We start from the raw sequence: 57,671 nt of genomic DNA, 5'->3' as shown, positions 1-57,671 counted from the left end.
TAATCTTCAGTCTTCAAGAGATATAATTGATTCATTTGAAGAATTTAAAAATCTTCCGATGCATATAACAGAATTCAATACTTCATATACTGCAAGAGGCGTTATCCATGATACAAATCTTAATGCAGCATATATAGCACAGCAGCTTTCAAGACTCGGGGATATGAATGAGTCATATTCATATTGGACTTTCGGAGATGTATTCGAAGAAGTGGGAGTTCCTTTTACTCCATTCCACGGTGGTTTCGGTCTTGTTGCAGCAAATTGCATTCCAAAGCCTACATTCTGGACATTTGCTTTTTATAAAAAGCTTAAAGAAGTAGGTGACAAATGCATTTATAGAGATGATGATTCCATAATTATCAAAGGCGATAAGAAGTATGCCGGAATAGTATGGAATATAGATAAAGATGAATTTTTAAAGGAATTCGAACTTGGTTCTGATGATAAGGAATATGTTCTTATTACCAAAACAGTTGATGAAGAGACATGTAATCCGTTAAAGGTATGGCATGATCTCGGAGAGCCGGCAAATCCGGACAAAGAAGAGGTTAAGATAATTAAAGATTCTGCATTTCCAAGTATTAAGACCGATGTTATTAAAGCTGCAGATGGTAAAGTTGATTTATCATTAAAGGCTGGAAAAAATGCAGTGATTTATTTCGAGTTAAAGGAGAGAGAATTTACTCCTGATAGAGGGTATAACTATGAGAAAGTTTTAACTTTCCACTAATGCGAAGGGGTTCGTGTTTAAAGGTATTTAGGAGAGGGATATGGGAAGAGAGAATGAAGAAGAGAAAGGATATAGTAAAGTAACCAAATTTTTATTGGCATTATTGGTGCTGATCATTATTACAAATATTGTACTTATATGTATATTTCCAAAGGATACATCCAACAGTTTTGTGCTTATAATGGGGCTGACATCGGAATTTTATATAAGAACATTTATCATTATGATCACTGTTTCGGTCGCGGGAATTTTTTGGTTATTACTTGTATCTTTAAGCGGCAAAAAAAGTAAAAAAATAAGAAGAGTATTGGGGGTTGGCTTAAGCGTTTCGCTATTTGTATTTGTAGGTATCGTAGCGAATTATGCTAACAGATTTGGGAGTTACATTAAAAAACCGGATGCTGTCAGCCCTGATGGTAAGCATTGTTTATATAAAGCCGGCGGTGATAAGGATATATTTGGTACATCCAGCGGATATATGCATTATGCTCAGAAGGTTTCGGGTAATAGATTTGAAAGAGTATTCTTCACATACAGTGAGGATTTGTCTCCGGAGATTGAATGGGAAAAAGATGGATTTTTGGTTAAGTACAAAAGTCCGGAAGATACGAGTTCAGAAGGCTATAGTGTATGCCCGGAATCAAGTCAAACATCGGATTTTACCTATGAAGAAAGAAGCGATGGGTATTTCTTCTACTATGACAAAAATAATTAATGTCAGTACAAAAACTTATCATATTTGAATAGGATAAGTTTTTATATAATTAATCAGATAATTACTTAGTTTAAGAAAAATGAGTGGCGCGATGATGTCACTCATTTTTCTTTATGATAAGACCTTTCTATCATGAGTTTTCGCAATTTCTTAAGGCGGAATGGGTGAATATTTGGTATAGTATTCTTAGACTGTTAAATACCGGATGAAGGGTATTTGGTTATGTGAATCAAAACAAGTATCCAGATGATAGAAGACTAATATAAGGAGATATCCGGGAGAAAGGAAATGATCCGATCACATCTATGGAGAAGCGGATCATACGTAAAAATATGGCAGATAATAATATTTACGGAGAATTTAAAACAGAAATAGTTAAGCCTGAAAATATAGAAAAAAGAAGTTTTGAAATAATTCTTGAAGAGCTGAATCAGATGGGGATAAAACTTCCTGAGAAAGAGGATAAGATCATCAGAAGATGTATCCATACAAGTGCGGATTTTGATTATGCTAAAACTCTCAGATTTTCCGAAAATGCAGTGGATATCTGCAAGGATCTGATCAAAAAAGGAGCAAGTATCATTACTGATACCAACATGGCGAAGGCAGGTATAAATGAGAAAAGGCTTTCTAATTTCGGGGGAAAAGTTTACTGCTTCATGGCTGATCCGGCTGTAGCTGCGGAAGCAAAAGAAAGAGGAGTTACAAGGGCGACTGTAAGTATGGAGAAAGCATCGCAGCTTCCGGGCAAGAAGATATTTGCTTCAGGTAATGCTCCGACTGCGCTTATAAGACTTTATGAAATGTATAAAGAGGGAATTTTCATTCCTGATTTTATCATCGGAGTTCCTGTTGGTTTTGTTAACGTGGAAGCGGCCAAGGATATAATAATGACTACGGATATACCTTATATCATCAATAAAGGACGAAAGGGCGGAAGTAATATAGCAGCGGCTATCTGCAATTCTCTTATATATGATATTCCGGTTGATAACTAGCCGCCGCACACTTGTGACTTTTGTCGTGTGAGGTTTCACATACGACATAGCATATGTGGAAAAATGTGGAATAGAACATAAGGAATAGAAAATGCGAAATAAAAATGCGGAATAGAAAATGTAAAATAAAATTGTGGAATATAAAAATGTAGGTTGGCATGGTAAGAGGATATTGGCATGGTAAGAGGATATTGGTGTGGAAGATAAGAAGGTTACAAATAATTCAGAAAATGAAAAAGGTGGTAAAAAACTAAGATTCGGTTTTACCACAGGAAGTTGTGCGGCTGCTGCATCAAAGGCAGCTGCATTTATGCTGCTTTCGGGAACTGTTAAAGATAAGATTTCCATAGAAACTCCAAAGGGGATAACATTCAATGCTGAGATACTTGAGATAGTGCGGAAAGAAAATGAAGTAAGCTGCGCTGTCAGAAAGTTTTCGGGAGATGATCCTGATGTTACGGATGGCATGCTTATTTATTCCAAAGTATCTTTCAGTGATAATGAAGATGATAACGAGGTAATCGACGGAATCCATGGAATCGATGAAAATAAAAAAAATAAAGATAATAAAGAAAACAGAGAAACCGAAAGTATCGGTAATAAAAGCAAAAATGGTAATATCTGCAATAAATCAGGCGGTGGTATCAGGATTAAGGGCGGAATTGGTATAGGAAAAGTAACTCTTCCGGGACTTGATCAGCCGGTTGGAGAATATGCCATTAATCATGTGCCAAGGGAAATGATTCAAAAAGAAGTCAGTGAGGTTTGCAGACTATTTGATCATAATGAGAATCTCACAGTTGAGATTTCAGCGCCTGAAGGAGTTGAAACCGCAGAGAAAACTTTTAATCCGAGACTTGGAATTGTTGGAGGAATCTCAATTCTTGGGACTTCCGGAATAGTTGAACCGATGAGTGAAAAGGCCCTGGTTGAAACAATAAGGGTTGAGTTATCCATGAATAAAGCTATCGGTATCAGCTCACTAGTGGTATCGCCCGGAAATTACGGCTTGTCATTTATAAAAGAGCATTACAGCTATGACCTTGATAAAGCGGTAAAATGCAGTAACTTCATCGGAGATACCGTGAATATGGCAACAGATATGGGATTTAAGAGGTTCATTCTCATTGGACATATCGGAAAATTGGTAAAGCTTGCCGGTGGAATGCTCAATACTCATTCGAAATACGGAGACAACCGTATGAAGGTTATAGCAGAAGAGGCAGAGAAAGCTGGCGGGTCAGAGGAAGTTAAGGAAGAGATTCTTAAATGTATTTCAACAGATGCGGCTATAGATATACTGAAGAATTATTCGGAAGAATATGCTTCGTCACATAATGGTGAAAGCATCATAAAGGTAATAATGAACAGTATATGCGCAAGAATAGAAAAAATACTTCGTGAAGTTTGTAAAGATAAGATGGAAATATATGTTGTCATGTTTTCTAATGTTCATGGTCTGTTGGCAGAGTCTGCTCTTGCAGAAAAGATCATTTCTGACCTGACGGAAAATGTAGAAGACTGATTTGCAAATACAGAAATGGGGAAAATATAAATGGTTCATTTTGTCGGCGCCGGTCCCGGTGCATTTGATCTGATAACAGTAAGGGGAAAAAATCTTATAGAAAATGCGGACATCATTATTTATGCAGGTTCTTTGGTAAATAAGGATCTACTTTCTTATGCAAAAAAAGATACAAAGATTTATGACAGTAAGGATATGTCTCTTCCGGAAGTTATAGATGTTATGCAGAAAGCTCATGATGAAGGACTTGATCTTGTGAGACTTCATACAGGGGAGCCAAGCATTTACGGTGCTGTAAGAGAACAGATGGATGAACTTGATAGAAGAAATATAGCCTATGAGTCCTGTCCGGGAGTAACTGCTGCATTTGGAGCTGCTGCTGCCATCAACATGGAATATACACTTCCGGGAATTTCTCAGTCGCTTATCATCACAAGGATGGAAGGAAGAACTGCGGTTCCTCTGGGCGAAAGTATAGAAGAGTTCGCATCTCATAAGACGTCCATGGCGATATATCTCAGCGCGGGAATGATCAGTGAACTATCTGCCAGACTTATAAATGGCGGTTATGAAGAAGATACACCTGCTGCCATAATTTATAAGGCAACCTGGCCTGATGAGAAGAGGATAGTGTCGACAGTCGGCAAAATGGCTGAAGATGCAAAAGCGGCGGGAATAAAGAATCTTGCCGTAATCCTAGTGGGAGATGCGGTAGCTCAGAGAGGTTATGAAAAGTCAAGATTATATTCCGAAGAGTTCAGCACTATTTTCAGAGAAGCGTGTGCCGGATGTGATCAAAAGAATGATCATAGTTTTAATCTGAAGGGATTGGTTGTAAATAGATATCCGGAGGCTGATATATTTGTATTTACGGATAGGGCAGAGAAGCTTGGATATAAGATTGAATCTATTTTGGCTGATATGGGTAATCTTGAAACAGGAATTTTCAGATGCCATATGGATGAAGTGAAAAAACGTCTAAGATTTAGTTTTCAGAATAAAAGAGCAGTTATATTTATAAGTGCAGCGGGAATAGCTGTAAGAAGTATAGCTGAATTTGTTAAAGATAAATTATGTGACAGTCCTGTGATAGTTATCAGTGAGGACGGAAGATTTGTAATACCTATTCTTTCGGGACATATGGGCGGGGCTAACCGCCTGGCGGAAGTTATCGCTGACAGGATAGGAGCTTTTAAAGCTATTACAACAGCGACTGATATAAACGGAACATTTCAGATAGACAATTATGCAAAGTCTCATCAGCTTCATATTGCCGATAGAGAAATCATAAAGAAGGTGGCATCTACTCATTTTGATGATGATAAAAATCTTTCGGATGAAGAGATAGATAGTCTGATAAGAAAAATGATAAATGATGAAGCACTCGTTCCGAAGAAATATTATCTTGGTATCGGATGCAGGAGAGGAAAGAGTTTTGAGGAGATAGAAAAAGCTGTAAATGGATTCCTCAGGGAAAATAAGATTGATATTTCGCTTATTTCCGCGATTTCATCCATTGATCTGAAAAAAGATGAAATGGGTATAAGACAATTTGCTGATAAGAGCAGACTGCCTTTTGTTATTTACAGTTCGGAGGAATTACTATCACTGGGTGATGGATTTTCATCTTCTGAAATTGTTAGGGAGAAGATTGGAATTGATAATGTTTGCGAAAGGGCGGCGGTGGCTGCAGCTGTGCAGTTCTCCGAAAGAACTTCAGATAAGAAAAATATTATCATAGAGAAAACAGTTTATAACGGCATAACACTTGCTTTGGCGGAGGGCATCTGGAGCGGCAAGGAAATATAAGAATATGGAAATAAAAGATAAAAATATGAATACGGAAAATCAAAAAAATATTATTTATATCATCGGTATTGGTCCGGGGAATAATGAAATGATGACAGGCCAGGCAATAAGAGCCATTGAAGAAAGTGATACCATTGTTGGATATCCGGTTTATCTGAAACTTATTGAGGGGCTGACGGAAGGAAAAGAAATCATTTCAACACCTATGAAGCAGGAAGTAATCAGGTGCAGAATGGCATTTGAAGAAGCTGCAAAGAATAAAACAGTTTCGATAATTTCAAGCGGCGATGCGGGAATATATGGCATGGCATCACTTATGTTTGAACTTCTTCCGGAATATCCGGGAACCGAGATTATGGTTATCTCGGGAATAACTGCAGCAACCAGTGGAGCGGCTGTGCTCGGAGCTCCTTTATCAGGCGACTTTGCAGTTATCAGCATGAGTGATCTTCTGACACCATTTGAGATCATAGAGAAAAGACTCAAACTTACGGCGGAAGCTGATATGGTTATAGTTCTTTATAATCCATCAAGTCATAGAAGGAAAGATTATCTGAAAAAGGCTTGTGAGATAATAAAGGACTTTGTTCCGGAAGACAGAGCCTGCGGCTATGTAAGAAATATCGGTCGTGAGGGTGAGGAAGCGACTGTGCTGACATTCAAGGAACTTCATGAAGCGGAAGTTGATATGTTTACGACAGTATTTATCGGAAACAGCGCTTCATTTATAAGAGAAGGGAAAATGATAACCAGACGAGGTTATTCTTGTAACTAAGAATTTTATACTTCGTTTGTGCTTAAGGAGGATTATATGAACGAGAATATTTTTGTAAGAAATGAGAAACTGGCTGAAAAGGTTATAAAAGGCCTTGAATCAAGAAATATGACCGGCTATTATGCCGCAAATAAAGAAGAGGCTTTAAAGAAGGCTCTTTCAATAATCGGCGAGGGAAGCACGGTAACTATGGGCGGTGCCATGAGTGCCCATGAGATCGGACTTGTGGAAGAACTGAAAAAAGGAAATTATAATTTCATCGACAGAGATAAGGCTGAAGATAAAAGAGCCGCAATGTTAGCTGCATATGATGCTGATGTATTTCTCTCAAGTGTAAATGCCATGACAGAAGATGGTGTTCTTATAAATATTGACGGAAATTCCAACAGAGTTTCTGCCATAGCCCAGGGACCTAAAAAAGTTCTTTTTATAGTTGGTATGAATAAAGTTTGTGATGATGTGGACGGTGCGATGAAGAGAGCAAGAAATGTTGCCGCTCCTGTTAATGCACAGCGTTTTGATATCAATACTCCATGTAAGGCAACAGGTTCATGCATGAACTGTAAGTCACCTGATACTATCTGCTGTCAGTTTCTTATAACAAGATTCTCAAGACATGCAGGAAGAATTCATGTGATACTTGTAAATGATAATCTTGGATTCTAGTACTACGTTCATAAATAATACGTGTGAATGCCTGTCTGCTCGCACCGATAGCAGGATTCCAAAAGCCTCGGCTTAGTATATCTGTTTATGTACAATCCGGGTGAATGCTTGCCTATTCACAGCAAGATCAGTGGTATAAAAAATTGGGCAGGATTTCACAACATTGGTTTGCGGGTTTTACAAGAGTGAATTATAGATTATAAAGTACAGAGGATTAATATGAATATACTTATATTTGGCGGAACAACTGAAGGAAGGGTTCTTTCTAAAAAACTTGCAGAAAAGAAAAAAGCAGAGGATAGTATCACGGTCTGCGTTGCTTCGGATTATGGCGAAAAGATGATGAATAATATTCCTGTAAATATTCATGTGGGCCGACTTGATAAGGATCAAATGATCCAATTTATTGAAGATGGAAATTATGAAACCATAATTGATGCAACTCATCCTTTTGCTACAGAAGTTACGGAGAATATTAAATCTTCCTGTAAAGAATGTGACAGGAGATATATCAGACTGAAAAGGGATGAGGAGAAAGTATCCGGACAGGAAAGTGACAATATACTTTACTGCAACAGCTGCATTGATGCAGCAGAAAAATTGGAGGCACTGACAAGGGATAGCAGTGATGTAGGGAATAGCAGTGACGCGGGGAATAAACTGAGAATGCTGACAAGGGATAGCAGTGATGCAGAAGAAAAAAGAAAGAATGTTCTTCTTACAACCGGAAGTAAAGAACTTCAGTGTTTTGTTGATTCAGTGGATGTGAAAAAGCTATATGTCAGAGTTATTCCAAGTGATGAAAGTATAAATAAAGCACTGAGTTCCGGAATTTCTGAAGATCATATAATTGCTATGATGGGACCATTTTCAGAGGAAACCAATATAGAGCATATACAAAAATATGAGATCAAATATCTTGTTACGAAAGAAAGCGGATCGGGAAGCGGATTTCATAATAAGATCAGTGCGGCATCGAAAGAAGGAGTCACGGTTTTGGTAATAAGAAGACCGGATGACAACGGATATTCCATAAGTGAAGTAATAGATTTGATGACTCGTTAAATATTTAAAGCGATATGAACCATACGAAAGACAGCATTTGTCTTTTGTGGTTTGTATCGCTTTTATTTATGCCAAAATGTAGACAATAAAAATCTATAATATGACTAAAGTCATAATGACTTTATGTCTTTATTCACTACAAAAGAATTCATGAAGATATTATATTATGATCAAGACAAATAAAACTACTTTATGCATAAAGAACTATAGAAATATAAATTTGGGAGACATATATGGAAGTTATTTTAAAAACAAAAGATCTGACAAAGAAATACGGCGACAAGGTAGTCGTAGATAATTTAAATATCGAGATAAAGAAGGGTGAGATATTCGGACTTCTTGGACCGAATGGTGCCGGAAAAAGTACAACCATGAATATGATCTGCGAGGTTATAAAACCTACTCTCGGAACTATTGAATTCATGGGCGGTGATATAAGAAAGAACAGAAAAAAATTACTTTCAAAACTTGGTTATATACCGCAGGAACTTGCTATACACGGTAATCTTAAGGCTTGGGAAAATGTTGAACTTTTCACATCGCTTTACGGGATCAAGGGAGAAAAACTTAAAAATATAGTAGATGAATCTCTTGATTATGTAGGACTTTTAGATAAGAGAAATGAATATGCAAAGAATTTCTCGGGAGGAATGAAAAGAAGACTTAATATAGCATGTGCAATAGGTCATGAGCCGGATCTTCTTATATTCGATGAGCCGACAGTTGGTATCGATCCTCAGTCTCGTAATTTTATTCTTGAGAAGATCAAAGAGTCCAACAAAAAGGGCGCAACAGTCATATATACAAGCCATTACATGGAAGAAGTTGAGGCGATATGTACCAGGATAGCAATTATGGACAATGGAAATATAATTGCCAGCGGTACTTGTGAAGAATTGAAGAAACTTGTTGTTGATGATATTGAAAAGATAACACTTGAAGAAGTATTCCTGACACTTACAGGTAAGAAGCTTAGGGATTATTAAGGAGAAGACATGATTAGATATATCATAAAAAATAATGTAAAAATTTTGATGAGAAATTTCATATTCGTCATTGTTCTTACTGTGGCACCTCTTCTCATGACAGCAATTCTTTCCAGCGGTTTTTCGTCATTAATGGCGAAGCATAAAAAGGATATTACAAACTTTGAAGTGGCTTATTCTCTGGGGGATGATAAATCCGGTCCGGTTACGGATGAAGTTATGGGAAAGATGATAGATTTCGCAGAATCTTCCGGAATAAGTTTTGTAGAAATAAATGAAAAGGATCCGGATAAAGTTTTAGAGGCCGGTACTTATCCTGCGTTTATACTTTTTGATAGTGAAGGATATAAGATTTATCAGGGTAAAGACAGTGAAGTTGAAGGAAAGAAACTTGAATATGTTCTTTATGTTGCCTTTGATAAGTTCAGCGATATGGCTGTATTTGGCGGTAATGAAGGCAGTTCGGATATAACGCTTGATGTTAAAAATCCGAAATTTATGAAAGAGATAGATGCAACTGATTACTATGGAATAATTGAAATTGTATATTTTGGATGGTGTTCGATCCTTGTTGGCGCAATCCTTATAAGTGCTGAAAAGAAAAACAGGATAGTGGAAAGATTTTATGTTTCGGGGCTGGACACTGCAAAAGTTTATTTTTCAAAATATATACCACTTGGTTTAGTGACTGTATTTTGTCTGGAAATAGGTGTTGTATTTGAACATATCCTAAATGGTGTTCATTTCGGTAATTTATTTATAACGACGCTGATCATCATGCTTCTGTCTTTTGCATCTATGGCATTTGGACTTATGATCAATGCCATTGTAGATAATATGATTGCAACGGTCATCATTCTTTTTACAATCATATGGACTATGGGATATATCGGCGGAAGCTTTGAAACATATATGTTTTCATGGGTTCCGGATAAAGTTAAACATATTTCTCCGATATATCATACAAACAGAGCATTGGTGGAATTATCATGCAACGGAAAAAGCGATTATGTTGTAAGTGCTGTTATTTACATGATAGCCATATCGGTAATTTGTTCTGTAATTGCTATATTTGTAAGTTATCTTAGGAGGAAAGGAAAAAGATGAGTAAACTTATTCGTTCAAGCTTAAAATTAATATTCAGAAATAAAGCCTTCTGGTTTTTCATCGTGATTATTCCATTTCTTTCCATACTTATTCTCGCCAAGAAGAGTGAAGGAACATTCTATAAAGAGAAAGATAAGGATGGTATTATTGAGCTGAAAAAAGAAGATGACAGAGTGGCGTATGCAACATATGGTTCTACGAATAAATATATTGTAAAGGTTTATGACGCATCCGGAAGTGATCTTTCAGAATATATGCTTACAAAGATTGGTGAAAGCGGAATGTTTAAAGTCTGCAGATATAAAGATCTATCAATGACCAAAGATAAAGCAGACAAAAGAGCTGATTTTGATGCATTTAATGATAGAGCGCAGCTGATAATCTATCTTAATCCGGATTTTGATAAGGCAGTGTCCGAAGGGAAATTTGATGAAGCAATGACATTATATGTTGTTTCTGATGATCAGAGGTATGAGCTCTTTAGTATGAGTTTTAAAGACTTACTTAATGATATGGGAAGAGCTATATCTAAAGCGGGCGGAATCGATGGGGCACTGGAGATTCTTCGTGAAAAAGACAATATGAGTCTTGAGAAAGAAGTGATCGAATATCAGGACAAAAATGAGAAAACGTTAACAGAAAAACAGTATGGACAGCGCAGTAAGATAGGTTATGCAATGTCAATTCTCACTCTTTGCTATGTTTTTTGCGGAGTTTTTGTTTCACATACAATTGTTGAAGAGATAAAGGATAAGGTTCTTTTAAGAATTAAACTTACAGGGACAAAAACCACTACATATTTCGGAGCGAAGATAATTACAGCGATGATCACATCGGTAATGATCACAGTCTCAATTTGGATTGAATTATTTATCATAAAAGAAGAAAGCCTGGGTATGTCCAGAGAAAAGCTGGTATTAATGATGTTCCTCATGGGAATAATATTCAGTATATTCAGTGTTCTTATGGGAGCCTTGATAGGAAATATCCTTACCGCAAATTATGTTGCATTTACTGTATGGTCATTATCATCAGTATTTTCGGGGCTTTTCTTCCCGATAGATGATATGAGTAAAGGACTTAAATCCATATCATATCTGATGCCGCAAAGATGGTTTATGGAAGCGTCGGAAAAGATTATTTGTAAGGACAATAATGCATATTTTATGTTATTATGTATTACAGGAGCATATCTGTTCGTAATACTTTGTCTTGGAGGGGTAATCCTTAAGTATAAGAAAAATGAAACGTGAAAATTATTTTGAAATTTTAAGGATATTCAATTTGATATTGTTCTCAGTATATGGAATTCTTAGGATGAATCATTCGGCAGGAGTACCTTTAAGGGTATTCCTGCTGGTTGCGTTTATAATTGGGGTATTTTGCATCAAAGAAATGCTTAAAGGAAACAAAAAACTGATACTTACATTTGTTGTTTCAGCAAGCTGCGTGCCTTTGGTATATCGTTATAAAGATGCATTTATTCTGTTGTTTGTACTAATGATTTTGGAAATTATCGATTATTTTCATCCACCATGGGAGATGTATTTAGCGGCAATCATAATTCCATTTATATTAAAGGTATCGAATCTTTATCTGATCATACTTATAACATTTTATCTTTTGATGATTTATATACAGCATAGCCGAATGATAATCTATTATATCAACAGAATTTCAAAAGATACGGAGAAAGAGCAGGCATTAAAAAAGAATTTGGAGCTTAAGAATAAGCAGACTGAGATGGAGCTTAAGAAGAACAGACTTATAGCCGAGAATCAGATTCTTGAAGAAAAGGCAAGGATTTCTCAGACATTACATGATAAGCTTGGACATAATATAAATGGTTCCATCTATCAGCTTGAAGCGATAAAACTCCTTATAGATAATGACCCTGAGAGAACTAAGAAAATGACTCAGGCGGTTATTGATCAGCTTCGCGGCGGTATGGATGAGATAAGAGGAATACTTAGGAAGGAGAAGCCGGATAAGAATCAAATGGCTCTTCTTCAGATATATAAATTATGTGAGGACTGCAACAGCAAGGGAGTTGAAACGGAATTTGTCAAAGAGGGAAATCTTTCGGATGTAAATGAGAAACAGTGGGAGATCATACTGGACAATGCATATGAAGCGGTGTCTAATTCGATGAAATATGCGAAGTGCTCTCATATCAACATTAAGATCATTGTTATGAATAAGCTTATTAGATGCAGCATTTCCGACGATGGTGTCGGATGTTTTGAGATAAAAGATGGAATGGGTATATCAGGAATGCGTAGAAGGATAAGAGAAGCGGGTGGAAATATAAGCTTTGAAACGCAGCCGGGCTTCACTGTTAATATGATACTTCCTGTAAAAGAGACCGGAGGAAAGTGATATGGATAAGATTAAAGTCATCATAGCGGACGATAGCGATTTTGTAAGAGATGGGATGAAGATTATCCTTGATATCGATCCGGATTTTGAAGTATTGGGTGCCGCTGCAAACGGCAAAGAAGCTATAGAAATGGCAGAGAAATGTAAGCCTGATGTATTTGTGATGGATATACAGATGCCTGTTATGGACGGGATTCAGGCTACCAAACATATAGTTGAAAATGATCTTGGTAAGGTTTTGATACTTACAACATTTGATGATGATCAGCTTGTTAAAGAAGCTCTCAGCAATGGAGCAAAGGGATATCTTATCAAAAATCATACTCCCGAACATCTTAAACAGATGATAAAATCCGTATATAACGGAGCGGGTGTAATGGATGGTGATATACTTCATAACTTAGCAGCAGAAGTTACTAAAGTAGATAAAGTTGATATGACTTCAGGATTCGACAGTTCACCTTATTCCGAAAGAGAACTTGAGATCATTAAAGCAGTTGCAGAAGGGCTATCCAACAAGGAGATAGGAGAAAAGCTTTTCATTTCCGAAGGTACGGTTAAAAATTATATTTCCGGAATATTATCAAAAGAAAATCTGTCACATAGGACAGCACTTGCGGTATACTATCTTACAGGGAAAAAGAGCTCATAGAAGAAAGGGTTAAATATGAATGCGCACAATATAGATATAGCCCTTGTGGGTGCAGGTATGGGAAGTGAATCATGCCTTACAAAAGAAGTTAAAAATCTTATAGATAATGCAGACATCGTCTTTGGTGCAGCAAGATTAAGTAACTCTTTTGGCGACAGTGACAGACAGAATGTTATAGATACATATAGAGTAAATGATATGATTGAAAAACTCGAAGAAGCTGATAAAGATATAAAAGCTGTATTTATATATTCCGGGGATTCCGGATTCTACAGCGGTGCGGAAGCAGCATATCTTAGGGTTAAGGAATGGGCGGAAGAGAAGAAGAAAGAAAATGCAGATCTTAATGTAAATATTGAGATTAAAGCAGGGATTTCTTCAGTATCTTATCTTGCTTCAAGAATCGGTATATCATGGCAGGATGCAAAGCTTTACAGCCTTCACGGAAGAGAATATAAAGGCAGAGTTCCTGAAGTTATCGAGTCTGCAAGATACAATGAAAAGACTTTTGTACTTCTTTCAGGTGCATCTGATGTTATAAGGCTTACAGATGAAATCCTAAATATCAAAAATGTAATCCTCTATCTCGGATATCATCTTTCTTATGATGATGAAGAAGTAATGACCATAACTTCCGATAAGAAGGAAGAATTCCTAAAAGGAGAGATAAAAGAAGGTTTATATACGGCATTCATTCAAAATGTTTCGCCTGAGACAAAGTATCTTTCATATGGTATTCCGACAGAAGAGTACATAAGAGAAGAAAATGTTCCCATCACCAAAGAAGAGGTGAGGGAGATAGTTTTAAGCAAATTAAGACTGTTCAGAGGATGTACTTTTTATGATATCGGTGGCGGTACAGGCGGAGTAACGGTTGATGTTGCAAAGATATCTCCTGATATAAAAGTTATATCTATAGAGAAGAGGCCGGAGAGAACAGAACTTATCCGTAAGAATATCGATAAGTTTGGACTGCGTAATGTAACGCCTCTTACAGGAAATGCAACAGAAACACTTGCTTTATTTGATGAAAATAATCTTGTCAAAAATGATAATGAATATGAAAATTATGTGCGAGAGATTATCAAAAATAATCCTCCGGACAGAGTTTTTATAGGTGGAACTGAGGGGCAGTTCCGTGATATAATAAGAGAGTTAAAAAAGTTCGGAAGAAAAATCAGAGTCTGTATGACAGCTGTTACACTTGAAACGAGAAATGAAATCTTAAAGCTGGCTGATGAAGATACAGTCGATGATCTTTCGGTAGTAGAGGTAAATATTTCCAAACTTGTCAGACTTGGTAAACAGCATATGATGAAGGCGGAAAATGGTATCCTCGTAGCTACATTTCAATTATAAAAGGGTTTTCAACGGCAATATTTAAAGAGCGATTCGGAGGAGTAGATGAGAGAACCGGCTTTTATGATTGCTGCACCTGGTTCGGGCAGCGGAAAGACACTTATTACATGCGGTATGTTAAGCCTTCTTAAAAAGAAAGGCTATAAACCGCGTGCGTTTAAGTGCGGCCCTGATTATATCGATCCGATGTTTCATAAGAAAGTTCTGGGGATACCTTCCAGAAATCTTGATACATTTTTTACCGGAAAGGATATGACAAGGGCTCTGTATCAGCAACCTGAGGAAAGCTATACTCATGATATTTCCGTGATAGAAGGTGTCATGGGTCTATATGACGGATTAGGCGGTATAAAGGAAGAAGGTTCTTCCTATGACCTGGCCTGTAAACTTCGTATTCCGATAATTCTAGTGGTTGATTCTCATGGTATGAGCAGATCGATCATTCCACTTATTTCAGGTTTTCTTCGTTATGACAGAGAACATCTGATAAAGGGTGTTATTTTCAATAAAATGAGTGAAAAAGTATATAAGACCATCAGCCCGCTTGTGGAAAGTGAACTTGGAGTCATTCCGATAGGATATATTCCTGTTATGAAAGAAATCAAAGTTGACAGCAGACATCTCGGGCTTAAGAGCCCTGACGAGATAAGAGGACTGAGAGAAAGTTTTGATATCCTGGCGAAGACTATGGATAAGACACTTCAGCTTGATAAGTTAAAAGAACTTTCTTCTATGGCAGAAAATCTGTCCCGGTATAAGTATGATATTAAAGATGTGAGCGGTGGAAAGAAGATACGTATAGGAATCGCAAAAGATGCGGCATTTTCATTTTTCTATGAAGATAATCTTCGTGCATTAAAAGCTGCGGGAGCAGAGCTTGTTCCATTTTCGCCGATCCATGATGATATACTTCCGGATAACTTAAGCGGTCTTATATTCTACGGAGGCTATCCTGAATTATATCTCAGGGAGCTTTCGGCTAATCTCAATATGATCAACAGTATCAGAGATGCTGTTAAAGGCGGAATGCCTGTTATAGCTGAGTGCGGAGGTTTTATGTATATGCATGATGCCATAACGGGAAGTGATGGAATCGATTATAAAATGTGCGGTATAGTGCACGGTAAATGTTGCAATATGGGGAAACTGGTCAGATTCGGATATGTAAATATCCGGGAGAAGAATAGTAAATTTTTAGGAAAATCCGAAGTGATAAAGGGACATGAATTTCATTATTATGACAGTTCGGATAATGGTATTTCCTGCATTGTTGAAAAACCTGTATCGGGTAACAGTTGGGACGAAGTGAAAGTCGGTCAGGTTTCATGGATGGGATTTCCGCATATTTATTATCCGTCGAATCCGGAATATGTCTATCACTTTATAGAGGTAGCAAAGAAATATCAGGAGGGTTAGATGGCAAGCTATAGTGGAAGAGATAATATAGTTTTGGCTATATGTTATGATTTTGATAAAACGCTTACTCCTACAGATATGCAGGCTCAGGGCTACATCCAGTCAGTAGGGTATGATGTTGGGGAATTCTGGGACAAAACCAATATTTTAGCAGAGAAAAATGAAATGGACAGTAATCTTGCTTACATGTATGTAATGATGGATGAAGCAAGAGGACGTCTTATATTCAATAGAGAAAAGCTTCAGGAATATGGTAAAAATGTTCAGCTTTTTCAAGGGGTTGAAGACTGGTTTGACCGTCTGAATGAATATGGCTGTCAAAGAGGTATAACGGTTGAACATTATATTATTTCATCGGGACTTAAAGAAATGATAGAAGGTACCGAGATAGCGAGAAGGGGTGTGTTCAGGAAGATTTATGCCAGCTCATTTTTCTATGATGACAGAGGCATGGCTGTATGGCCGGCCCAGGTTATAAATTATACCAACAAGACTCAGTATCTTTTCAGAATCGAGAAGGGTGTACTCGATATTAATGATGATAAGGTAAATGAGTATTTTGCACCTGAAAATATGAGGGTTCCTTTCAGAAATATGGTATATATAGGCGACAGTGACACGGATATACCGTGTATGAAGCTTGTAAATATAAATGGCGGTCACTCCATAGGAGTTTACAACCCTGATACCAATAATAAGGACAGGGTATATAAAATGCTTAGAGATAACAGGATCAGATATTTTGCTCCTGCGGATTACAGAGAAGGTTCTGAGCTTGATAAACTTTTAAAAGAGATAATTGATAAGACCGTTGCTTATGAGGCGTTGGAGACGAAACATATAAAAGACCTTTATGAAACAAAGGAATGATTCGGGGGTGATAACAAATGGAAAAATACGAAGCATTAAGAACATATTTCAAACGGCTTGATGGGGTTGCGGTTGCATTTTCGGCCGGCGTTGATTCGACTTTTCTTTTGAAAGTTGCACATGAAATATTAGGGGACAAATGTATTGCGATCACAGCAAAGTCGCCGGGAGTACCGGGGGTCGAGATAAAGGAAGCAGAGGATTTTTGTAAGAAGGAAAATATAAAACATATTATATTTGAATCCGAAGAATATAAAATTCCTGAGTATGCATCCAATATCAATGAAAGATGTTATTATTGCAAAAAATATATTTTCGAGAAGATCATTAGTTTAGCTAAAGAAGAAGGTATTGATACGGTTGTTGAGGGAACCAATAAAGATGATGTTGCCGATTACAGACCGGGATTTCGTGCTGTTAAGGAATTAAATATCGCAAGTCCCCTTCTTGAGTATGAATTTACCAAGAAGGATATAAGAGAAAAGTCGCAATTACTCAATCTTCCGACATTCGATAAGAATTCATTTTCTTGTCTTGCTTCAAGAATTCCTTACGGAGAAGCTATATCTCCGGAACTGCTTAAGAAGGTTGAGGCAGCGGAAGAAGTGCTTAGAACACTTGGGCTTAAACAGTACAGAGTGAGAGTACATAATCAGACATTGGCAAGAATCGAGGTTCTTCCGGAAGACATTGAACTTGTTATAAGAGAAGTGAGCAGACGAGTTATCTCTGACAGATTTCACGAGCTGGGCTTCAAATATATCACTGTAGATCTTAACGGATACAGAACCGGAAGTATGAATGAAGTTTTGGAGAGTTAGGTAAATGGATGACCTGAGGATAACATTAGAGGAATTTAAAAAAGGAAATATAAATGAGGATGAAGTTATCCTTAGACTCAAGAAGAAACCTTTTGTGGATATAGGATATGCAAGCTTCGATTCTCATAGAAGTATACTTCAGGGAAATACAGAAGTTATTTATGGCGCCGGTAAGACTGCGGAGCAGATCATAGGAATAGTTCGTACTATGCTTTTAAATGATGAGAAGCATATACTTATTACAAGATTGGATGATGAGAAGGCAAAAGCTCTGGTAAATGAGTCGTATCTCTGTGATGTGACAAAGTATTATCCGGAGGCAAGACTCGCTGTAGTCGGAGGATTTAAACCTTGCGATACAGAAGGATATATAGCAATTGTAACAGCAGGTACAAGTGATATACCTGTTGCTGAGGAAGCGGCGATAACGGCTGAATTTCTTGGGAATAAAGTTGAAAGGATTTATGATGTCGGTGTAGCCGGACTTCACAGGCTTCTTTCTCATCTTGATAAGATAATGGCTGCAGATGTGATAATAGCCATAGCCGGTATGGAAGGTGCTCTTGCGAGTGTTGTTGGAGGGCTTGCCAGCTGCCCTGTTATAGCTGTTCCAACCAGCGTAGGATATGGTGCTTCATTTGAGGGGCTTTCCGCACTGCTTTCGATGTTAAACAGCTGTGCAAGCGGTGTATCGGTAGTAAATATCGATAACGGATTTGGTGCGGCATATCAGGCCGGAATGATAAACCATAAAAGAGGATGATAAATGAATATTTTATATTTTGATTGTAATATGGGAGCTGCAGGAGATATGTTTTCCGCAGCGCTCTATGAACTTCTTTCTGAAGAAGATAAGAAGGTATTTTGTAGTACTTTAGAAAAATGTTTTGCCGGAAAAGAAATCAATACAGATATGGAAAAGTCCGTTAAATGCGGTATAACCGGAACTCATTTTAAAGTAAAAATAAAGGGAGTGGAGGAGGAGTCTCACGACCATCACCACCACGACCATGATCATGGTGAGTATGACCATGAGCACGATCATGACCACGGTGAGCATGACCATGAGCACGACCATGACCATCATCACACTTCTTTGAAAGATATTTTGGATATGGTTGAAGGATTCGCTATATCAGACAAGATAAAAGCTGACGTAATGGGAATATACAAGATGATTGCGGAGGCGGAAAGTGCGGCTCACGGTAAAGAAGTTTCAGAGATCCATTTTCATGAAGTCGGTTCCCTGGATGCGGTAGTGGATATAACATCGGGAAGCATACTTATGAATATGATCTCACCTGATAAAGTTGTGGTTTCTCCTATCCACGTAGGAAGCGGAAAAGTAAAATGCATGCACGGCATAATGCCTGTTCCGGCGCCGGCGACAGCATTTATCTTAAAGGGTGTTCCGATATACGGTGGAAGGATAGAAGGAGAGCTTTGTACTCCGACAGGAGCGGCACTTCTCAGATATTATGCTGATGAATTCGGAAATATGCCTGTAATGGCCGCTGAAAAGATCGGTTACGGCATGGGCAAAAAGGATTTTGCAGCAGCAAACTGTCTAAGAGTTTTTCTTGGCCAGGCAAAAGATGCCACAGACAAGGTATATACACTTGAATGTAATATAGATGATATGACGGGCGAAGATTTAAGCTTTGCAAAGGATAAGCTGCATAAAGAAGGTGCGCTTGATGTATTTACAACTGCAATAGAGATGAAGAAGAACAGACCGGGTATTCTTCTTTCTGTTATTTGCAGAGAAAATGACAGAAAACGTATGGCGGAATGTATATTTAAATATACAACAACCATCGGTATAAGACTGACGGAACATGACAGATTTATCCTTGAAAGAAATGAGGAAACCATATCTACGACTTTAGGAGATGTTTCGGTAAAGTTTGTTTCGGGTTATAAGACATCACGTCATAAGATAGAATTCAGTGATCTTAAGAAGATTGCAGAGAAGAATGATCTCTCCATAGCAGAGGTAAGACAAAGATTAAATGAAGAAATATCCTGAATAAAGGGTTTTCGGATATAAAAAAGAACCATTAAGGTTCATGAGGAAAACGGAGGTACTATTATGGATTTTCCTATTAAAGATTGTATGAAGCTTGGATTTGGTCTTATGAGGCTTCCACGTAATTCATCGGACGAGATCGATGTTGAACAGGTCAAGAAAATGATTGACGTATTTTTCGAGAATGGTGGAAGATATTTCGATACCGCATTTGTATACGGCGGTTCGGAAGTGGCTACAAAGAAAGCGCTTGTCGAAAGATATCCGAGAGAATCTTACTATCTTGCTACTAAGTTGAATGCTTCTTCATTTGCATGCAAAAACGAAGAAGAGGCAAAGCAGGAGTTTTATACCAGTCTTGAAAGACTCGGTACCGAATATATTGATTTCTATCTGCTTCATGCTTTAGATACGAACAATATTCCTCTTTATGAGAAATATCATCTTTGGGACTATGTTAAGCAGCTTAAAGCAGAAGGAAAGGTTAAGCATTACGGATTTTCATTCCATGATCAGCCTGAAGTACTTGAGAAACTTCTTCAGGATCATCCTGATGTGGAATTCATTCAGCTTCAGATCAATTATGCTGACTGGGATGACGTGATCGTTAAGTCACGTGAATGTTACGAAATAGCTGAAAGATACAATGTTCCGGTTGTAGTAATGGAACCTGTAAAGGGTGGAACACTTGCATTTCCGCCTGATGTTGTAAGAGAAGTATTTGAAAAGGCAGATGAAAAAGCAAGTCCTGCATCATGGGCTGTACGTTTCGCTGCATCACTTCCGAATGTTATGGTTGTACTCAGCGGTATGTCAAACCTTGAGCAGGTTGAAGATAATGTATCTTACATGAAAGATTTTAAGACATTATCTGATGACGAGAAGCAGGTTGTTGAAGAAGCAAGAGAAGCTCTTAAGAGTATCGATTCGATCAAATGTACAGCATGCAGATACTGTACACCGGGATGTCCGAAGAAGATCAGAATTCCGGATATTTTCTCTTCGATGAATACATATCTTATGTACAATAATCTTGACAGAGCACGCCAAACATATTCATGGAATACAGAGGAGTCAAAGGCTTCTGATTGTATCAAGTGCAGAAAATGCGAAAAGGCATGTCCGCAGCATCTTAAGATAGTTGAGTATCTTGAGCAGGTTGCAGCTGTCCTTGAGTAAAAAGAAAGGATTAAAAAGGGTAAAGGCAGATGGAGGACTATTCATTCTCAAATATGTATTTTGAAAATAGAAGTTGCAAATATTATCCGTGTCATAAGGGTACGGAGCATATAAACTGTCTGTTCTGCTTTTGTCCTTTATATCGTTATGAGAATTGTCCGGGGAATCCGAAATATAAGGAGAAGGACGGCAGAATGATCAAGGTATGTACAGATTGTACATTTCCGCATGAAAAAGAAAATTACGATAAGATCATGGAACTGCTTAAAAAGGGATAGGGGTATTTATTTACCTGCAGTTGACTAAAAATCAACTAATTGTTAAAATTACGTAATGTATTTTTAGATTTTATGATTTATCTTATTTTCTTGGACAGTAGAGGTATGTTGAAATGAACATTATCATAGCCGGATGCGGCAAGGTTGGTCATACTCTTGCCGAACAGCTGAGTAGTGAAGGACATCAGATCACAGTTATGGATATAAATGCAGAAGCAGTGCATGGTGTTTCCGCAGACTGTGATGTTATAGGTTATATAGGCGATTGTACAAGTTTCAGGGCACAGCATGAAGCGGGGATTAAGAACACAGATCTTCTTATAGCTGCAACCAATGAAGATGAGAAGAATATGCTTACATGTCTCATTGCGCGTAAGACAGGACATTGTCAAACCATAGCCAGAGTCAGAAGTCCTCAGTATTCTGAAGAAATCGGATTTCTCAAAGAAGAACTCGGACTTTCAATGTCGGTAAATCCTGAGAGTGCAGCGGCTCATGAGATATTAAGACTTATACAGGTTCCTTCTGCATATGAAGTTGATACATTTGCAAAAGGAAGAGTCAATCTTATAAGTCTCGTCATTCCTGAAGGATCGCTTCTTGATGGTTTAAGACTTCGAGATTATTATCCAAAGGTTAAGGAAAGTGCTCTTATCTGTGTAGTTAAGAGAAATGACGAGATCATAATACCTGACGGTAATTTCATACTGGCTGCCGGAGATACAATATCAGTTACTTTACCTCTTTCATCAGTTAATACATTTTTAAATAAGATCGGTATTAAGACCAAGAAGATCAAAAGTGTACTTATTGCCGGAGGCGGAACCATAAGTTATTATCTTGCGGACAGTCTTATTAAATCAGGACTTAATGTTAAGATTATCGAGAAGAATTCAGAGAGATGTTATGAACTGTCCGAGCTTCTTCCTCGTGCCATGGTCATAAATGGTGATGCTACAGACAAATCCCTTCTCTTTGAAGAATCAATCAAGGAAATGGATGCTGTATGCTCACTTATGCATAGTGATGAGGCCAATATATTACTTTCGCTGTTTGTCAAAAAAGAGACAGAGGCGAAGGTTATGACAAGGGTTCACAGAAAATCGTATGAAGATATGGTTGCTGAGATGCCTGTGGGAAATATCATTTCAACCAAGAAGATCACTGCAGAATATATAACAAGATATATTCGTTCCATGAAGAACTCAGAAGGAAGTAACGTTGAAACTCTTTACAGAATGATGGAAGGAAGAGTTGAGGGACTTGAGTTCAATATAAAGAGCAGTTCTAAGCTTTCAGGTAAGGCGCTTAAGGATATTTCCATAATTCCTAATACTCTTATCTGCTGTATTTACAGAAATAGAAAAGTAATCATCCCGGGTGGTAATGATACCATCGAAGTCGGGGACAATGTTATCGTTGTTACGACCAAAAAGGGACTGAATGAAATAGACGATATTCTGGCGTAAAGAGGAGAATCAAAATGAATTATTCCATAATAATTTATGTTCTGGGACTTTTGCTTCAATTTACCGCCGGATTTATGATGATACCCGAGTTAGTCGGAAATATATATCATGAGACAAATGCTTTGTATTTCCTGCTGGTTGCCTCGGGTGCACTTCTTGTTGGTTCGTTGCTTAGACTTAAAAAACCAAAAGACAAGAGAATGCATGCCAAAGAAGGTATGATAATAGTTGCTCTTGGCTGGATAGTATTAAGCTTGGTAGGAGCTATCCCTTATTTTATCAGTGGAGAGATAAGTTCATATACGGATGCCGTTTTTGAGACTGCATCAGGATTTACAACAACCGGAGCAAGTATACTTACGGATGTTGAGTCTATGTCGCATTGTATGCTCTTCTGGAGAAGTTTTACTCATTGGCTGGGTGGAATGGGTGTTCTTGTATTTATCCTTGCTGTTATGCCTTCAGGGGCAGACAGTATGCATCTTATGAAGGCTGAAAGCCCGGGCCCGTCGGTTGATAAGCTTGTTCCGAGAGTAAGACAGACTGCATTTTATCTTTATGCAATTTATTTTGCCATGACAGCTATAGAGATAGTGGTTCTTATATGCGGAAAGATGCCTGTATTTGACTCATTCTGTATAAGTTTCGGTACAGCCGGAACCGGAGGATTCTCAGTTAAGGCAAGCGGAATTGCGGATTATAATGTATTCTGTCAGGTGACAATAACTGTATTTATGTTCCTTTTCGGTATTAACTTCAAGTTCTATTATCTGATTCTTTGCAAGAAGATAAAGGATGCATTTAAAATGCAGGAAGTCAGATGGTATCTAGGCATATATGCAGTAGCAGTAGCTATAATTGTTGTAAGTATTATCGGACAGGTCGGAAGTTTTGGAAAAAGTCTTAATCAGGCAAGTTTCCAGGCTGCATCCATAATGACTACTACAGGTTATGCAACCACAGATTTCAATCTGTGGGGAACACTTCCGCAGTGTGTACTCGTACTCATTATGTTTGTTGGTGCGTGTGCCGGAAGTACAGGTGGTGGAATCAAGGTTTCACGTATTATAATCTATGCTAAAGAGATTAAAAATGAAATCTCATATCTTGTTCATCCGAGAAGTGTCAAGAGAGTAACAATGGACGGAAAGGCAATCGATGATACAACTCTAAGAACTGCAAATGCTTTCCTTGGAGCCTATGTATTTATATTTGCGATTTCCTTCCTGCTCATATGTATAGACGGATTTGATTTTACATCCAGCTTCACGGGAGTAGCGGCGACTATCAATAATATCGGACCCGGTCTTGGCGTGGTTGGACCTTACGGAGGATTTTCAGGATTCAGTTGTTTATCAAAATGGGTATTCATTTTTGATATGATAACGGGACGACTTGAGATATTCCCTATGCTTATATTATTTAACTTCGCTACTTGGAGGAAGAAATAAAAAAACACACCAGAGATTTTTCTCTGATGTGTTTTTTGTTTGATGTATATAATCTTATAAACTTGAAAATCCTGTTGATGAAACGATTCCGTTAAGACGAATATTTCCTTTGCAAAGTGGACAATCATTTGAAGGATATGAGCAGTAATTATCAATATCCTTTGCATGGAAGATTCCGTTGATCGGATGGCCCGCAACTTCGTCCTTAGCGGAGAATATAGCTGAAATTCCGCTTACGATACCGCCGTAATATTCGATACATTCAAGAGCTTTCTCTATGGTATGTCCTGTTGTTGCGGTAGCAAGAAGCAGAAGTACATTCTTCTTATTGACCATAGGAATAACATTGTCTTTGAATGTTAACTGTCCCATGGAATTCTGATCCGGTTCAATGATATATATTGTACCGTGTGCATTCATGGACATGATTCCCGATGCTGTCAGTTCGTCTGCAAGATATGCACCGATAACTTCGGTTCCGTCCATACAGATTATAGTATCAACTATGGTTGATGCGATATAATCAGAAGCCATAGACTTTGCAACAGCTTTAGCTTCACTGCATCTTGCCTTAAGGGTGGTAAGATCGATGAAGTAATTGATATGTGATGATGAAGTTGCAAAATGTCCAGGTGTAACTTTGAGATTAATGAGATTATTATACTTTGAAGTAATCTTATAAGTCTGCATTGTTGTGCCCTCCAATACTGTTTTTCCCCACGTTTCACGAAAGCTTGAATAACCGGAAAATTGGTTCGCTTTCATACTAAAATTATAACTTTATTTTTAATATATGACAAGAAGAAAAAATGTGTTAATATATTCATTAGTATGCTGATAAATAAAGAAAAACGGAGGTGTTTTTATGTCCAGAAATGAGAAAGAAACAGAAGGAATTTCCCTACTTGGAAATCAGGGTGTAAAGTACCCTTCGGGTTATGCTCCACAGGTGCTGGAGACCTTTGTCAACAAACATCAGGAGAATGATTATTTTGTAAAATTCAATTGCCCTGAATTTACAAGTTTATGTCCGATCACAGGTCAGCCGGACTTTGCAACCATTTATATTTCTTATGTTCCTGATGTAAAGATGGTTGAAAGTAAATCTTTAAAGCTGTATCTTTTCAGCTTCAGAAATCATGGCGATTTCCACGAGGATTGTATAAATACAATAATGAAGGATCTTATAAAACTCATGGATCCTAAGTATATCGAGGTTTGGGGTAAATTCACTCCAAGAGGAGGTATTTCCATAGATCCTTATTGTAATTACGGAAGACCGGGAACAAAGTGGGAAAATGTTGCATGGGACAGACTTGCGCAGCATGATATGTACCCTGAAAAAGTTGACAATAGATAGAAATGGCAGGAAATGAGATGCTTACGGTTGAAGATATAGTTAATGACGAAAAGAAGCTGAGTATACAGGATGTTACCGAATATATACTGGCAATCCCTAAATTTGCAGAGAAGATAGGAACTGAAAATCTTAGGAAAGTTATGGATAAGCTGGGGAATCCTCAGAATAAGGTTAAGGCGGTTCATATAGCGGGAACCAATGGCAAAGGTTCAACAACCGAGATGATAAGACTTATGCTTTCCGAAGCGGGATATAAGACAGGAGCATTTACTTCACCGCATCTTGTTAAGATAAATGAGAGAATTAAGATTGACGGCGTTGATATAAGTGATGAGGATTTTATTGCTTCATTTCGTGATGTCATGAAGGTGGTCGATAAGTATTCTCTTATGCATCCATCATTTTTTGAATATATATTTGCGATGGCTGCCGTATATTATGAAAGACAGAATGTAGATTATGTTGTTTATGAGACAGGAATGGGCGGAAGGCTTGATGCTACCAATATCATTGATCCTGTCGTTACTGTAATAACTTCAATAGGTATGGACCATATGCAGTATCTGGGTGATACCGTGGAGAAGATTGCATATGAGAAAGCGGGCATTATAAAGCCGGGAGTTCCTGTGATCCATAACTGTATAGATCATGGTGACATTGATAAGGATTTAAAGATCAAAGCATCAAAGGTTATTGAAGATACAGCAAAGGCTAATGATTCAAAATGCATTTTCATATCAGAGGTCGATGAAAGACTTAATGAATGGCTGGGGTTAAAGAATTCTGAAAATACCGTGAAGGCTGTTAATAATCCTGCATTTTATGTGCAGTACCAGAAGGAAAATGCATCGGCTGCCATAAAAGCATTTGAATCCATCATGTCACTTACCCGTGATAAGGCTTTAGAGAGTTACGATGTGATATTAAGAGCTCTTAATAATTTCAAAATGCCTGCACGTATGGAAAAAATAAAAAATAATGTTATAATAGACGGAGCTCACAATACTGATGCAATCCCGCAGTTTCTTTCAGCTGTAAGGGATATGGTTGATAGAGAGAAGCCTGCAAATGTTAAATTCATATTTGCGGTTTCAAATGATAAAGATTATCCTGCCATGGTCAGGATGATATGTGAATCGAAACTGTTTGATGAGATTTATCTGACTACATTTAATTCATACAGAACAACAGATGCCGACAGTATCTGTAAACTGTTTAGAGAAATGATTGATAATAATGCCGAATACGGTAAGAAGATCAAAACTGTAAGATCGATTCCTATTTTGAGCGAATGCCTGGATACAGTTCTTTCAGGCCTTTTGGATAATGAGATGCTTTTCACTGCGGGGTCGCTTTATCTTGCAGGTGAGATAGAAGCATATAAGGAGATACATAATGCTTGATTTTGATGAAGAATTAAAGAATTTCACTAAGAATTATGAGGTTGATCAGACCGAGGATGCGATTTACAACAACGATCTTAAAGATATAACGGATGTTGTTATGCAAATGACTGCAGACTTGAGAGGAAATAAATAAATGGCTATCAGAAAAAGATGTATTTATTGCGGAGCACCGGTAAGTACAAATGGTTATTGTACTGAATGCCGTCTTCCGGATAAATTTCTTAGAAAAGCAAGAAATACTTCGGGATATCATTATAATATCGCTCTCGAAAAAGCTAAGATGAGAGATCTTTATGGGGCTATAGAATCCCTTAAGGTGTCTCTTAGATATAATAAGAAAAATATCGATGCCAGAAATCTTTTGGGCCTTATTTATTATGAAGTAGGAGAGATGGTTAAAGCTCTTAAACACTGGGTTATGAGTGTTAACTATCAGGCAAAGGATAATCCGGCTGTTCACTATCTTAAAGAAGTTCGTGACGATAAGAAAGCCCTCGAAGAAGCAAATGATCTTGCGAGGATGTATAATCTTGCTCTTGGATATGCCGCAGACAGATCATTTGATCTTGCGGTTATTCAGTTAAAAAAATGTATATCGCTTAATAAACATTTTGTTAAGGGATATCTTCTGCTTGGTCTTATAGAGAATGAGCAGGGAAGAACAGGAAGAGCAAAGAAGACAATAAGACGAGTTCTTGCCATAGATAAGAATAATCCGAGAGCGCTTCATTTCCTTAGAGAAATGGGTGAATCCGAAGGGGATATCGTAAGAGATATAGATGCCGCAAGAGAAGAAGAAACTCTTGAGGATGATTATTATGGAATGGAAAGCGTGACGGCTGACGGAAAAAGACCTGCACGTAAGATTGAAGTTCCTGACAGAAGAGTTAAAAGTGACAGTCTTCTCAACAGAAAATATAGAACCATCAGTCGCGCGAGAATGTCGAATATCTACGTTTTGGTGGGTATTCTCATAGGTGTAGGTGTTCTTTATCTGATGATGATACCTGTAAGAGATAAGAAAAATAAGACTGAAATGGCGAAGGTTGAAGCTAGCTACAGTGAGAGACTGGCTTCAAAGAATTCTGAGACGGATAATCTTTTAAATGAAAAGGAAGCTCTTAACAAAACTATCGAAGATTTGAAAAAGTCTGAAGAAGAGCTGAATAATAAGATTAATTCGCTTGAAGAGAAGAACAGTAAGCTTCAGAAAGTTATTAATGATAATAACATTTCAAGTCCGGATCTTGGAAATGCAACATCGCAAGATGCATCCAAGAAGGGCGATAATGATAAAAAAGATGAAAAGGGTACCAACGGTATTTCTGACACCGACATCAATAATATGATCGATAATGAGTGATCATAATGCTTCTCGTTGGTATAGATAAGTATCATGTCTGTTAAGTATGTTATAAAGCAATATTCGAAGATGGCATTGCAAAATGTGGTTCTTCCGGGTATTTACAATAAATATAAAGATCTTCCGATTGAAAAAGGGAAGATAATATTTGCAGCAAGTCATCATGAAGGTCTTGATGAAAATATGAGACCTGTAGCTGACAGACTGAATAAATATGGTTATACGTATATTGATATGTGCAGGGATTATAGTCTTATGAGTACATCGGAAAAGACTGCTCATGTCAAAGAATTTATGAAAGAATATGCTACGGCAGAATATGTTTTTTTATCAAATTATTTTCTGCCGGTTGCTTCTTGTAAGAAAAGGCCGGAGACTAAGGTAGTGCAGTTATGGCATTCCGGTGGGCTTCTTAAAACAATGGGATTTGATGCGAAGGATGATATTCCTGCATATTATAATAAAAGTCCTATGAATAATACGGATATATTTGCAGTAAGTGCAAAATCCGTTGCGCCTTTTATTGAGAAGGCACTAAAGCTGTCTCATAATATTTGTAAGCCACTTGGTATGGCCAGGACAGACAGTTATTATGATGAAGAGAAGAATGCTGAGCAGAGGGAAAGGTTCTATAAATTATATCCGGAAGCAAAGGGTAAGAAGATATGTATCTATGCGCCGAGCTTCTCCGGAAATGCAGGTAATCCTGATTGTAAAGGTCTTAAGTCAGGTATCAATAAGGTATTTGACAGACTGTCGGATGAATGGTTCTGTATCATTACTTTACATCCACTGCTTCAGAAGAAATATCCTGAATATAAATGCAGAATGCATACATATGAGATGCTTCCTGCAGCAGATCTTCTGATCACAGACTACTCATCAATAGTTTATGATCATATGTTATACAGGAAACCATTTATCTTCTTTGTTCCTGATTATGATCATTATAAAAACGGAAGAGGACTTTATCTTGAACCTCATAATCTGGGGGCAAAGGTAACGAAGAGCCTTAAGGAATTATATTCCATGATGAGAGACGGAAGTTACATGATTCCGGAAAAGGTTCTTGAGGATGATATAAAAGAATATATGACTATGTGTGATGGAAATGCAGTTGAAAGAATTCTTACTGCAGCCGGTATAAAGCCGAAGACATCACTTATAGCGATAGATTTGGATGATACATTTTTAGACGCAACAGGAAATATGACCGAATATGCCGGAAATGCTTTGAAGGAAGCTGTTGAAAAGGGCGTTGAAGTGGTCATTGCCAGTGGAAGATCATACAATTCACTTCCTGAGGAAGTTGTAAATATTCCCGGTATAAGATATGCAATCTGTTCAAATGGTGCGAATGTTGTTGATAATGTATCGAAGGAAAGGATTCATTCATTTTTCATGACAAAGCAGTCTGTTATAGAAGTGCTTTGGGTGGCGGATAAATTCGGCCTTTACACAGATGCATTTATGGATGGCATCCCTCATTCATCTGTTGATTATCTAAATTCTCTTGACGAAAGGACCAATCTTACAAAGCATAGGATCAGCTATGTAAAGAGGACGAGAATTCCGGAGAAGGATATCAAAAAATTCATCTATGATAATATCGATAGACTGGATTGTCTTAATGTCATGATCCATGATAAGGATAAGAGAGAAGAGCTTCTGAAGGAGCTTGAGAGAATAGACGATATCTATATCACATCATCTATCCCGCATCTTATAGAGATATCATATAAGGAATGCGGAAAGGAAAAAGGTCTTCAGATAGTCGGTGAAAAGCTTGGAATTCCGAAAGAGCAGATGGCTGCATTTGGAAATGCGGATAATGACTGCGGAATGATAAGTTATGCCGGAAAGGGATATGCTGTATCAAATGCTTCTGAAAGTTGTATCGAAGCAGCCGACATAGTTATAGGTCCGAATAGTGAGGACAGTGTAGCCAAGGAGATATTTGAACTTATTAAATAAACAGCCTTTGTATGGCTGAAAAAATAATATGATTCATATGGATAAATAAAAAATATATGATATAATTACTCTATGAATTTTTCATGCGGAGGGATAAAATGAAAAACTTTTTTAGATTTATGACAGAAGATTCTAAAAGTATGGTTGTTCCGGTTTTGATGATCATTTTAGGTATCATTTTTATAATAAACCCGGGAGCTATTCTTTCAACGGTAGTTAAAGTCATTGGTATCCTGCTTATTATAGCCGGCGTGATAACTGTAATATCGAAATTTGATAAGATGACACCTAATGTTGTAGTCATTGCCGCTTTGTTCGGAATACTCGGAATTGTCTTTCTTGTATTTTCAGGAAAGATTGCTAGTGGTTTTATAAAGGTATTCGGACTTATCATTCTTGTTAACTCATGTGCGAAGTTATGGGAAGCTTACAAACTTCAGAAGAAGTTTGAAGGAAATAAAGCCGGCTGGAAAGTTTTCATGTGTATAGATGGTATCACAGCATTGTTTGGAATAATTCTTCTTTTTGTTCCACACAGTATTGCAACTATAATCGGTATATTCCTTGTTGTGATCGGAGTTGTAAACCTTGCAAATGCATTCCTTGTATTTAACAACGGATATGTTGTTTACGGTAAAGATGTTGTAATGAAGAAATAGTTTTAAATGATATAGAGATAATCAATCGATATATATTTATAACAACAAAAAAACTGCTTATGAATTTTATTTCATAAGCAGTTTTTTGTTGCCGTATATCTAGTTATTGAATCGGAGTATTGTTACTGTTATTTCCGGCATTATCGTATTTATCTTTAAGATCATTCATGCCTTCTGTTCCAAAAGTTTCAAGAGGCTGTGAAAGAATCTGTTCAAGATGTTCAGCTTCTTCTCTTTCTGCCTGTTTCTTCTTCTGCCACCACTTGAAGAGTATGAATACGAGGATTATAACAGCGAGTGCAACGATAAGAACTATCATAACACCATACCATGGGCTCTTACTTGTTATATCCTTTCCGGCTCTATCAAGTCCGTCACCGAATCTTACTGCAAGATTACCATTATCCCAGAGAGAATAGATTTTACCGATAATTACATCTAAAGCTTTATCATCGATAGTATCTCCTATATTACGTCCACCACCAAACCAGCAATCATCAACATCAGCTACATATACGATAAGAAGATTTCCTTGTTCTTTAAAGAGCTTATCATAAAGTTCAACGACATAAGCATCCATATCAGGTTCGGCTTTTTCTATGATATAGAGGTGTGGATAAACACCGGTTTTATCATAGAAGCTCTTGAAACCGTCAATAAGTCGGCCTTCATTGCTGTGGTCTATGAACTTTTCAGAACCTTCACTCATATCCGTGTAATATCCATGACTGGTATCAACTTTACCTTCGTATTTAGGTTTATTAAGATAAAGACTTTGAGATGATGTATTATGTCCATTATAATTATAATCATCCGGATTCTTCTTTGAAAGACTGGAGAAGATGATCATCATAATGACAATTATGATGATAGTAGTGAAACATCCTGTTCCACCGCCACCTATAGGGGCTCCTCCGTAGGATGCACCGCCTCGTCTGTAATATCCCAGGCCACTTCCGTAGCCATAACCATAATCTCTTCTATAACTACCGGATGGTCGATGACCTGAATAGGAAGATGAACTGCTTCCGGAACCTGCACGTCGGTAGCTTCCGAATGAGCCGGAACTTAAGTGGGATTTCATGCTGCCTCCGAAAGACCTGCTTGAAGATCGTGAACCGCCTCCCATAGAACGTCCTCCGCCACTGAAGCTACGGCCGCCACCGCCGCCTGCTGATCTAGCCATAAACCTAACCTCCTTAATATTTATATTTAAACAGAACAGGATAAATCCTGTTCCTTCATAATTTTACAATGAATTACCCAAATAGTAAAGAAGATATAATAAGTAAATTGAAAATCACAGCGCGTAAATATAAAATTACAGTACTGCATTTCGGGAAAATATTTACGATGTTTAATTTGCATGTTTGATGGGATTTTTATATAATAAGTAATTGGAAGATAAATTCTCTGAAAAGCGGATATTCATTAGAGAATTTAAAGAATAAATTACAGATGGAGAACATTATGAGAATAGGAATGGGATATGATGTTCACAAGCTTGTCGAAGGCAGACCTCTTATACTGGGAGGCGTAAATATTCCTTACGACAAGGGACTTCTTGGACATTCGGATGCAGACTGTCTTACACATGCCATAATGGATGCGCTTCTCGGCGCTGCGGCTATGGGAGACATAGGAAAGCATTTTCCTGATACTGATGAAAGATATAAAGGTGCCGATAGCATCGAGCTTCTTAAGGTTGTAAAAACTTTGCTTGATGAAAAGGGATATAAGTTTGGAAATATCGATGCGACTATCATAGCGCAGAGACCAAAGATGGCTTCATTTATCCCTGAGATGAGAAAGATCATTGCTGATACACTTATGATAAGTGTGGATGATATCAATATTAAGGCGACAACAGAAGAGGGGCTTGGTTTTACGGGAGAAGGCCTTGGAATTTCCTGTCAGGCAATCTGTTTATTAAATTAGATAATCAGAATATACGAAATTAGTCGATCAGAATATACGAAATTAAATGATCTGAGTATACGAAATTAGACGATCAGAATATACGAAATTAAATGATCTGAGTATACGAAATCAGCTGATCTGAATATACAGGAAATGATGAAAAAAGCAGTAAGATTACTGCATATATGTAGGAGATAAAAATGGATAGATATAATGAGAGACTGGTATACGGAAAACCGGAACCGGCAACAAAGTTTAAACTGTTTATAGCGGTTTTATTTATTATTGGATCATTCGTTCTTATGATGAAGATCTCAATGCTGTTTTTTATTTTATTTGTATTAGGTGGATTATTCTTCATTAAGACACTTGAATGGATGAATCTTGAATATGAATATACTCTTGTAAATGGTGATATTCAGATTGCTAAGATCGCATCTGCGAAGAAGAGAAAAGAACTTATGCATATCGATGTTGAGGATATCAAGAATCTCGACAGCATTTTTTCTGATAAAGTTAAAAATGACCTCTCAAGACGTGAGAAGGTTGATGTTTATGATTTTACAGAGCAGGTTGAAGGTGAAGAATATTATGCGGTTTATGTAAAAACTACAGGTAACGACCTTCTTCTTGTACTTGATCTTGATGAAAATTGTCTTGAACATATGAAGATATTCCTTAAGTCAAAATTCAGTGTGAAGAATATAAAGAAGACTAAGAAGGAAGATGAAACGGGAGCAGAAGCGTAAAGAATATATAAGATATAGAATATAATATATTTGATATATGATATGCTTGGTGTGACAGGATTACAAAAGAATAAAATACGACGAAGATAAGTAAAAACCGGACAGATATCTGTCCGGTTTAAATGCTTATATATCATATTATGTCTCTAGTTTGTACATCTTAAGACCTTTAAATAATTTGGTATACATACTTTTCTCGTCTTTGTAGAGATATGTACCACGAGGACCATCTCTTATGATATATGCATACTTATTCTTCTGTACATTCATGTATAAAACTTCTTCAACGTTTAACTCTTTGGCTTTGACCTTAGCGGTATAAACGTTTACCGGTTCCATTTTGTACTTTTTAATAGCCTGTTCAACCGTCATAAGCAAAATCTCCCACAAATTATATAACCCGATTATAACCCTATTTATATCGTCTAAGTTCAGTATATTGTATATTATCAACAAAGTCAACTGTTAAAAAATGACCCAAATGTTCAAAATTGTACTATAGAAATTGTTTGAAGGATTTGTTTTCTTTGTGATATTATACAATAAATAAAGGTGGTTTGAAAGGAAAAACATGAATTATTACCAAAATTTTCAAGAGCAAATAGATAATATAAAAAAGACTCAGGAAGATATTAAAAAGCCTACATTGCTTCTTCATGCCTGCTGTGCACCATGCAGTTCTCATGTATTGTCAGTTGTGTGCGAATTTTTTGATGTTACGGTTTATTTCAGCAACCCTAATATTGATGATAAGGAAGAATATCATAAACGCCTGGATGAACTGAAAAGATTTGTTACCGAATGTGATTTTGCAGCAGGAACAAAGGTAGTGGACGGTGGTTTCGGTCCTGAAGAGTTTTTCGAAATGGCCAGGGGAAGAGAGAATCTTCCTGAAGGAAATGAAAGATGTTATGACTGCTATAAACTCCGTATGGAAAAGACGGCTAAGTATGCAAAGGAGAATGGATTCGATTATTTCTCCACAACTCTTTCAATAAGCCCTTACAAGAAATCATCATGGATAAATGAGATAGGTATGGAACTTGAAAGAGAAATGGAAGGCAGTGGACCTATCTTTCTTTTCAGTGACTTTAAAAAGAAAGATGGTTACAGACATTCTATAAAGCTTTCGGAAGAGTATTCCCTTTATAGACAAGATTACTGCGGATGTATATTCTCAAAGATGGAAAGAGAAAGAAAAACTGCCGGTCAAGCCAGCAGTTCTTTAAGTTCTTCGATGGAAAATTTATAATCTGTATTGCAGAATTCGCAATGCATATTGATTGGTTCACCATCATTTATCATATTTTCGATTTCTTTACGTCCTACACTTATAAGAGCTTTTGTGACACGCTCTCTGCTACAGTTGCATTTATATTCTGTAGGCATCTTGTCTTCGACATGAACATCATCTCCGAGGATGCTTCGCATCATATCAGTAAGAATTTCATCTTCGGATTTTGATCTGTCATGAAATGCACTGCTGAGGAAAGATGTAACTGATTTGAAACCTGCAAGTCCGTCTTCAATCTTTTTGATTGTTTCTTCGCTTGCAAATGGCATAAGCTGGATAATGAATCCACCGGCTTTATCAACTGTGTTGTCATGATTCATAAGAACACCTAAACCAACAGAAGTAGGAATCTGTTCACTTGTTGCAAAATAATAAGTAAGGTCTTCGGCAATCTCACTTGTAACAAGTGGAACCTGTCCAACATATGGATCTTTAAGTCCGATATCTTTGATGACATAGAGTATACCATCTCCGATAGCATCACCAACATTCAGGTGACCTTCAAGATTAGGTGGAAGATCGACAATGGGTTCATAGACAATACCTTTAACGTTTGCATGAGAATCAGAGGTAACGGTGAGACCTTTTGCAGGTCCGTTTCCGGTGATCCTAAGTGTAATGATATCGGAATCATTTTTTGACATTGAGCCCATCATGGCGCCTGCTGTAAGAAGTCGGCCGAGAGCGGCTGTACAGATTGGGCTTGTATTATGTATCTGTCTTGCTTTTTCAGCAATATCTGTTGTATAGGCGGCAAAAAATCTTACCTCATTTCCGAGGGCCATGCCTTTAATTATACAGTCTGACATTATAAATCTCCTTATTGTAATATCTAAACATTTTTTCCTTTTTCACGAGCGATAATATAGATTCTTTCGGAATCCTCATCCGGTGCATTTGATGTAAAAGCATTAAATGCAGTGATGAATTCCAGACCGGAAGCAGCAATAGCTTCTTTGATCTCATCAAGAGTGTAAGCTTTTTGAAGGTGGAGCTCGCTGTATTTTTTATAAATATCATCAGATTCACTTTCTTTATCCTTAACAAAAAGGGAAAGGGCTAATTCATTTATATTTGTGTCTTCATCAAAGTAATTATCCCAGATAAAGCTTATATCATCTCTATCCTCGGCGATAGTATTATCTGCAACAACATCTCTGTAGTAGTGAAGAGTATTGAAATCAAAGATGAATAAACCGCCCGGATCAAGATAATTATTTACAAGTCGCATGATAGTGACCAGATCATCTTTATCGGTTATATAATTTATGGAATCACACAGGCTGATAACAGCGCGGACAGTACCGTAAAGTTCAAACTCCCTCATATCCTGACACAGGTAAAGAGAAGAGCTTTTATTTGCTGCTCCCTTTTGCATGGCGATGTCCAGCATTTCCGGAGAATTATCTATACCTATCATGTCATAGCCATATTCGGCAAGACGTTCGGTGATGTTACCGGTGCCGCAGCCAAGCTCAGCGATGATACCCTCTTTGATATCGTAGTCATCCAGCAGCTTTTTAAGATATGATGTCCATTCATCGTATGGAATATTGTCCATAAGATTGTCATATACAAGAGCAAATTTTGAGTACGTTGTATCCATTTATTCCTCCTGAAAAGTGATTCATAAGCTGAATAAGTATAGCATAATAAAATAGTACATTTCAACTTAAGCTGTTTTTCCGGAGAAGATTTATTATCTATATGTTTTCATATATAATTGAAATATAGAGCGTGTAAATTTATTGACATGGTTTTTCATGAGGATTTAATATAATTTGTGATTAGAATGCTTTTTGAGTTAACCGTGAATAGTAACATTAGAAAATTTTTGAGAATAGAAGGATAGAATATGAATCAGATTCTTGTTGTAGAGGATAATGAAGATTATCAAGAGCTTTTGGTTAATTTTCTTTCAAATGCCGGTTTTGCAGTTACAACTGCAAATGATGGACTGGAAGCTTTTGACAGTATGCAGGAAAGGGAGTTCGACCTTATAATCCTTGATATAATGCTTCCTAAAATAGATGGATTTACACTTTGTGAACTAATCAGAAAAAAAACGGATGTTCCTATCATTATGCTGACGGCTAAGTTCAGTGAAGAAGATCAGCTGAAGGGATACAGTCTGAAGGTGGATGAATACATTTCCAAGACCACATCCATGCCACTTATTGTGAGTAAGGTTGAGGCTGTCCTTAGGAGAAGTGGAAAGGATATGGGAGCAGAGAAACTTTCTCATAAAGATATAGTTCTGGATGTAAGTATGCATACTGTTAAGGTAAATGGGAAAGATACGGAGTTTACTCTGAAGGAATTCGATATACTTTTTGAACTGATGAAAGCAGGCGGCGGAGTTGTAACCAGAAAGTCACTTCTTTCAAAGCTTTGGGATTACGAATATTATGAGGATACAAGGATAGTTGATACTCATATAAAGAATATAAGAAAGAAGCTGGGAGAGAGTGACTGCATTGATACTGTTAGAGGAATAGGATATAAGCTGAGTTAAATATGAAGAATATGACCATAAAAACATTTATAACATTTATGTTCTTATCTCTACTCATTATGGGAACTGTCTATCTGACACTGTTTTTAGTTACACCATATTCCAGTGTGAAGAAGAATCGTGAATATATAGAGACAGAGTCTCAGACACTAGCTGATAAATGTATGAATCTCTCAAAGGCTGAAGCGGAAAGACTTATACATGGATTTGCCAGCAGGACAGGGACATATACAGAACTTCTGGAAGCTGAGAACTATCTTGAGCGGGAGGATTCCATGATAGAGGAAGCATATCCACTTCACTTCAGTGATCAGCAGCAGGAGTATATGCTATGTATTACAAGGAGCGACGACAGAGCTCAGTCCTTCCGGCAAAATATTATAAAAAGCATTCCTACAGTGCTGATAATAGCGCTGATTCTTTCCATTATAGGTTCCCGTATTTTCTCATACAATATGAAGAAGCCAATAGTCCGAATGAGCAGGATAGCTGAGAGGATGGCGGAGCAGGATTTTGACTGGTATTGTCCTGATGAAAGAGATGATGAGATAGGTCGACTGGCAAAGAGTCTTAATAAGCTTTCGGACGAACTGAGTGCCGCTCTCGAAAAGCTCAGTGATAAGAATCTATATCTGAAAAATGAGATAACTCTTGAAAAAGAGCGTGAAAGAAGAAGGATGCTGTTTTTCTCAGGAGTATCCCATGAACTAAAGACGCCAATCTCAGTTGTTATCGGGCAGATAGAAGGCATGCGTTCTGGTATAGGAGTTTATAAGGATAGAGACAAGTATCTTGAAAAATGCAGTAATACGCTGAATGAGCTTGTAAGCTTCATAAATGAGATTCTTCTTGTGTCCCATATAGATATGGGAGATATGGATTCTCAGGAGATAGTGAAGATAGACAGCATACTGGATGAAGAGATTGCATTTTATGATGGACTTATCACGGAGAAGAATATTGAGCTGGAATATGAAGTGCCGGATAATGTGGGCTTTAGAGGTAATGAACAGCTTCTAAAAAAGGCACTGGGAAATATACTTGGAAATGCTTTTAAGTATACTCCGGAAGGTGGTAAGGTTTCCGTTCGGCTTGAAAGTCAGAAGGAAGCTGAGAATAAATCGGGCAAAGTAAACCTGACGATTACCAATTCTCCAGCTCATATAGATGAACAGCATTTGCTTCATCTTTTTGAAGCATTTTATAGGGCAGACACCAGTAATAAGGACGGCAGTGGGCTGGGACTTTATATAACTGGAATGGTTCTGGAAATGTTCGGAGCGGAGTATAAGATTGAGAATACAGAGGATGGAGTAAAGTTTAAGGTGGAGCAGATATAATCTTCACGAAAACTCCACATTTCCCACAGACACACCACTAATTGAAGCAGATGAAATGAAACGGGAGAGAGAAAATGATGATGGTACTGTTTGCTGGAAAGCTGACTATGTAACGGGGAATCTGGTATCAGGCTCATATAATTCTGATAAAGTATCTTATTCGAAAGAGGATGTTTACTTTAAATATAGCTCTAAATATGCAGATACAGTTAAGAGTAATGACCTTGATGCAGCCATATGTGATGTATTTGAATACTGTGATAAACATATAGGTGAGATTAATAAATACTCAGATGGAATAGAAGTGCCTGATATAAAGATTATTCAAACTAGTGCTGAAAATGGTGGTGGATATGCCCGAAATGGGGTCGTGGCGATGTCTGAAGATTTCATGTCGCCAAGTACTCTTAAGGATAGTAAAGCCGGAACCAATATGAATGAAACTTTCATGCATGAGATTATTCATCTATACTGGGGAGATCTTGGACTGAAATTTGAAGATGATGGCTTATGGTCAGCGGAAGGTCTTACGGTATTTACTACATATAGAATAGTTAAAGAAAAATACGGTGAACTATATGCAGAGAAGTATTATGTGGATAAATGGAAGCAGGATGTTAAGCATCTGAATAATAACTTCTACTACAGACATCCGGAGTATTTAGATAAGCTCCCGGATAGTTATAGAGCTGATATAGAAACAAGTGTATCTTCTCTAAAAAAATACAGTCTTATGCCACTTATGCTTCTTAAAGCAGAGGAAAGGCTTGGCGGAGAAAAAGAGATGGACAAGGTGCTGCAAGAATTATATTCAAAAAACATAGAGTATCAGGAGTTAGAAACTGGCTGTACAATGCAGGATTTTCTGGATATAGCCGGACTTACAGAGGAGGATTTGGAGATTGAGTAAGATATTTAAATATGATCTTAAGATCATTCTGCTAAAACCATATGTATTTGCTATGTTAATAGTTGAACTTATATATTCTTATCTCATTCTATCAAGTGAGATAATACTTGGAATATCTGACACAGCTCCCTTCTCAGGCTGGAGCTTCGGAGCATTCCTTGGAAAAACTACTATGGTTTCACTTCTTGTAAGTTTCTTTATTCTTTCAAATCTTTATTCAAAGAGACAGAAGAAGGTCAGTGTACTGGCTGATGTAACAGGCTTCTCTATTCGGAAAAGAATGCTGATAAGAAATGTTATAATCGGCGGCTTCTTTCTACTAAGTAACCTTCTGATCTTTGTGGAAGGCTGTATATTTCTTTATGCTATCTTTGGAAAAATATATATAGGAACTTATATAGTTGAGTGGCTGCTAATAACCATTCCATGTCTTTTTATCATGCTGGGGGTTGGTAATCTTATTGGAAGGATAAGTCCTGCGCTCGTATATATATTTATGGCTGTTATTATAGTAATGGCAGTTATTCTAAGAGGCTTTGGAATAGATATAAATGGAGCAAATTACTTTGAGGTTGTTTCAGCTGCCCTTGAATCACTTAAGGGAGGTGAGACTCCATTTACCATAACCCCACAGTATTTGTGTACAAGACTCATGTACATGATATTCGGCATAGTAGCACTTATAGCTGTTTCTATGAGAGTAGGAGAAAAGAGCAGGATATCTTTTGAAAAGTAATTCATTTATGTAGTAGAACGTTGATTTAGAAATGGATTAAAAAACGGCAAATGGAGTAGAAGTTTAATATTGGATATGCTATAAAAGGTATGAAAAATCCACAGCTATCTGCTTTATTTTATTGTAATTTATTCGAAAATGATTTATTATATTATTATCAGTATCGTAGTTCACGATTCTAGTGAGGTGGGTTATGAAGAAGAGGATAGCGGTATTTACAAACGGATGGAATGATGAATACCTTGATTTCGTTTTGCAAGGTATCTATAACTGCGCTTCTGAACATAACATCGATGTCTTTGTATTTCTTGAATATACTTCTTATGACAAAAATCAGGATATCATATCAGGTGAATTAAATATTTTAAATCTGCCCCAGTTAAATGATTTTGATGGGGTTCTTTTGCTTGGAAATACACTTAATACTGCGGGAGAAAATGAGATTCTCAGAAAGAAGATTCTTGAAACCGGAATTCCTGCAGTAAGTCTCGAGTACGAGATGGACGGAATTGATTCGATACGTACTGAGAATATAAATGGAATGAAAGAACTCGTTGAACATATGATAACAGTTCATGGAGTTAAAGATATATATTGGGTTGGTGGCCCGGCAGATAATACCGAAAATCAGGAAAGATATAAGACTGTAGTTGATACGATGGCTGAGCATGGTATAACAGTTGATCCGGAAAAGGTAATTGACGGAAGATGGAGTTATGCTATCGTCCAGGATCTTATGAAAGACTTTCTTAAAAGTAAAAAACCTTTACCTGATGCATTTATTTGTGCAAATGATGTTATGGCTATGGGTGTATGTCTTGCTCTTGAAAGAGAAGGACTTCGTGTTCCGGAAGACGTCAGAGTAACAGGATTTGATAATCTTGTAAGCGGAAGCTTTTTCTCACCGATCATTGCTTCGGTAGACAGAGGATGGAATGAGCACAGTTATCAGTGTGCAGAATATCTTTTCGGTCTCATGGAAGGCAAGGAGAGAAAAGGTGATAAGGTATATAATTCCAAATTTGATCCGGGTGAAAGTTGCGGATGTCCTATGACAGAAGTTGATAAAAAACTTCAAAGGGAAGCCTGCAGAAGAACATATAGTATTCCTATCGAAAGAACAATATATGATTGGCATCTTATAGCTATAGATGAAGCAGTTGCCAATGTTGAAACAGTCGATGATATTCATGAGGCGCTTGTTCGTCTTTTCGAGGTTGATCATCAATATGAAGGTGATGAATTCTGTATTTGTATGGATCAGTCATTTATCAATTCAATGGATGGTAATGCTCCTCTCAGAAGAGTGGGATACAGTAAAACAATGGATATAATCTATGGCATGAAAGATGGCAAATCCATGCCGAGAGATACCATAAATACTACAGATATGGTTCCTTATTATAATCCGAATTCTGATAAAGCAATGATATATCTGCTTGTTCCGCTTCATAATAATGGTGATAATATCGGATATCTTGTTATTAAGAACAATTATAAGATAATCAGAGATTTCTATCTTAATTCAATGGTAAGGCATATTTCTGCAGCCATGGAAAAAGCACGTCAGAATGTTAAGCTTGAAAATCTTAACAGAGTACTGGCTGAGATTTCAATGAGAGATGAACTTACAGATCTCTATAACAGAATGGGTTACGAAAAGATAGCTATTCCTTATCTGGAATCACTTCGTCATAAGAATAGCCGCTCTGTTATAATGGTTGCCGATATAAACAGAATGAAAGTGATCAATGATAAATATGGTCATCTTCAGGGAGACCTTTCAATCAAGATTGTTGCAAAGGCTATTAAATCAGTTTTCCAAGGAGAATGGAAAGCGGTCAGATACGGTGGAGATGAATTCGTTATCATTGGTGAATATGGGGTTGATGATAACATAGAGGCACTTAAGGAGGATCTTATAGAAGCGGTAAGAAGCCAGGCTGAAGAGATGATGCTTCCTTTTAAATTAAGTATAAGTGTCGGATATGTTGAAGTTAGTCCGGATAATAATACAAGTATTGAAGAATATTTCAGAATGGCGGACGAAGCTATGTATGAAATGAAAAAAGAAGCGCATAAAAATGACGGGCAGAGTTAATAATGAATTAATTATTGAATAGGAAGCCGCAAAAGCTTCCTATTTTTAATGAAAAAAGAGGGGAAAAATGTATCAGGAAAAAATCAGCATAATAAGAGAAAATATAGAAAAAAAGTTTATAGGTAAAAGAGAAGTGATCGATAATGTGATAATCGCGCTTATAGCCGGTGGTCATGTTCTTCTTGAAGATGTTCCCGGTGTCGGCAAGACTACATTTGCCAAAGCCTTATCACAGTCTGTAAGTGCCGGATTTTCGAGAATCCAGTTCACGCCGGACACGCTTCCTACAGATATAACAGGAACGTCTATTTATGATGCATCAAAGGGAGAGTTCAGGGTTGTTAAGGGACCTATCGATAATGAGATAATTCTTGCGGATGAAATCAACAGAACTCCACCTAAGACACAGTCAGCACTTCTTGAAGCTATGGAGGAGCATCAGGTTACAATAGATGGTAAAACGTACCCGCTTCCTCCGCTTTTTATGGTTATAGCTACGGAAAATCCTGTTGAACAGATAGGTACATATATGCTTCCGGAGGCTCAGCTGGATAGATTTCTTATGAAACTTTCAATTGGATATCCGGTAATGGATATGCAGATAAAAATGGCAAAGAAATATCTTGAGGGAGCTCTCGATGAAGAACTTACTCCTGTTGTTGAATCAAAGGATATCATTAAAATGCGTGAGGAAATGAAGCAGGTTGTCATGACGGATGAACTTGTGGAATATGCCCTGAATATTGTAGATAAATCAAGATCTAATGAAAATCTGGAATATGGACTCAGTCCAAGAGCAGCACTGGATCTCCTTACCGCATCAAAGTCAGCTGCATATGTTGCCGGAAGAGATTATGTTATTCCGGAAGACATTATAAATATGACAAAGATTACACTTCCTCACAGACTCGTATTTACAACACAGTCAAAGATGAATAGATATACAGGTTACCAGCTGATTGTAGATATAATTGATAAAGTAAACAGACCGCGATAATCTTCGGCAGGCCAATCATATGAATGAATCAAAAATAGTATCTAGTAAGATAAGTAATTTATTTGGCAGAATGAGTCGGATCATGCATAAAAGGATAGTTCCGATAATCATTTATATTATACTTGTTGTGGTGACCACAGTTAATGTGACCAATCATGGCGGGGTTGTTTCGTATGCATTTTTTTATGTGGCAATTCTGTATCTGCCGATTTCTGTTGTATATATCATTATTTCAATCTTCATGCTCAATATTTATCAGGAGATTGATCAGAAGATAATCCGTAAAAATTCACCACAGAAATATCAGCTTATAATTGAAAATGTATGGCCATTTCCGATAAGCGGAGTCAGGTTCTATTACAATAAGGAAATCACTTCTTTTAGGGATGATTTTACATCTCAGAGTTATAATCTGTCGTACAAAGAGAAGTTGGAAATAAGTACTGAAATGGTATGCAGATTTGCAGGAAGTTACGATGCGGGTATTGAAGGATTTTATTTGCAGGATCTTTTTGGAATTATAAGGATTAAGAAGAAAGTTGATATTCCTGTAAGACTTCATGTTATGCCACTGGTAAAGGAATTGACGGACGAAGAACAGAGGCGTCTTAATCGCATTAAAGAAATGGGTAATAATGTCAGCACAAATCTTCCTGATGATAATTTGGGAAATGATATAAGAAAATATATGCAGGGAGACAGCCTTAATACTGTGCATTGGAAAAATTATGCAAGGACGGGAGAGATGTATGTCAGAATTCCGGAAAAACAGGAGACTGAAACAACCTGTCTTGTACTTGTAACAACCACAGTTGATGGAAGTGTAGAGGCACTAAAGAGAAGAGACAGATATCTGGAATATATTGTTTCTATCGGTGTTTCCAGCAAACATCTTGTCGTATATTATTACAATCTCGGTGTCATGACTTGTGTTGTCGACAATCTTGCGGGATTCAAAGAATTCTTCAGGGAAGTGACGACCAAGGTCGGCGTGAATTCGGCAGCGGGATATGAAAAGGAATTATTAAATGCAGTATCTGGAAAATATAGAAGTGTATTGATTTTCAGAGAAGAGAATTTTGAGTTAAAGAAGGCTTATGGAGATAAAAAGTTCTAAAACTAAAGATGATCTTGTGGCAGAGAAGATGATAATGCTCCTTCCGGGATTTTTGATAACAATTTTCCTGATTTATTTTGTTATGCGTGATCTTGGTATAAAGCACATGAATCTATTCTTTACCTGCTGTTTTATTGGCTTCTTTCTTGGGTTGATGTGGCTTGCATCTATTTATCGCAAGATAAAATATAGCATTCCGGGTATCTTGATCGTTTCAGGGGTTCTCATGCTTATTTATCGGGACCTTATCTTGACAGTTAATATAGCTATAGTTGTTTTATCAATAATACTTTTCTATATTCTAAGCTTGGATAAGATCAAGAGATTCGGATTTCTGATCTTTATGATCGGAAATATCACATATTGGTGTATAAATAATACAAATGAAAAGATAGTTGTAATCTGTCTTATCATCGGCGGGATATACAGTCTCGGACGACTTTTCAAAAAAGAAGTGGATTATAATTACGTCGTTATAATGGGGATGCTACTTATTATTTTCATGTCATTTAAGGACAAGCCGCTCAGGGTGCAGTGGGTTGAGAAGTTGGCTGATTATGTGACAAATTCTCAAATGTTTTATGAGATAGAATATTTAACGTCGGACATTACCGGTGATTATAATGCATATACAGGTTATTCTGAGGTGGCATCTCTTACAGGAAGTATCAGTAAAGGTAAGGCCAGACGTGAACTTATATTTAAGAGAAGCAGCCTTACCAAAAATGTTTACCTAAAGGGTGCAGAGTTTAGGACTATCACAAAGAATGGATTTGAAGATAAGAGAAGAATTGCTCCGGACTACAATAATTGGTTTGTTTTATTTGTTAACGGACTTATGGATTCGGGCTTCAGTACGGCCAAGGTTCTTTGTTTTGTAAGAATAGAACGTGCGGAAGTTAAGTATGATTATATAAGAACCGATGATATCATTTATCCGCTTAATCTTCTTAAAATTGACAAGGATATAGCGAATGAAAAAAGACTTTATAAGGGTTATAAATATAATCTTATTTTCATGATGATGGATTATGGCAATCCATATTTCCTTGAGTTTGCGGATCATTTATCAACAAGTGATGTCACAAAAAAGATCAACTCATATAATGATGTTAAGGTTTATATGAATACAACATTTCATTTTAATCTTTCGGAGGTTATGAGCGAGTCTGAATATAATGAAATAGCTGATAACATAAGAAATGAAGGCACCTATGACAAGAACCTTGATGAATATATGGACATATCAATGTCTACTCCTAAGATTAAGAAGCTGGTGGAGGAACTTACTGTTGACTGTAAGAATGATTACGAGAAGGCGAAGGTTATAGAGGGTTATCTCAGAAAATACAAATATGACGGCAGCGTAAATCTGAGAGGCAGCGAAAATTATATAGAGGACTTTCTTTTCAAAACCAAAAGCGGATATTGCATTCATTATGCAGGTGCTATGGTTCTTATGTTGCGTGAAGCAGGTATTCCGGCAAGGTACGTAAGTGGATATATTCAAAAAGGTGATAAGCATGACATCATGAATACATCAGCTCATGCATGGGTTGAGGGATATATTGACGGAATGGGCTGGGTTTCATTTGAACCTACCACAAATGAGGCAAGTTCGGAAGAGAGCAGCTGGCATTTGCAGGTAAATGAAGAGCATTATAAGCCGGATGAAGAAAAGACAGAATTCGACTGGGAAAATTACTATAAGAATAAGATGGAAAAGGTCGATCAGGAGTATGAAAAGATTGACGGAGAAGATGATAAGATAAATGACGGCCGTTACAATAAGTCAGGTAAGAAGGGCGATTCGGAAAGAGTGAAAGTCATGAAGATGCTCTTTAAATATCTGGTGCTTTTCCTTGGCACGGCAGGTATATTCTTCCTTATGATCATAGGTATAAAAGCCTTATGGTATAAGCATCTTTCTTCAGAAAGAAAGCTTCATGAGATCGTTAAAAAAAGATGTAAAGCTATAGAGAAAAAGATCAAAGATGATGAACAAAAGAAGACACTCAGAAGTAATAATTCATCTATTTATGACTATTTAAATTTTGAAGAGGATGAAGAAGCTAATGAAAAACTCAAGAAGATATTTGACAAATATTATCTTGTGAGATTCAGAGGCGACAAAGTAAGTGAAGAAGAAATAAAGGAACTCGGAGGTTGATAAAACCTGCCGGGTTCCTTTATTTTTTATGCTTCCGAGTATTTATATTTCCGGACAATTAATATTCCGTGCATTTTAATTCTCGGGCGATTTATTTTCAGATTAATTTAGTTTTTTAGAAATACAACAGTTTCCGAGCAATTTAGCTGACCATATTTTTCAGGATATCTATATATTCATGTGTGAGATTTGAAATCGTAACGGAATTCGGAAGTATATAACCGATTTCCATATAATCATCGACATTCAGCGGGCGGGCTACAATATTTGGACCATTCAGGCTTTCATTTATAACACCGCTGCAGATTGTATAACCGTTCATTCCTACAAGAAAGTTAAATAATGTCGCTCTGTCGCGAACGATAAGCTCTTTGTCGCAATCCAGAGTGCTTAGGATTTCTTCTGAAAAGTAAAATGAATTGTGGCTTCCCTGCTCATATGAAAGACGAGGATAAGGTTTTAGATCCTCAAGAGTGATCTTCTTTTTCTTGGCAAGAGGAGAATCCTTTCCAACAAAGACATGAGGTTTAGCCTTGAAAAGCTTGGTGAATGAAAGGTTATTGTCTTTCAATGTTTTACGGATTACGGTTTCATTGAACGAATTTATATAAAGTATTCCGACTTCACTTCGCAGGGTTGTGACATCGCTTATGATATCGTAGGTTTCGGTTTCTCTCATATGAAATTCGTACTTGTCACCGCCGTAAGTTTTAAGAAGCTGAACAAAGGCTTCGACTACGAAAGAGTAATGCTGGGAAGAAACGCAGAAACGTGTCTTTCCCTTCTTGATACCATTATATCTTTCTTCTATAAGATTTGCCTGCTCAAGTACCTGACGGGCATAACCAAGGAATTCGTCTCCATCGGGAGTGATCTCTATTCCCTTCTTACTTCTTCTGAAGATAGTTATATTATATTCCTTTTCAAGCTCCTGAATTGATGCAGTAAGACTTGGCTGAGCTATGAATAATTTCTTGGCTGCTTCTGTTATATTGCCTGTTTCCGATACGGTTACGGCATAATAAAGCTGTTTTAAAGTCATGGTATCCTCCGTTATAGGCTGATTCTATATCTGATAAAAGCTGTTATCTATATAAGATAGATTTCTACTATATAATATCATTTATAATAGATAAAATCTATCAAAAATATATACTTTTATATATTTTATTTTGCTAAAAATCTAACGTATACTCGGGTACAAGATCAACGAAGAAATTTATACCGCGGAAACATTTTAAAAATATGAATGATCGAGAATGTTATATAAATAGCAGTTTGTAAAAGGAGAGTTAAAATGCAGACATCGGTAATCGGATATCCTAGAATAGGAAGAGACAGAGAATTAAAATTCGCATCAGAGAAATATTTTAAGGGTGAGATCAGTGAAAAGGAATTAAATGACGTAGCTGATGAGATCCGTAAGATCAATTATAAGAAACAGCTTGATAGAGGAATTACATATATTGCTTCAAATGACTTTTCATTTTATGACAATGTTCTTGATACAGCAGTAATATTTAATGTTATTCCTAAGAGATATAAGGAGCTCGGACTTTCCGCTCTTGATACATTCTTTGCAATGGCAAGAGGTTATCAGGGAGATAAGGGTAATGTTAAAGCTCTTGCAATGAAGAAATGGTTTAACACAAACTATCATTACATTGTTCCTGAAATTGAAGACGATACAGAAGTAAAGTTAACAGGAACAAAAGCATTTGACGAGTTAGTATTTGCAAAAGAAAACGGTGTTAAGGCAAAGACGGTCATCACAGGTCCTTTTACATTTTTAAAGCTTACTAGATTTACAGGTGAGAAGGTTTTAGGTGATTACATAGATATATTTGCAGAAGAATACTCTAAACTTGTGAAAGAACTTAATGATAAGGGCGCAGAGTGGATTCAGTTCGATGAACCTTATCTTGTGCATGACCTTTCTGATGATGATAAAAAGATATTCAAGGCTCTTTACAATAAAATACTTGGTGTTAAAGGCAGCGTTAAAGTGCTTGTCCAGACGTACTTCGGAGATATCAGAGATATCTATAAAGAAGTAACAGAGCTAGATTTCGATGGCATCGGACTTGACTTTACAGAGGGACGTAAGAGCCTTGATATCCTTAAAGAAAATGGTTTCCCTAAGGGTAAATTACTTTTTGCCGGTCTTGTAAACGGTAAAAACATCTGGAGAAATAATTATACAAAGACACTTGAGAAGCTTAATGAAATCATTAAGGTTGTAGGAGATAAGGATGCTGTTGTACTTAGTACATCATGCTCACTTCTTCATGTTCCTTATACTCTTGATAATGAAACAAAGCTTACAGATGATTATAAGAAGCATTTTGCATTTGCTGAGGAGAAGCTTGGAGAGCTCGCAGATCTTTCTGTTCTTGTTGATAAGGCAGAAGGAAAGATTCTTGATGATAATGCATCACTCTTCGTAAGCAGAGTTAACAGCAGCGACGCAGCTGTACAGGAGAGAGTTAAGAATATCAAAGATTCAGATTATACAAGACTTCCTGAATTTAAGGAGAGAGAGAAGATTCAGAAAGAGAAATTCAACCTTCCTCTTTTCCCAACAACAACTATCGGTTCATTCCCTCAGACAGCTGATGTTAGAAAGAACAGACTTGAATATAGAAAAGGCATCATTTCAAAGGATCAGTATATAGAGTTCAACAAGAAGAAGATTAAGGAATGTATCGATCTTCAGGAAGAAATCGGACTTGATGTACTCGTTCACGGTGAGTTCGAGCGTAATGATATGGTTGAATACTTCGGCGAGCACCTTGCAGGTTATATCTTCACAGAGAAGGCTTGGGTTCAGTCATATGGTACAAGATGCGTTAAACCACCAATCATCTGGGGTGATGTATCACGTAAAGAATCAATAACAGTTGAATGGTCTAAGTATGCAAAGAGCTGTACAGATAAAGAAGTTAAGGGAATGCTTACAGGCCCTGTTACAATCCTTAACTGGTCATTCCCAAGAGAAGATATATCACTTAAGGAAAGCACACTTCAGATTGCACTTGCTATCCGTGATGAAGTTCTTGATCTTGAGGCAAATGGTATTGACATCATCCAAATCGACGAAGCAGCATTAAGAGAGAAACTTCCGCTCAGACGTTCTGACTGGTATTCAGAGTATCTTGATTGGGCAATCCCTGCATTCCGTCTTGTTGCCAGTGGAGTTAAGCCTGATACTCAGATCCATACACATATGTGCTACAGTGAATTTACAGATATTATCCCTGCAATCGATGCAATGGATGCTGACGTAATCACATTCGAGGCTTCGCGTTCAGACCTTCTGATTCTTGATTCGCTCAGAGAGAATAACTTCAAAACAGAGGTTGGTCCTGGTGTATATGATATTCACAGCCCAAGAGTACCTTCTGTAGATGAGATCGTAAATGCAGTTAAGAAGATGAGAGAAAAGATTGATGATCAGAAGTTATGGATCAATCCTGACTGCGGACTTAAGACAAGAGGCGATGTTGAGACAAAGAAGAGTCTTATCAATCTTGTAGAAGCAGCTAAAGAACTTAGAGAATTAGCTAAATAAGACACGTCTTATTAATGATGATAAATAAATATACGTAATGAAGATTCCCTGCGGAGATTGTATCTCTGCGGGGAGTTTTTATTTTGCCGGGTATTTTTTTTCAAATGACTGATATTTGGATATAGTGGTATATTGGCAGTGATTGATATTAAAATGCAGTTATATGTAGGTGATGGCAGATGTTCTGGATTAAGATTAAGAAGGCTGATATGACCTTTACGGAAGGCAGCTGGATGCTTTCCGATGCACATCAGAAGCAAAGTCTATCTGTACATCCGGAAGCTGCGAGGTGAGGTTAATGATGATCGGTGATGTGATCATCGAATATGATTTCATCATCGATGTCAGTGACAGGGTGGAGAAGACAATCGGTGGTACAAGGATGAGCAATAACCTGGCAACGCCACTGTTTCGGTATAAGGAATTTATAGTCGGATAGGGTGGCTCCTACGGGAATGAGTACAGGTATAATTTCCTGTTCGCTCCGTATCTGGTTACGATCTGCAATCTGTCTCAGGCCGTGGTCAAGAACGCGGATAAGACGATGAAGATCACTTATACATTGACGGAGCAGGTGGTAAGTGCCTAATCTGTTTTTACAATATGGTGCGTTATGGTGGCGGTTTCCGATATGGAGCCGTCTATTTTATTATCGCAGAGTATGCAACTCTGCGGAACAAAAAAATCCCACAAAATATAATTCAAAATTATACTAAATGTCGCAAAATTTTTCAAGATGATCAAATTTTCCTGACGATACTTGTTGAATTTGATGTCCGAATAACCTATATGGTGGCAGTATACGAGAGAAATCTTGTATATTCGCCGTCAATTATATTGTCGTAAAGGAGGAAAATAGATGGCTCGAAAAGGAGAAAACATCTACAAAAGAAAAGACGGGCGATGGGAAGCGAGATTTATTAAGTCCCACCAGTTCGGAAAAGCTGTATATGGCTCTGTATATGGAAAGTCCTACAGCGAAGCAAAAAAGAGACGTTCAGAAGTTATGGCAAATTTGAAGAAAACTGAAAAAGTCGTAGCATTGCCCACACAGCCAAATCTAAGGCAGGTTTCTTCCATGTGGCTTAATAGTCTGCGTTCAACACGGAAGGCTTCAACCATAGTCAAATACAGCAACCAGCTAGAAAAGCATATTTTACCCGCGTTTGGTAATAAAATCCTATCAGAGATCAGTAATGAGGCGTTGATAGACTTTAGCAACACTCTTCTTACAGGTGACAATGGATTATCCACAAAAAGTGCATCCGATATCATTTCCCGCATAAAATCCATCCGAAAATATGCCCTGATAAATGGATATGAGGTCGGCTTTGTACCAGAATGCATTACCATACCGCAGAAACAGGGAACAATCCGTGTTTTATCACTTGAAGAAGAAACCACCTTACTTGATTTCCTGCAGAAACATCCGGATTTAACCAGTTTAGGAATCTTGATCTGCCTGTTCACAGGCATTCGTATCGGAGAATTGTGTGCTCTTACTTGGAATAACATATCACTGGACACCAAGAAGTTGAGCATTAAGAGGACAATGCAACGATTGCAGAACCTTGACAAAGATGCGGCCACAAAGACATATATCAGCATCGATGAGCCTAAAAGCAAATGTTCTATTCGTACCATACCCATACCAGACAACATTATTGATGATCTGAGCCGTGCTTATGTTAATGATGCTTTTGTTCTTACTGGAAGCCGAATTTCCTATGTGGAACCGCGTACTATGGAAAACCGCTTTAAGTCGATATTGGATAAATGCGGAATAGAAGATGCAAATTTTCATTCGCTCAGGCACTCATTTGCCACAAGATGTGTAGAAGTTGGATTTGACATCAAAAGTCTAAGCGAGATCCTCGGACATGCTAATGTGAACATCACATTGAACCGCTATGTCCACCCCACTATGGAATTGAAACGTGTGAACATGGATAAACTTTCGGCATTATTTGCCGTCAAATAAATGGTCATAGAATCCCGATATCCCTATATTTCAAGGGATATCGGGATTTTTACTATGAGTTGCATACTCTGCGAAGAAATCGGGGGATAAAGCAGAATTTGGATAAGAACGGAATGATGGATCAGATCAATAAAGAAGAATTGATAGACAAATCCGTATATGAGCTGCCGATTCTTCGGGCGCGTATAGACATGACGTAGGATGAAATCAGTGAGATTGCAGGATTATTCCGCCAAACATACTCGGTGTTGGAAACAAGGAAACGCAGAATGACATGGAGTAATTTCATGGCGCTGTTGTTTGTTTTCTACTTTAATCCCGTAACAAGGGAGGAAATCGAGAACGTTGGGATATTTCCAAATTCACTAAAGAGAGTTTTGGAGTCAAACCACCGGAAATAAAAACCATAGGAGGATTTCAACGATGTCAGAAGGTAAATTATTCATTTCAATGTATCATTACACAAGGGATTTAAAGCATAGTAGATATCCCGAGATTAAAGGACTTGATGCTCCTCTCCTTAGGAAGCAAATGGAGTTTTTTAAAGAGAACTGTAATGTTGTTACGATGGAACAGGTTATAGATGCTGTGAAGGGAAAATCTGAACTTCCCCCCAAAGCAGTATTGCTTACCTTTGATGACGGTTATGTTGATAATTTTACATTTGCTTTACCTATTCTTGAGGAATTCGGTTTTCAGGGTTCTTTCTTCATTCCTGGAAAGACATTCACAACACATCAGCTGTTGGATGTAAATAAGATCCACTACATACTTGCAAGTGCAGATATTAAGAAACTTGTTGTTGATGTTAAAGAAAAGATGGATTTTTATAGAGGGCAGGAATACGATTATCCTTCTACTGAAGAGTTATGGAATCAGTATGCAACAGATGATAGATTTGATGGAAAAGATACTGTCTTTGTAAAGAGAATACTGCAAACGGTTCTTCCGGAGAAATTAAGGAATCAGATTTCAAGTGACCTTTTCGAAAAATATGTTGGAGTGACGGAGGAGCAGCTGGCATATGAACTATATATGACGCCTGAGCAGATTCGTACCTTAAGAGAACACGGAATGTTTATTGGTTTGCACGGTTATGATCACTATTGGCTTGGTGATTTGTCTCCGGAGCAGATGCGAGAGGATATCTCCAAGGCATTGGAAACTATGGAGGAATTTATTGATCGCAAAGAATGGGTTATGAACTACCCATACGGAAGTTTTAATGACGATGTTCTTGCATACATCAAAGAAAATGGTGCTTGTGTGGGGTTGACTACAGAAGTGAGGGTGGCAGAAATCGGTAAGGATCCTGCACTTCAACTTCCAAGACTGGATTGTAATGATTTTCCTCCGAAGAGTGAGAATTATAAACAATGGGTATAAGGAGAACGAGCAATGATGGATTTGTCGATTTATAAGGAAATAATAATATGGGGGGGCATCTTTTCCTCAAGGAATGGTTGAAGGGGATGCAACATCTCATGGAAGAGCAATTGAAAGTTTGCAGGAACTTTTGGAAGCAAACAATTATTGGAATAAGGTTATTGGGATAGTTGATAGCAAAAAGGAGCTGCATGGAAGAGAACGTCTCGGGATAGGTGTCTATGATCCATCCTTTATAAGTTATCATCCTGATGCTCTTGTGATTATAAATACTATTTCGATAAAAGCTATTCAGAAAGCAATGAGTGATATGGGGATTAAAAATGATTACGTTGTTATTCCGTATTATTTTTACCATGGAACGCTAGAGCATATTTATGATAACGATGTGGCATACAAGGATATTATTCAGCATGAAACGGAACTAAGACAACTGTATTTTTTAGAGGACAAGCAAACTCAAAGGTATTTTGATGTAATATGCAAGATTAGAAAGCATAACCAAGACGATTTATATAGACCAGATGATTATGAAGGGACGGGAGAAAACTTAGAATATTTCTGTGACGCTGATATAGCTCCTAAGGGGGACGTGACATATATTGATGTTGGTGCTTATGACGGAAATAGTATAGAGCCTGTTGTAAGTTTTTACGGCGATAGGATAAAGAGAATTATGGCATTTGAGCCAGATGATAAATCTTGCGTTAAGCTTCAACAATATGTTGATAGGAAGGGATTGTCTGCAAAGACTGAGATATATCCATATGCTCTTGGATCAGAAAATAAAACTATTCATTTATCAAGTTCTGGTTTGTTTAGTATTGTTTCCGATGAAGGGGAAAATACATTAGAGCAAAAAATCTTTGATGAATTAGATACTGAGATTATTGGTGATGCAATGGTTAAAATGGACATAGAAGGGTCTGAATTGGATGCATTAAAAGGAATGAAAAAACTAATAAGTGATAAAGAGCCATATTTGGCAATTTGCTTATATCACAAGATTCAAGATTTATTTGAGATTGCTAAGTACTTGAAGGACGCAAATCCTACATATCGCTTATATATTCGGGGGGGATGGCACCTCGAATGTTGGGCAGTTCCCGAAAGGCATTTTAGTTGAAAGGAGTGCAGCATGAAAAAAGAAGATATTATGGTAAAACTACAGGAAATTTTTGCGGATGTTTTTGGAAACGATAATCTTTCTATAAATGAAGAAACAAATGCAGATGATATAGACGCATGGGATAGTCTTACTAACATCACTATATTAGCAGCTGTTCAAGATGAGTTCTCTGTTTCATTCGAAATAGATGAAATAGTTGCAATGAAAAATGTTGGCGAAATGATAGCTGCTATAGCGGAGAAGATAAAGTGATGTTGGGATCAGTTCATCATATCGGATATCTTGTGAAGGATATTAATAAGTCTATGAATGCATTTGGCTCTTTAGGTTATGAGATTGAAACAAATCCATTTTATGATGCTGAGAGAATGTCTAACTTTTGCTTCATGACTAAGGATGACACACGAGTTGAATTGGTAGAGCCAGCAAAGGAATCGGATATTTTCCCACTTCTAAAAACCTACAATAATTGCATTTATCATATGTGCTATCGAGTGAAGGATATCGATATTGAGGTGTCCGAATTAAAAAAACAGGGTTATTTATTGTTCAGAGATAAGCAGGCGGCTCCAGCGATTTCTGAAACAGCAGTTGTTGTTTTTTTGATGCATTCAAGAATGGGTATTATTGAATTATTGCAGGAGGGTGAAAAATGATTAGATTTGCTGAGAAAAAAGATATTGATAAGATTATGCATTTTATTGATACATACTGGAGAAAAGGACATATCCTTGGCAACAATCGCAGCTTTTTTGAATATGAACATTTACTTCCAGAAGGTGTCAGTTATGTAATTTCTGAAGATGAAAACGGAGATATAAACGCGATCTTGGGCTATATACCTTATGGTAATAAAAATAGAGACCTGATGACAGTGATGTGGAAAGCCAATCATACAGCACATTCGTCACTTGGCCTTGAGCTTTTTAAATTCCTTAAGGATAATGGTGATGCAAGAATAATGGCTTCGCCCGGAAGCAATCCTAAACTAAAGGGGCTATATCATTATTTGGGATATCAGTTTGGAAAAATGACACAGTGGTATAGACTGCGAAAAATGGACAAGTATGAAATAGCGGTAATAAATGACTACGACATTCCAGTAGTTTCAGAAGGGGCTCAGTTTATTCTTTTGGATAACTGGGATATGTTTGAGAAGAATTTTGATTTTTCGAGTTATTCCAAGGAGAGCAAGCCATATAAGGAAGCTTGGTATATTAAGAAGAGGTATTATGATCATCCGATTTATAAATACAACGTTTATGGCCTTTTAGATGAGAGTAAAAAAGTAGTGCTTGCCGTTGTTTTTAGGGTTATTCAGGTCAATGGCAAGAATATAGTAAGGCTTATTGATTGTATCGGTGATTTCAATTATATGGGATTTATGTCTTCTTTACTGGATTCCGTTTTGAAAGAAAACGAGGCAGAATATGTTGATTGCTATGAGGTCGGTGTAAAGGAAGAGCTTATGCAAGAGGCGGGATGGAAAAGAACAGAGGGTTCTGGAAATATCATTCCAAATTATTATGCCCCGTTCACACAGGAAAATATAGATATTTATTATTTTTCTGGCGATCCGGATATTGTTTTGTTTAAAGGAGACGGTGATCAAGATAGACCAAATTAGGCGAAAGAGGTGTAGGTAATGGACTATTTTTCATATCCGTTGGATACAAAGACATTGCTTCGGAAGAAAATAGCAATCAAGAAAGAGTTAAGAGAACAGGATATTGTTTGGACAGAAAAGAGAGTCGCCGTTCTGGGCGGCTCTACTACTAATGAAATAGTTGATCAGCTTGAATTGGCGCTTCTTTATTACGGAATAAAAGCGAAGTTCTATCAATCGGAATATGGAAAATTCTGGGAAGATGCTATGTTCGGAAATGAAATACTTGATTCGTTTTGCCCGGATATTATTTTTATTCATACCAGTTGGAGAAATATATTACGTTATCCTGAGATCAAGAATTCATCAGAAGAAGTATCGGATATGTTGAAGGATGAGTTCGCTCGTTATGAAACTATGTGGGCAGCTTTAAAATCCAAGTTTTCGTGCCCTATCATACAGAATAATTTTGACAGACCAAATTATCGCTTGATGGGCAATAGAGACATTTGGGATCATAGAGGAAGGAGTAATTATATCTTTAATTTGAACAGCATGCTTTATGATTATGCCAAGTCGCAATCATCGTTTTATATTAACGATATAGATTATATTGCACAAGAATATGGCTTGGCTCAGTGGAGTGATTCTGTTTATTGGAATATGTATAAATATGCCTGCCCGATGAATGCTATTCCTTATGTTTCATTCAGCGTTGCGAATATTATCAAATCTATTTTTGGCAAGAATAAAAAGCTTCTTGCCCTGGATCTTGACAATACCTTGTGGGGAGGCGTTGTCGGAGATGATGGAGTAGAGGGAATAAAGATAGGCTCCGAAATTCCTAAGGGTCAGGTTTTTTATGAGTTTCAAAGGTACTGCAAAGATTTACAGCAAATAGGGGTAGTTCTTGCGGTAGATTCAAAAAATGATGAAGAGAACGCTCTTTCTGGGTTAAACCATCCTGACGGGGTGCTTAAGCCAGAGGATTTTGTATCAATAAAAGCTAATTGGAATACGAAAGATCAAAACCTACGCGAGATATCCGAGGAGTTGTCATTAGGAATGGATAGCTTTGTGTTTGCAGATGATAATCCAGCCGAGC

55 protein-coding genes and 1 pseudogene (2 of these 56 only partly in view) are annotated in these 57,671 nt (G+C 37.2%); 50 read left to right on the top strand and 6 right to left on the bottom strand.

Annotated elements, in window-relative coordinates; translation table 11 throughout:
• From B5D25_RS01295 to B5D25_RS01185, 24 genes and pseudogenes are all read left to right on the top strand, one after another.
• Positions 1 to 733 carry the end of a GH39 family glycosyl hydrolase gene (locus B5D25_RS01295; protein ID WP_242870144.1) on the top strand. Its footprint begins 764 nt before the window's first position, so the window shows 733 of its 1,497 coding nt (coding positions 765–1,497); its start codon lies off the left edge, out of view; the stop codon is at positions 731 to 733.
• A gap of 40 nt (positions 734 to 773) precedes the next feature.
• Positions 774 to 1,448, top strand: coding sequence for a hypothetical protein (locus B5D25_RS01290; RefSeq protein WP_078785933.1), 675 nt, complete (start codon positions 774 to 776; stop codon positions 1,446 to 1,448).
• 332 nt (positions 1,449 to 1,780) lie between these two features.
• Positions 1,781 to 2,446, top strand: coding sequence for a precorrin-8X methylmutase (locus B5D25_RS01285; protein ID WP_078785974.1), 666 nt, complete (start codon positions 1,781 to 1,783; stop codon positions 2,444 to 2,446).
• A gap of 196 nt (positions 2,447 to 2,642) precedes the next feature.
• Positions 2,643 to 3,971 (top strand): cobalt-precorrin-5B (C(1))-methyltransferase CbiD, encoded by a 1,329-nt coding sequence (gene cbiD / locus B5D25_RS01280; protein ID WP_078785932.1) that lies wholly within the window; start codon positions 2,643 to 2,645, stop codon positions 3,969 to 3,971.
• A gap of 30 nt (positions 3,972 to 4,001) precedes the next feature.
• A pseudogene (cobM, locus tag B5D25_RS13085) lies at positions 4,002 to 4,751 on the top strand (precorrin-4 C(11)-methyltransferase); the annotation flags it as partial.
• Positions 4,752 to 4,892: 141 nt separating this feature from the next.
• A complete protein-coding gene (locus B5D25_RS13080) occupies positions 4,893 to 5,780 on the top strand; it encodes a cobalt-precorrin 5A hydrolase (RefSeq protein WP_341465064.1) in 888 nt (295 codons plus the stop codon).
• A 4-nt stretch (positions 5,781 to 5,784) separates the two neighbouring features.
• On the top strand, positions 5,785 to 6,555 hold the full coding sequence (cobJ, locus tag B5D25_RS01270) for a precorrin-3B C(17)-methyltransferase (protein ID WP_242870145.1): 771 nt from the start codon (positions 5,785 to 5,787) through the stop codon (positions 6,553 to 6,555).
• Positions 6,556 to 6,591: 36 nt separating this feature from the next.
• On the top strand, positions 6,592 to 7,221 hold the full coding sequence (locus B5D25_RS01265) for a lactate utilization protein (protein WP_078785930.1): 630 nt from the start codon (positions 6,592 to 6,594) through the stop codon (positions 7,219 to 7,221).
• A gap of 219 nt (positions 7,222 to 7,440) precedes the next feature.
• Positions 7,441 to 8,286 (top strand): precorrin-6A/cobalt-precorrin-6A reductase, encoded by an 846-nt coding sequence (locus tag B5D25_RS01260; RefSeq protein WP_078785929.1) that lies wholly within the window; start codon positions 7,441 to 7,443, stop codon positions 8,284 to 8,286.
• A 233-nt stretch (positions 8,287 to 8,519) separates the two neighbouring features.
• Positions 8,520 to 9,272 (top strand): ABC transporter ATP-binding protein, encoded by a 753-nt coding sequence (locus B5D25_RS01255; protein ID WP_078785928.1) that lies wholly within the window; start codon positions 8,520 to 8,522, stop codon positions 9,270 to 9,272.
• Between the two features lie 9 nt (positions 9,273 to 9,281).
• Positions 9,282 to 10,379: an ABC transporter permease gene (locus B5D25_RS01250; protein WP_078785927.1), complete on the top strand. Its 1,098-nt coding sequence runs from the start codon at positions 9,282 to 9,284 to the stop codon at positions 10,377 to 10,379.
• Positions 10,376 to 11,632 (top strand): ABC transporter permease, encoded by a 1,257-nt coding sequence (locus B5D25_RS01245; RefSeq protein WP_078785926.1) that lies wholly within the window; start codon positions 10,376 to 10,378, stop codon positions 11,630 to 11,632. The genes B5D25_RS01250 and B5D25_RS01245 overlap by 4 nt, the downstream gene beginning before the upstream one ends.
• Positions 11,633 to 11,696: 64 nt before the next feature.
• The gene (locus B5D25_RS01240; protein WP_159444045.1) at positions 11,697 to 12,758 is read left to right on the top strand and encodes a sensor histidine kinase; all 1,062 of its coding nucleotides are present in this window, start codon (positions 11,697 to 11,699) and stop codon (positions 12,756 to 12,758) included.
• A gap of 1 nt (position 12,759) precedes the next feature.
• Complete coding sequence (locus tag B5D25_RS01235) at positions 12,760 to 13,410, top strand: response regulator (RefSeq protein ID WP_078785924.1); 651 nt, start codon at positions 12,760 to 12,762, stop codon at positions 13,408 to 13,410.
• A 15-nt stretch (positions 13,411 to 13,425) separates the two neighbouring features.
• Positions 13,426 to 14,769 (top strand): precorrin-6y C5,15-methyltransferase (decarboxylating) subunit CbiE, encoded by a 1,344-nt coding sequence (gene cbiE / locus B5D25_RS01230; protein ID WP_078785923.1) that lies wholly within the window; start codon positions 13,426 to 13,428, stop codon positions 14,767 to 14,769.
• Between the two features lie 45 nt (positions 14,770 to 14,814).
• Positions 14,815 to 16,185 (top strand): cobyrinic acid a,c-diamide synthase CobB, encoded by a 1,371-nt coding sequence (locus B5D25_RS01225; RefSeq protein WP_078785922.1) that lies wholly within the window; start codon positions 14,815 to 14,817, stop codon positions 16,183 to 16,185.
• Entirely contained in the window at positions 16,186 to 17,055 is an 870-nt protein-coding gene (locus B5D25_RS01220; RefSeq protein ID WP_078785921.1) for an HAD family hydrolase, read from the top strand.
• Between the two features lie 17 nt (positions 17,056 to 17,072).
• Positions 17,073 to 17,876, top strand: coding sequence for an ATP-dependent sacrificial sulfur transferase LarE (larE, locus tag B5D25_RS01215; RefSeq protein ID WP_078785920.1), 804 nt, complete (start codon positions 17,073 to 17,075; stop codon positions 17,874 to 17,876).
• Positions 17,877 to 17,880: 4 nt separating this feature from the next.
• Entirely contained in the window at positions 17,881 to 18,639 is a 759-nt protein-coding gene (gene larB, locus B5D25_RS01210) for a nickel pincer cofactor biosynthesis protein LarB (protein ID WP_078785919.1), read from the top strand.
• Positions 18,640 to 18,642: 3 nt separating this feature from the next.
• The gene (gene larC, locus B5D25_RS01205) at positions 18,643 to 19,905 is read left to right on the top strand and encodes a nickel pincer cofactor biosynthesis protein LarC (RefSeq protein ID WP_078785918.1); all 1,263 of its coding nucleotides are present in this window, start codon (positions 18,643 to 18,645) and stop codon (positions 19,903 to 19,905) included.
• 63 nt (positions 19,906 to 19,968) lie between these two features.
• Positions 19,969 to 21,084: an aldo/keto reductase gene (locus B5D25_RS01200; RefSeq protein ID WP_078785917.1), complete on the top strand. Its 1,116-nt coding sequence runs from the start codon at positions 19,969 to 19,971 to the stop codon at positions 21,082 to 21,084.
• A gap of 29 nt (positions 21,085 to 21,113) precedes the next feature.
• Positions 21,114 to 21,362, top strand: a complete 249-nt coding sequence (locus tag B5D25_RS01195) for a cysteine-rich small domain-containing protein (RefSeq protein ID WP_078785916.1) — start codon at positions 21,114 to 21,116, stop codon at positions 21,360 to 21,362.
• Between the two features lie 113 nt (positions 21,363 to 21,475).
• Complete coding sequence (trkA, locus tag B5D25_RS01190) at positions 21,476 to 22,831, top strand: Trk system potassium transporter TrkA (protein ID WP_078785915.1); 1,356 nt, start codon at positions 21,476 to 21,478, stop codon at positions 22,829 to 22,831.
• A gap of 14 nt (positions 22,832 to 22,845) precedes the next feature.
• Positions 22,846 to 24,282 carry a TrkH family potassium uptake protein gene (locus tag B5D25_RS01185; protein ID WP_078785914.1) on the top strand — a complete coding sequence of 479 codons (1,437 nt, stop codon included), beginning with the start codon at positions 22,846 to 22,848 and terminating at the stop codon, positions 24,280 to 24,282.
• Between the two features lie 54 nt (positions 24,283 to 24,336).
• Here the strand turns inward: B5D25_RS01185 and B5D25_RS01180 are convergent, their stop codons facing one another.
• Positions 24,337 to 24,972, bottom strand: coding sequence for a type I phosphoribosyltransferase (locus B5D25_RS01180; protein WP_078785913.1), 636 nt, complete (start codon positions 24,970 to 24,972; stop codon positions 24,337 to 24,339).
• Positions 24,973 to 25,147: 175 nt separating this feature from the next.
• Between B5D25_RS01180 and queF the strand changes: the two genes are divergently transcribed.
• The 6 genes from queF (at position 25,148) to B5D25_RS01155 (ending at position 31,044) form a co-directional block, all read left to right on the top strand.
• Positions 25,148 to 25,642, top strand: a complete 495-nt coding sequence (queF, locus tag B5D25_RS01175) for a preQ(1) synthase (RefSeq protein ID WP_078785912.1) — start codon at positions 25,148 to 25,150, stop codon at positions 25,640 to 25,642.
• 2 nt (positions 25,643 to 25,644) lie between these two features.
• Positions 25,645 to 27,045: a bifunctional folylpolyglutamate synthase/dihydrofolate synthase gene (locus tag B5D25_RS01170; RefSeq protein WP_078785911.1), complete on the top strand. Its 1,401-nt coding sequence runs from the start codon at positions 25,645 to 25,647 to the stop codon at positions 27,043 to 27,045.
• Positions 27,038 to 27,181, top strand: a complete 144-nt coding sequence (locus B5D25_RS12965) for a hypothetical protein (protein WP_173473007.1) — start codon at positions 27,038 to 27,040, stop codon at positions 27,179 to 27,181. Before B5D25_RS01170 ends, B5D25_RS12965 begins: the two co-directional genes overlap by 8 nt.
• Positions 27,182 to 28,411 (top strand): tetratricopeptide repeat protein, encoded by a 1,230-nt coding sequence (locus tag B5D25_RS01165; RefSeq protein WP_078785910.1) that lies wholly within the window; start codon positions 27,182 to 27,184, stop codon positions 28,409 to 28,411.
• Between the two features lie 33 nt (positions 28,412 to 28,444).
• On the top strand, positions 28,445 to 30,385 hold the full coding sequence (locus tag B5D25_RS01160; RefSeq protein ID WP_078785909.1) for an HAD-IIB family hydrolase: 1,941 nt from the start codon (positions 28,445 to 28,447) through the stop codon (positions 30,383 to 30,385).
• A gap of 98 nt (positions 30,386 to 30,483) precedes the next feature.
• On the top strand, positions 30,484 to 31,044 hold the full coding sequence (locus tag B5D25_RS01155; protein ID WP_159444044.1) for a DUF308 domain-containing protein: 561 nt from the start codon (positions 30,484 to 30,486) through the stop codon (positions 31,042 to 31,044).
• Positions 31,045 to 31,147: 103 nt separating this feature from the next.
• On the opposite strand, the gene B5D25_RS01150 is transcribed toward B5D25_RS01155, so the two are convergent.
• Complete coding sequence (locus B5D25_RS01150; RefSeq protein WP_078785907.1) at positions 31,148 to 32,230, bottom strand: hypothetical protein; 1,083 nt, start codon at positions 32,228 to 32,230, stop codon at positions 31,148 to 31,150.
• 284 nt (positions 32,231 to 32,514) lie between these two features.
• On the opposite strand from B5D25_RS01150, the gene ispF reads away from it, so the two are divergent.
• Together ispF and B5D25_RS01140 are read left to right on the top strand one after the other, a co-directional pair.
• The gene (ispF, locus tag B5D25_RS01145) at positions 32,515 to 32,982 is read left to right on the top strand and encodes a 2-C-methyl-D-erythritol 2,4-cyclodiphosphate synthase (RefSeq protein WP_078785906.1); all 468 of its coding nucleotides are present in this window, start codon (positions 32,515 to 32,517) and stop codon (positions 32,980 to 32,982) included.
• 182 nt (positions 32,983 to 33,164) lie between these two features.
• Entirely contained in the window at positions 33,165 to 33,713 is a 549-nt protein-coding gene (locus tag B5D25_RS01140) for a DUF6106 family protein (RefSeq protein WP_078785905.1), read from the top strand.
• 138 nt (positions 33,714 to 33,851) lie between these two features.
• Here B5D25_RS01140 and B5D25_RS01135 read toward each other — a convergent pair whose 3' ends face one another.
• A complete protein-coding gene (locus B5D25_RS01135; protein ID WP_078785904.1) occupies positions 33,852 to 34,085 on the bottom strand; it encodes a hypothetical protein in 234 nt (77 codons plus the stop codon).
• 199 nt (positions 34,086 to 34,284) lie between these two features.
• Between B5D25_RS01135 and B5D25_RS01130 the strand changes: the two genes are divergently transcribed.
• On the top strand, positions 34,285 to 34,965 hold the full coding sequence (locus B5D25_RS01130) for an epoxyqueuosine reductase QueH (protein ID WP_078785903.1): 681 nt from the start codon (positions 34,285 to 34,287) through the stop codon (positions 34,963 to 34,965).
• Here the strand turns inward: B5D25_RS01130 and hslO are convergent.
• Positions 34,923 to 35,816 carry an Hsp33 family molecular chaperone HslO gene (gene hslO / locus B5D25_RS01125; RefSeq protein ID WP_078785902.1) on the bottom strand — a complete coding sequence of 298 codons (894 nt, stop codon included), beginning with the start codon at positions 35,814 to 35,816 and terminating at the stop codon, positions 34,923 to 34,925. The genes B5D25_RS01130 and hslO overlap by 43 nt on opposite strands.
• Positions 35,817 to 35,839: 23 nt before the next feature.
• Positions 35,840 to 36,613 carry a class I SAM-dependent DNA methyltransferase gene (locus B5D25_RS01120; protein WP_078785901.1) on the bottom strand — a complete coding sequence of 258 codons (774 nt, stop codon included), beginning with the start codon at positions 36,611 to 36,613 and terminating at the stop codon, positions 35,840 to 35,842.
• A gap of 249 nt (positions 36,614 to 36,862) precedes the next feature.
• Here B5D25_RS01120 and B5D25_RS01115 point away from each other — a divergent pair, with 249 nt between their 5' ends.
• From B5D25_RS01115 to B5D25_RS01080, 8 genes are all read left to right on the top strand, one after another.
• Positions 36,863 to 37,522 carry a response regulator transcription factor gene (locus B5D25_RS01115; RefSeq protein WP_078785900.1) on the top strand — a complete coding sequence of 220 codons (660 nt, stop codon included), beginning with the start codon at positions 36,863 to 36,865 and terminating at the stop codon, positions 37,520 to 37,522.
• A 2-nt stretch (positions 37,523 to 37,524) separates the two neighbouring features.
• The gene (locus B5D25_RS01110; RefSeq protein ID WP_078785899.1) at positions 37,525 to 38,862 is read left to right on the top strand and encodes a HAMP domain-containing sensor histidine kinase; all 1,338 of its coding nucleotides are present in this window, start codon (positions 37,525 to 37,527) and stop codon (positions 38,860 to 38,862) included.
• Positions 38,863 to 38,917: 55 nt separating this feature from the next.
• Complete coding sequence (locus B5D25_RS01105) at positions 38,918 to 39,772, top strand: gluzincin family metallopeptidase (RefSeq protein ID WP_078785898.1); 855 nt, start codon at positions 38,918 to 38,920, stop codon at positions 39,770 to 39,772.
• A complete protein-coding gene (locus B5D25_RS01100) occupies positions 39,765 to 40,508 on the top strand; it encodes a hypothetical protein (RefSeq protein ID WP_078785897.1) in 744 nt (247 codons plus the stop codon). Before B5D25_RS01105 ends, B5D25_RS01100 begins: the two co-directional genes overlap by 8 nt.
• Before the next feature lie 193 nt (positions 40,509 to 40,701).
• Complete coding sequence (locus B5D25_RS01095; RefSeq protein ID WP_078785896.1) at positions 40,702 to 42,609, top strand: GGDEF domain-containing protein; 1,908 nt, start codon at positions 40,702 to 40,704, stop codon at positions 42,607 to 42,609.
• Between the two features lie 67 nt (positions 42,610 to 42,676).
• Complete coding sequence (locus tag B5D25_RS01090; protein WP_078785895.1) at positions 42,677 to 43,606, top strand: AAA family ATPase; 930 nt, start codon at positions 42,677 to 42,679, stop codon at positions 43,604 to 43,606.
• A gap of 19 nt (positions 43,607 to 43,625) precedes the next feature.
• Positions 43,626 to 44,723, top strand: a complete 1,098-nt coding sequence (locus B5D25_RS01085) for a DUF58 domain-containing protein (protein WP_078785894.1) — start codon at positions 43,626 to 43,628, stop codon at positions 44,721 to 44,723.
• Positions 44,704 to 46,893, top strand: a complete 2,190-nt coding sequence (locus B5D25_RS01080) for a transglutaminase domain-containing protein (RefSeq protein ID WP_078785893.1) — start codon at positions 44,704 to 44,706, stop codon at positions 46,891 to 46,893. Before B5D25_RS01085 ends, B5D25_RS01080 begins: the two co-directional genes overlap by 20 nt.
• A 142-nt stretch (positions 46,894 to 47,035) precedes the next feature.
• Here the strand turns inward: B5D25_RS01080 and B5D25_RS01075 are convergent, their stop codons facing one another.
• Positions 47,036 to 47,935: a LysR family transcriptional regulator gene (locus B5D25_RS01075; protein WP_078785892.1), complete on the bottom strand. Its 900-nt coding sequence runs from the start codon at positions 47,933 to 47,935 to the stop codon at positions 47,036 to 47,038.
• 255 nt (positions 47,936 to 48,190) lie between these two features.
• Here B5D25_RS01075 and metE point away from each other — a divergent pair, with 255 nt between their 5' ends.
• The 9 genes from metE to B5D25_RS01030 all read left to right on the top strand — a co-directional run.
• Positions 48,191 to 50,464 (top strand): 5-methyltetrahydropteroyltriglutamate--homocysteine S-methyltransferase, encoded by a 2,274-nt coding sequence (metE, locus tag B5D25_RS01070; RefSeq protein ID WP_078785891.1) that lies wholly within the window; start codon positions 48,191 to 48,193, stop codon positions 50,462 to 50,464.
• Between the two features lie 298 nt (positions 50,465 to 50,762).
• Positions 50,763 to 50,903, top strand: coding sequence for a hypothetical protein (locus tag B5D25_RS12810; protein ID WP_159444043.1), 141 nt, complete (start codon positions 50,763 to 50,765; stop codon positions 50,901 to 50,903).
• Positions 50,904 to 51,323: 420 nt separating this feature from the next.
• The gene (locus B5D25_RS01060; RefSeq protein ID WP_078785889.1) at positions 51,324 to 52,445 is read left to right on the top strand and encodes a tyrosine-type recombinase/integrase; all 1,122 of its coding nucleotides are present in this window, start codon (positions 51,324 to 51,326) and stop codon (positions 52,443 to 52,445) included.
• 423 nt (positions 52,446 to 52,868) lie between these two features.
• Positions 52,869 to 53,831 carry a polysaccharide deacetylase family protein gene (locus tag B5D25_RS01055; RefSeq protein WP_176755054.1) on the top strand — a complete coding sequence of 321 codons (963 nt, stop codon included), beginning with the start codon at positions 52,869 to 52,871 and terminating at the stop codon, positions 53,829 to 53,831.
• A gap of 73 nt (positions 53,832 to 53,904) precedes the next feature.
• Positions 53,905 to 54,957 carry an FkbM family methyltransferase gene (locus B5D25_RS01050; RefSeq protein WP_078785888.1) on the top strand — a complete coding sequence of 351 codons (1,053 nt, stop codon included), beginning with the start codon at positions 53,905 to 53,907 and terminating at the stop codon, positions 54,955 to 54,957.
• A 12-nt stretch (positions 54,958 to 54,969) separates the two neighbouring features.
• Positions 54,970 to 55,212: an acyl carrier protein gene (locus B5D25_RS01045; RefSeq protein ID WP_078785887.1), complete on the top strand. Its 243-nt coding sequence runs from the start codon at positions 54,970 to 54,972 to the stop codon at positions 55,210 to 55,212.
• Positions 55,212 to 55,616 carry a VOC family protein gene (locus B5D25_RS01040; protein WP_078785886.1) on the top strand — a complete coding sequence of 135 codons (405 nt, stop codon included), beginning with the start codon at positions 55,212 to 55,214 and terminating at the stop codon, positions 55,614 to 55,616. The genes B5D25_RS01045 and B5D25_RS01040 overlap by 1 nt, the downstream gene beginning before the upstream one ends.
• On the top strand, positions 55,613 to 56,587 hold the full coding sequence (locus B5D25_RS01035; RefSeq protein WP_078785885.1) for a hypothetical protein: 975 nt from the start codon (positions 55,613 to 55,615) through the stop codon (positions 56,585 to 56,587). Before B5D25_RS01040 ends, B5D25_RS01035 begins: the two co-directional genes overlap by 4 nt.
• 18 nt (positions 56,588 to 56,605) lie before the next feature.
• Positions 56,606 to 57,671: the 5' portion of an HAD-IIIC family phosphatase gene (locus tag B5D25_RS01030; protein ID WP_078785884.1), read on the top strand. 719 nt of this gene lie beyond the right edge of the window; the window shows 1,066 of its 1,785 coding nt (coding positions 1–1,066); it begins with the start codon at positions 56,606 to 56,608; its stop codon lies off the right edge, out of view.

Source organism: Eubacterium ruminantium (assembly GCF_900167085.1).
GTDB lineage: Bacteria > Bacillota > Clostridia > Lachnospirales > Lachnospiraceae > Eubacterium_Q > Eubacterium_Q ruminantium.
This window is presented reverse-complemented; position numbering and strand designations above follow the sequence as displayed.

Excerpts from the sequence above, each read along its gene's own strand:
- B5D25_RS01140 (WP_078785905.1), top strand. The coding sequence starts at position 33,165 with ATGGATAGATATAATGAGAGACTGGTATACGGAAAACCGGAACCGGCA.
- B5D25_RS01185 (WP_078785914.1), top strand. The coding sequence starts at position 22,846 with ATGAATTATTCCATAATAATTTATGTTCTGGGACTTTTGCTTCAATTT.
- B5D25_RS01135 (WP_078785904.1), bottom strand. The coding sequence starts at position 34,085 with ATGACGGTTGAACAGGCTATTAAAAAGTACAAAATGGAACCGGTAAAC.
- B5D25_RS01255 (WP_078785928.1), top strand. The coding sequence starts at position 8,520 with ATGGAAGTTATTTTAAAAACAAAAGATCTGACAAAGAAATACGGCGAC.
- larB (WP_078785919.1), top strand. The coding sequence starts at position 17,881 with ATGGATGACCTGAGGATAACATTAGAGGAATTTAAAAAAGGAAATATA.
- B5D25_RS12965 (WP_173473007.1), top strand. The coding sequence starts at position 27,038 with ATGCTTGATTTTGATGAAGAATTAAAGAATTTCACTAAGAATTATGAG.
- B5D25_RS01115 (WP_078785900.1), top strand. The coding sequence starts at position 36,863 with ATGAATCAGATTCTTGTTGTAGAGGATAATGAAGATTATCAAGAGCTT.
- ispF (WP_078785906.1), top strand. The coding sequence starts at position 32,515 with ATGAGAATAGGAATGGGATATGATGTTCACAAGCTTGTCGAAGGCAGA.
- B5D25_RS01090 (WP_078785895.1), top strand. The coding sequence starts at position 42,677 with ATGTATCAGGAAAAAATCAGCATAATAAGAGAAAATATAGAAAAAAAG.
- B5D25_RS01075 (WP_078785892.1), bottom strand. The coding sequence starts at position 47,935 with ATGACTTTAAAACAGCTTTATTATGCCGTAACCGTATCGGAAACAGGC.
- B5D25_RS01110 (WP_078785899.1), top strand. The coding sequence starts at position 37,525 with ATGAAGAATATGACCATAAAAACATTTATAACATTTATGTTCTTATCT.
- B5D25_RS01170 (WP_078785911.1), top strand. The coding sequence starts at position 25,645 with ATGGCAGGAAATGAGATGCTTACGGTTGAAGATATAGTTAATGACGAA.
- B5D25_RS01200 (WP_078785917.1), top strand. The coding sequence starts at position 19,969 with ATGGATTTTCCTATTAAAGATTGTATGAAGCTTGGATTTGGTCTTATG.
- hslO (WP_078785902.1), bottom strand. The coding sequence starts at position 35,816 with ATGTCAGACTGTATAATTAAAGGCATGGCCCTCGGAAATGAGGTAAGA.
- B5D25_RS01235 (WP_078785924.1), top strand. The coding sequence starts at position 12,760 with ATGGATAAGATTAAAGTCATCATAGCGGACGATAGCGATTTTGTAAGA.
- B5D25_RS01220 (WP_078785921.1), top strand. The coding sequence starts at position 16,186 with ATGGCAAGCTATAGTGGAAGAGATAATATAGTTTTGGCTATATGTTAT.
- B5D25_RS12810 (WP_159444043.1), top strand. The coding sequence starts at position 50,763 with ATGATGATCGGTGATGTGATCATCGAATATGATTTCATCATCGATGTC.
- B5D25_RS01095 (WP_078785896.1), top strand. The coding sequence starts at position 40,702 with ATGAAGAAGAGGATAGCGGTATTTACAAACGGATGGAATGATGAATAC.
- B5D25_RS01195 (WP_078785916.1), top strand. The coding sequence starts at position 21,114 with ATGGAGGACTATTCATTCTCAAATATGTATTTTGAAAATAGAAGTTGC.
- B5D25_RS01260 (WP_078785929.1), top strand. The coding sequence starts at position 7,441 with ATGAATATACTTATATTTGGCGGAACAACTGAAGGAAGGGTTCTTTCT.
- B5D25_RS01130 (WP_078785903.1), top strand. The coding sequence starts at position 34,285 with ATGAATTATTACCAAAATTTTCAAGAGCAAATAGATAATATAAAAAAG.
- B5D25_RS01160 (WP_078785909.1), top strand. The coding sequence starts at position 28,445 with ATGTCTGTTAAGTATGTTATAAAGCAATATTCGAAGATGGCATTGCAA.
- B5D25_RS01040 (WP_078785886.1), top strand. The coding sequence starts at position 55,212 with ATGTTGGGATCAGTTCATCATATCGGATATCTTGTGAAGGATATTAAT.
- B5D25_RS01250 (WP_078785927.1), top strand. The coding sequence starts at position 9,282 with ATGATTAGATATATCATAAAAAATAATGTAAAAATTTTGATGAGAAAT.
- B5D25_RS01055 (WP_176755054.1), top strand. The coding sequence starts at position 52,869 with ATGTCAGAAGGTAAATTATTCATTTCAATGTATCATTACACAAGGGAT.
- B5D25_RS01285 (WP_078785974.1), top strand. The coding sequence starts at position 1,781 with ATGGCAGATAATAATATTTACGGAGAATTTAAAACAGAAATAGTTAAG.
- B5D25_RS01165 (WP_078785910.1), top strand. The coding sequence starts at position 27,182 with ATGGCTATCAGAAAAAGATGTATTTATTGCGGAGCACCGGTAAGTACA.
- B5D25_RS01240 (WP_159444045.1), top strand. The coding sequence starts at position 11,697 with ATGAATCATTCGGCAGGAGTACCTTTAAGGGTATTCCTGCTGGTTGCG.
- B5D25_RS01180 (WP_078785913.1), bottom strand. The coding sequence starts at position 24,972 with ATGCAGACTTATAAGATTACTTCAAAGTATAATAATCTCATTAATCTC.
- B5D25_RS01050 (WP_078785888.1), top strand. The coding sequence starts at position 53,905 with ATGGTTGAAGGGGATGCAACATCTCATGGAAGAGCAATTGAAAGTTTG.
- queF (WP_078785912.1), top strand. The coding sequence starts at position 25,148 with ATGTCCAGAAATGAGAAAGAAACAGAAGGAATTTCCCTACTTGGAAAT.
- B5D25_RS01265 (WP_078785930.1), top strand. The coding sequence starts at position 6,592 with ATGAACGAGAATATTTTTGTAAGAAATGAGAAACTGGCTGAAAAGGTT.
- cbiE (WP_078785923.1), top strand. The coding sequence starts at position 13,426 with ATGAATGCGCACAATATAGATATAGCCCTTGTGGGTGCAGGTATGGGA.
- B5D25_RS13080 (WP_341465064.1), top strand. The coding sequence starts at position 4,893 with ATGGGTAATCTTGAAACAGGAATTTTCAGATGCCATATGGATGAAGTG.
- cobJ (WP_242870145.1), top strand. The coding sequence starts at position 5,785 with ATGGAAATAAAAGATAAAAATATGAATACGGAAAATCAAAAAAATATT.
- B5D25_RS01225 (WP_078785922.1), top strand. The coding sequence starts at position 14,815 with ATGAGAGAACCGGCTTTTATGATTGCTGCACCTGGTTCGGGCAGCGGA.
- B5D25_RS01035 (WP_078785885.1), top strand. The coding sequence starts at position 55,613 with ATGATTAGATTTGCTGAGAAAAAAGATATTGATAAGATTATGCATTTT.
- B5D25_RS01155 (WP_159444044.1), top strand. The coding sequence starts at position 30,484 with ATGAAAAACTTTTTTAGATTTATGACAGAAGATTCTAAAAGTATGGTT.
- B5D25_RS01150 (WP_078785907.1), bottom strand. The coding sequence starts at position 32,230 with ATGGCTAGATCAGCAGGCGGCGGTGGCGGCCGTAGCTTCAGTGGCGGA.
- B5D25_RS01085 (WP_078785894.1), top strand. The coding sequence starts at position 43,626 with ATGAATGAATCAAAAATAGTATCTAGTAAGATAAGTAATTTATTTGGC.
- metE (WP_078785891.1), top strand. The coding sequence starts at position 48,191 with ATGCAGACATCGGTAATCGGATATCCTAGAATAGGAAGAGACAGAGAA.
- larE (WP_078785920.1), top strand. The coding sequence starts at position 17,073 with ATGGAAAAATACGAAGCATTAAGAACATATTTCAAACGGCTTGATGGG.
- trkA (WP_078785915.1), top strand. The coding sequence starts at position 21,476 with ATGAACATTATCATAGCCGGATGCGGCAAGGTTGGTCATACTCTTGCC.
- larC (WP_078785918.1), top strand. The coding sequence starts at position 18,643 with ATGAATATTTTATATTTTGATTGTAATATGGGAGCTGCAGGAGATATG.
- B5D25_RS01120 (WP_078785901.1), bottom strand. The coding sequence starts at position 36,613 with ATGGATACAACGTACTCAAAATTTGCTCTTGTATATGACAATCTTATG.
- B5D25_RS01105 (WP_078785898.1), top strand. The coding sequence starts at position 38,918 with ATGAAACGGGAGAGAGAAAATGATGATGGTACTGTTTGCTGGAAAGCT.
- B5D25_RS01060 (WP_078785889.1), top strand. The coding sequence starts at position 51,324 with ATGGCTCGAAAAGGAGAAAACATCTACAAAAGAAAAGACGGGCGATGG.
- B5D25_RS01080 (WP_078785893.1), top strand. The coding sequence starts at position 44,704 with ATGGAGATAAAAAGTTCTAAAACTAAAGATGATCTTGTGGCAGAGAAG.
- B5D25_RS01245 (WP_078785926.1), top strand. The coding sequence starts at position 10,376 with ATGAGTAAACTTATTCGTTCAAGCTTAAAATTAATATTCAGAAATAAA.
- B5D25_RS01045 (WP_078785887.1), top strand. The coding sequence starts at position 54,970 with ATGAAAAAAGAAGATATTATGGTAAAACTACAGGAAATTTTTGCGGAT.
- B5D25_RS01290 (WP_078785933.1), top strand. The coding sequence starts at position 774 with ATGGGAAGAGAGAATGAAGAAGAGAAAGGATATAGTAAAGTAACCAAA.